Annotated in this window: 44 protein-coding genes and 4 tRNA genes; 16 read left to right on the top strand and 32 right to left on the bottom strand. The window is 62.8% G+C overall.

Annotation, left to right across the window (positions count from 1 at the left end; all coding sequences use genetic code 11):
• Positions 1 to 41 precede the first annotated feature (41 nt).
• Together rph and rdgB are read left to right on the top strand one after the other, a co-directional pair.
• Positions 42 to 827 carry a ribonuclease PH gene (gene rph / locus AC1Q61_RS08985; protein ID WP_003945332.1) on the top strand — a complete coding sequence of 262 codons (786 nt, stop codon included), beginning with the start codon at positions 42 to 44 and terminating at the stop codon, positions 825 to 827.
• Positions 828 to 830: 3 nt separating this feature from the next.
• Entirely contained in the window at positions 831 to 1,439 is a 609-nt protein-coding gene (gene rdgB, locus AC1Q61_RS08980; RefSeq protein ID WP_070160890.1) for an RdgB/HAM1 family non-canonical purine NTP pyrophosphatase, read from the top strand.
• Between the two features lie 62 nt (positions 1,440 to 1,501).
• On the opposite strand, the gene AC1Q61_RS08975 is transcribed toward rdgB, so the two are convergent.
• Together AC1Q61_RS08975 and AC1Q61_RS08970 are read right to left on the bottom strand one after the other, a co-directional pair.
• Complete coding sequence (locus AC1Q61_RS08975; RefSeq protein ID WP_003945334.1) at positions 1,502 to 1,882, bottom strand: DUF3817 domain-containing protein; 381 nt, start codon at positions 1,880 to 1,882, stop codon at positions 1,502 to 1,504.
• Positions 1,879 to 2,286, bottom strand: a complete 408-nt coding sequence (locus AC1Q61_RS08970) for a hypothetical protein (RefSeq protein WP_020970031.1) — start codon at positions 2,284 to 2,286, stop codon at positions 1,879 to 1,881. The genes AC1Q61_RS08975 and AC1Q61_RS08970 overlap by 4 nt, the downstream gene beginning before the upstream one ends.
• Before the next feature lie 234 nt (positions 2,287 to 2,520).
• Between AC1Q61_RS08970 and AC1Q61_RS08965 the strand changes: the two genes are divergently transcribed.
• Positions 2,521 to 3,240, top strand: a complete 720-nt coding sequence (locus tag AC1Q61_RS08965; RefSeq protein ID WP_118604316.1) for an aspartate/glutamate racemase family protein — start codon at positions 2,521 to 2,523, stop codon at positions 3,238 to 3,240.
• Between the two features lie 59 nt (positions 3,241 to 3,299).
• Here AC1Q61_RS08965 and AC1Q61_RS08960 read toward each other — a convergent pair.
• Both AC1Q61_RS08960 and AC1Q61_RS08955 read right to left on the bottom strand, forming a co-directional pair.
• A tRNA-Leu gene (locus AC1Q61_RS08960) sits at positions 3,300 to 3,381 on the bottom strand.
• 73 nt (positions 3,382 to 3,454) lie between these two features.
• On the bottom strand, positions 3,455 to 4,171 hold the full coding sequence (locus AC1Q61_RS08955) for a DUF8548 family protein (protein ID WP_042925794.1): 717 nt from the start codon (positions 4,169 to 4,171) through the stop codon (positions 3,455 to 3,457).
• Positions 4,172 to 4,590: 419 nt separating this feature from the next.
• On the opposite strand from AC1Q61_RS08955, the gene AC1Q61_RS08950 reads away from it, so the two are divergent.
• Together AC1Q61_RS08950 and acpS are read left to right on the top strand one after the other, a co-directional pair.
• The gene (locus tag AC1Q61_RS08950; RefSeq protein WP_065456253.1) at positions 4,591 to 13,902 is read left to right on the top strand and encodes a type I polyketide synthase; all 9,312 of its coding nucleotides are present in this window, start codon (positions 4,591 to 4,593) and stop codon (positions 13,900 to 13,902) included.
• Positions 13,903 to 13,912: 10 nt separating this feature from the next.
• Positions 13,913 to 14,311 (top strand): holo-ACP synthase AcpS, encoded by a 399-nt coding sequence (gene acpS / locus AC1Q61_RS08945; protein ID WP_003945362.1) that lies wholly within the window; start codon positions 13,913 to 13,915, stop codon positions 14,309 to 14,311.
• Between the two features lie 58 nt (positions 14,312 to 14,369).
• Here the strand turns inward: acpS and AC1Q61_RS08940 are convergent, their stop codons facing one another.
• Positions 14,370 to 15,071, bottom strand: a complete 702-nt coding sequence (locus tag AC1Q61_RS08940) for a TetR family transcriptional regulator (RefSeq protein ID WP_003945379.1) — start codon at positions 15,069 to 15,071, stop codon at positions 14,370 to 14,372.
• 290 nt (positions 15,072 to 15,361) lie between these two features.
• Between AC1Q61_RS08940 and AC1Q61_RS08935 the strand changes: the two genes are divergently transcribed.
• Entirely contained in the window at positions 15,362 to 16,711 is a 1,350-nt protein-coding gene (locus AC1Q61_RS08935) for a dipeptidase (protein ID WP_007733289.1), read from the top strand.
• Here AC1Q61_RS08935 and bcp read toward each other — a convergent pair.
• Positions 16,708 to 17,181, bottom strand: coding sequence for a thioredoxin-dependent thiol peroxidase (gene bcp, locus AC1Q61_RS08930; protein WP_007733290.1), 474 nt, complete (start codon positions 17,179 to 17,181; stop codon positions 16,708 to 16,710). The two genes, AC1Q61_RS08935 and bcp, sit on opposite strands and share 4 nt — an antisense overlap.
• Before the next feature lie 145 nt (positions 17,182 to 17,326).
• On the opposite strand from bcp, the gene AC1Q61_RS08925 reads away from it, so the two are divergent.
• Positions 17,327 to 17,548, top strand: coding sequence for a DUF3618 domain-containing protein (locus tag AC1Q61_RS08925; RefSeq protein WP_003945299.1), 222 nt, complete (start codon positions 17,327 to 17,329; stop codon positions 17,546 to 17,548).
• A gap of 66 nt (positions 17,549 to 17,614) precedes the next feature.
• Here AC1Q61_RS08925 and AC1Q61_RS08920 read toward each other — a convergent pair.
• The 3 genes from AC1Q61_RS08920 to AC1Q61_RS08910 all read right to left on the bottom strand — a co-directional run bounded on the left by AC1Q61_RS08920 (position 17,615) and on the right by AC1Q61_RS08910 (position 19,395).
• Positions 17,615 to 17,687 (bottom strand) — tRNA-Lys (locus AC1Q61_RS08920).
• A gap of 93 nt (positions 17,688 to 17,780) precedes the next feature.
• Positions 17,781 to 19,211 (bottom strand): amidase, encoded by a 1,431-nt coding sequence (locus AC1Q61_RS08915; protein WP_042925780.1) that lies wholly within the window; start codon positions 19,209 to 19,211, stop codon positions 17,781 to 17,783.
• A gap of 111 nt (positions 19,212 to 19,322) precedes the next feature.
• Positions 19,323 to 19,395, bottom strand: a tRNA-Lys gene (locus AC1Q61_RS08910).
• 368 nt (positions 19,396 to 19,763) lie between these two features.
• Here AC1Q61_RS08910 and AC1Q61_RS08905 point away from each other — a divergent pair.
• A complete protein-coding gene (locus AC1Q61_RS08905; RefSeq protein ID WP_125052658.1) occupies positions 19,764 to 20,933 on the top strand; it encodes a L,D-transpeptidase in 1,170 nt (389 codons plus the stop codon).
• Positions 20,934 to 21,066: 133 nt separating this feature from the next.
• On the opposite strand, the gene AC1Q61_RS08900 is transcribed toward AC1Q61_RS08905, so the two are convergent.
• A complete protein-coding gene (locus tag AC1Q61_RS08900) occupies positions 21,067 to 22,029 on the bottom strand; it encodes an oxidoreductase (protein WP_070160898.1) in 963 nt (320 codons plus the stop codon).
• A gap of 55 nt (positions 22,030 to 22,084) precedes the next feature.
• Here AC1Q61_RS08900 and AC1Q61_RS08895 point away from each other — a divergent pair, with 55 nt between their 5' ends.
• Positions 22,085 to 22,495: a MerR family transcriptional regulator gene (locus AC1Q61_RS08895; RefSeq protein ID WP_042923889.1), complete on the top strand. Its 411-nt coding sequence runs from the start codon at positions 22,085 to 22,087 to the stop codon at positions 22,493 to 22,495.
• 237 nt (positions 22,496 to 22,732) lie between these two features.
• Here the strand turns inward: AC1Q61_RS08895 and AC1Q61_RS08890 are convergent.
• Together AC1Q61_RS08890 and orn are read right to left on the bottom strand one after the other, a co-directional pair.
• A tRNA-His gene (locus AC1Q61_RS08890) sits at positions 22,733 to 22,805 on the bottom strand.
• Between the two features lie 84 nt (positions 22,806 to 22,889).
• Positions 22,890 to 23,489: an oligoribonuclease gene (orn, locus tag AC1Q61_RS08885; RefSeq protein ID WP_024487359.1), complete on the bottom strand. Its 600-nt coding sequence runs from the start codon at positions 23,487 to 23,489 to the stop codon at positions 22,890 to 22,892.
• Positions 23,490 to 23,609: 120 nt separating this feature from the next.
• Between orn and AC1Q61_RS08880 the strand changes: the two genes are divergently transcribed.
• The gene (locus tag AC1Q61_RS08880) at positions 23,610 to 25,349 is read left to right on the top strand and encodes a helicase HerA-like domain-containing protein (protein WP_058038877.1); all 1,740 of its coding nucleotides are present in this window, start codon (positions 23,610 to 23,612) and stop codon (positions 25,347 to 25,349) included.
• A gap of 19 nt (positions 25,350 to 25,368) precedes the next feature.
• Here AC1Q61_RS08880 and lysA read toward each other — a convergent pair whose 3' ends face one another.
• The 5 genes from lysA to AC1Q61_RS08855 all read right to left on the bottom strand — a co-directional run bounded on the left by lysA (position 25,369) and on the right by AC1Q61_RS08855 (position 30,913).
• The gene (lysA, locus tag AC1Q61_RS08875; RefSeq protein WP_492650886.1) at positions 25,369 to 26,712 is read right to left on the bottom strand and encodes a diaminopimelate decarboxylase; all 1,344 of its coding nucleotides are present in this window, start codon (positions 26,710 to 26,712) and stop codon (positions 25,369 to 25,371) included.
• A gap of 150 nt (positions 26,713 to 26,862) precedes the next feature.
• Entirely contained in the window at positions 26,863 to 27,300 is a 438-nt protein-coding gene (locus AC1Q61_RS08870) for a hypothetical protein (RefSeq protein ID WP_030537592.1), read from the bottom strand.
• Between the two features lie 172 nt (positions 27,301 to 27,472).
• A complete protein-coding gene (cmrA, locus tag AC1Q61_RS08865; RefSeq protein WP_019749133.1) occupies positions 27,473 to 28,276 on the bottom strand; it encodes a mycolate reductase in 804 nt (267 codons plus the stop codon).
• Between the two features lie 19 nt (positions 28,277 to 28,295).
• The gene (locus AC1Q61_RS08860; RefSeq protein WP_118604300.1) at positions 28,296 to 30,326 is read right to left on the bottom strand and encodes an NADPH-dependent 2,4-dienoyl-CoA reductase; all 2,031 of its coding nucleotides are present in this window, start codon (positions 30,324 to 30,326) and stop codon (positions 28,296 to 28,298) included.
• Positions 30,323 to 30,913, bottom strand: coding sequence for a PadR family transcriptional regulator (locus AC1Q61_RS08855; RefSeq protein ID WP_054826999.1), 591 nt, complete (start codon positions 30,911 to 30,913; stop codon positions 30,323 to 30,325). Before AC1Q61_RS08855 ends, AC1Q61_RS08860 begins: the two co-directional genes overlap by 4 nt.
• Positions 30,914 to 31,041: 128 nt before the next feature.
• Here AC1Q61_RS08855 and AC1Q61_RS08850 point away from each other — a divergent pair, with 128 nt between their 5' ends.
• Positions 31,042 to 32,403, top strand: a complete 1,362-nt coding sequence (locus AC1Q61_RS08850; RefSeq protein ID WP_007733331.1) for an MFS transporter — start codon at positions 31,042 to 31,044, stop codon at positions 32,401 to 32,403.
• Here the strand turns inward: AC1Q61_RS08850 and AC1Q61_RS08845 are convergent.
• The 3 genes from AC1Q61_RS08845 to AC1Q61_RS08835 form a co-directional block, all read right to left on the bottom strand.
• The gene (locus tag AC1Q61_RS08845; protein ID WP_007733332.1) at positions 32,393 to 33,214 is read right to left on the bottom strand and encodes an acyl-CoA thioesterase; all 822 of its coding nucleotides are present in this window, start codon (positions 33,212 to 33,214) and stop codon (positions 32,393 to 32,395) included. The two genes, AC1Q61_RS08850 and AC1Q61_RS08845, sit on opposite strands and share 11 nt — an antisense overlap.
• Positions 33,215 to 33,289: 75 nt before the next feature.
• On the bottom strand, positions 33,290 to 34,129 hold the full coding sequence (locus AC1Q61_RS08840) for an alpha/beta fold hydrolase (RefSeq protein ID WP_003945355.1): 840 nt from the start codon (positions 34,127 to 34,129) through the stop codon (positions 33,290 to 33,292).
• Between the two features lie 35 nt (positions 34,130 to 34,164).
• The gene (locus AC1Q61_RS08835) at positions 34,165 to 34,860 is read right to left on the bottom strand and encodes a TetR family transcriptional regulator (RefSeq protein ID WP_003945327.1); all 696 of its coding nucleotides are present in this window, start codon (positions 34,858 to 34,860) and stop codon (positions 34,165 to 34,167) included.
• A 168-nt stretch (positions 34,861 to 35,028) separates the two neighbouring features.
• Between AC1Q61_RS08835 and AC1Q61_RS08830 the strand changes: the two genes are divergently transcribed.
• From AC1Q61_RS08830 to AC1Q61_RS08820, 3 genes are read left to right on the top strand one after another with little or no spacing between them, the layout of a single operon-like run.
• On the top strand, positions 35,029 to 36,162 hold the full coding sequence (locus tag AC1Q61_RS08830) for a ferredoxin reductase (protein ID WP_075833685.1): 1,134 nt from the start codon (positions 35,029 to 35,031) through the stop codon (positions 36,160 to 36,162).
• Positions 36,163 to 36,197: 35 nt separating this feature from the next.
• On the top strand, positions 36,198 to 37,370 hold the full coding sequence (locus AC1Q61_RS08825; RefSeq protein ID WP_003945297.1) for a fatty acid desaturase family protein: 1,173 nt from the start codon (positions 36,198 to 36,200) through the stop codon (positions 37,368 to 37,370).
• Between the two features lie 13 nt (positions 37,371 to 37,383).
• Entirely contained in the window at positions 37,384 to 37,629 is a 246-nt protein-coding gene (locus AC1Q61_RS08820; RefSeq protein ID WP_003945295.1) for a hypothetical protein, read from the top strand.
• Positions 37,630 to 37,783: 154 nt separating this feature from the next.
• On the opposite strand, the gene AC1Q61_RS08815 is transcribed toward AC1Q61_RS08820, so the two are convergent.
• The 4 genes from AC1Q61_RS08815 to gdhA form a co-directional block, all read right to left on the bottom strand.
• Entirely contained in the window at positions 37,784 to 37,951 is a 168-nt protein-coding gene (locus AC1Q61_RS08815) for a hypothetical protein (protein WP_003945367.1), read from the bottom strand.
• Positions 37,952 to 38,194: 243 nt separating this feature from the next.
• Entirely contained in the window at positions 38,195 to 38,338 is a 144-nt protein-coding gene (locus tag AC1Q61_RS08810; protein ID WP_003945326.1) for a hypothetical protein, read from the bottom strand.
• 363 nt (positions 38,339 to 38,701) lie between these two features.
• Positions 38,702 to 39,961: a PucR family transcriptional regulator gene (locus AC1Q61_RS08805; protein ID WP_003945374.1), complete on the bottom strand. Its 1,260-nt coding sequence runs from the start codon at positions 39,959 to 39,961 to the stop codon at positions 38,702 to 38,704.
• A gap of 484 nt (positions 39,962 to 40,445) precedes the next feature.
• Positions 40,446 to 41,789, bottom strand: a complete 1,344-nt coding sequence (gene gdhA, locus AC1Q61_RS08800; RefSeq protein WP_003945368.1) for an NADP-specific glutamate dehydrogenase — start codon at positions 41,787 to 41,789, stop codon at positions 40,446 to 40,448.
• 268 nt (positions 41,790 to 42,057) lie between these two features.
• On the opposite strand from gdhA, the gene AC1Q61_RS08795 reads away from it, so the two are divergent.
• Positions 42,058 to 43,392 (top strand): glycoside hydrolase family 183 protein, encoded by a 1,335-nt coding sequence (locus AC1Q61_RS08795; RefSeq protein WP_007733338.1) that lies wholly within the window; start codon positions 42,058 to 42,060, stop codon positions 43,390 to 43,392.
• An 83-nt stretch (positions 43,393 to 43,475) separates the two neighbouring features.
• On the opposite strand, the gene AC1Q61_RS08790 is transcribed toward AC1Q61_RS08795, so the two are convergent.
• Complete coding sequence (locus AC1Q61_RS08790; RefSeq protein ID WP_003945365.1) at positions 43,476 to 45,653, bottom strand: glutamine synthetase III family protein; 2,178 nt, start codon at positions 45,651 to 45,653, stop codon at positions 43,476 to 43,478.
• A 225-nt stretch (positions 45,654 to 45,878) separates the two neighbouring features.
• Between AC1Q61_RS08790 and AC1Q61_RS08785 the strand changes: the two genes are divergently transcribed.
• A complete protein-coding gene (locus tag AC1Q61_RS08785) occupies positions 45,879 to 46,148 on the top strand; it encodes a putative quinol monooxygenase (RefSeq protein ID WP_308251902.1) in 270 nt (89 codons plus the stop codon).
• A 211-nt stretch (positions 46,149 to 46,359) separates the two neighbouring features.
• Here AC1Q61_RS08785 and AC1Q61_RS08780 read toward each other — a convergent pair whose 3' ends face one another.
• The 7 genes from AC1Q61_RS08780 to AC1Q61_RS08750 all read right to left on the bottom strand — a co-directional run bounded on the left by AC1Q61_RS08780 (position 46,360) and on the right by AC1Q61_RS08750 (position 56,776).
• Positions 46,360 to 46,512: a hypothetical protein gene (locus AC1Q61_RS08780; RefSeq protein ID WP_003945315.1), complete on the bottom strand. Its 153-nt coding sequence runs from the start codon at positions 46,510 to 46,512 to the stop codon at positions 46,360 to 46,362.
• Positions 46,513 to 47,328 (bottom strand): class E sortase, encoded by an 816-nt coding sequence (locus AC1Q61_RS08775; protein WP_042923869.1) that lies wholly within the window; start codon positions 47,326 to 47,328, stop codon positions 46,513 to 46,515.
• Positions 47,329 to 47,394: 66 nt separating this feature from the next.
• A complete protein-coding gene (locus AC1Q61_RS08770; RefSeq protein ID WP_167398201.1) occupies positions 47,395 to 47,538 on the bottom strand; it encodes a hypothetical protein in 144 nt (47 codons plus the stop codon).
• Between the two features lie 127 nt (positions 47,539 to 47,665).
• Positions 47,666 to 52,270: a DUF5979 domain-containing protein gene (locus AC1Q61_RS08765; RefSeq protein ID WP_492650888.1), complete on the bottom strand. Its 4,605-nt coding sequence runs from the start codon at positions 52,268 to 52,270 to the stop codon at positions 47,666 to 47,668.
• Between the two features lie 1,132 nt (positions 52,271 to 53,402).
• A complete protein-coding gene (locus AC1Q61_RS08760; RefSeq protein ID WP_198531565.1) occupies positions 53,403 to 53,546 on the bottom strand; it encodes a hypothetical protein in 144 nt (47 codons plus the stop codon).
• Positions 53,547 to 53,998: 452 nt separating this feature from the next.
• Positions 53,999 to 54,157, bottom strand: coding sequence for a hypothetical protein (locus tag AC1Q61_RS08755; protein ID WP_003945304.1), 159 nt, complete (start codon positions 54,155 to 54,157; stop codon positions 53,999 to 54,001).
• A gap of 1,860 nt (positions 54,158 to 56,017) precedes the next feature.
• Positions 56,018 to 56,776, bottom strand: a complete 759-nt coding sequence (locus tag AC1Q61_RS08750) for a hypothetical protein (RefSeq protein WP_492650885.1) — start codon at positions 56,774 to 56,776, stop codon at positions 56,018 to 56,020.
• Positions 56,777 to 57,671 lie beyond the last annotated feature (895 nt).

Raw genomic sequence — 57,671 nt, 5'->3', positions numbered from 1 at the left:
TTCGGTGCAGCGCTCACCGGGCGACCGCTAGGCTCACGAAGGTGACTACACGAGAAGACGGTAGGGCGGACGACGAGCTCCGCACGGTCAAGATCACCCGCGGGTTCACCAGTCATCCGGCCGGATCCGTTCTGGTCGAGTTCGGGAACACTCGCGTCATGTGCACGGCCAGCGTCGAAGAGGGTGTACCCCGCTGGCGCAAGGGCTCCGGCTTGGGTTGGCTGACAGCCGAATACGCGATGCTTCCCGCCGCCACGCACACACGCAGTGGCCGCGAATCGGTCAAGGGCAAGGTCGGCGGCCGCACGCAGGAGATCAGTCGACTCATCGGCCGATCACTTCGAGCGTGCATCGATCTCGCGGCGATCGGTGAGAACACCATCGCCCTCGACTGTGATGTCCTCCAAGCCGACGGTGGCACTCGCACCGCGGCAGTGACGGGGGCATACGTGGCCCTGGTCGACGCCGTGACGTACCTGCGCGCAGCCGACCTGCTCTCCGACCCACAGCCCATCTCGTGTGGCATAGCGGCCGTCAGCGTCGGCGTCGTGGACGGACGAGTGCGTCTCGACCTTCCGTACGAAGAGGATTCGCGTGCCGAGGTCGACATGAATGTCGTGGCCACCGATACCGGCACGCTGGTGGAAATTCAGGGAACCGGTGAGGGCGCCACCTTCCCACGCTCGACGCTGGACAAGCTGCTCGACTCCGCTCTGGCTGGTTGTGAGCAACTTTTCGAGATCCAGCGTCAAGCGTTGGCCGAGCCTTATCCCGGGGTGCTACCCGAACCGAAGAATCCGGAACCCAAGAAGAAGTTCGGTGCCTGAGCTGTGAGCGTACGAGTATTGGTTGCCAGCCGAAATGCCAAGAAGCTGAAGGAACTTCACCGGGTGCTCGACGCCGCTGGAGTGAACGGAATCGAACTGGTCGGGCTCGACGAGGTCCCGCCGTTCCCCGAAGCCCCCGAGACCGGAGCGACGTTCGAGGAGAATGCGCTCGCCAAAGCGCGTGACGGAGCAGCTGCAACCGGAATGCCCTGCATCGCAGACGATTCCGGTGTCGAGATCGACGCACTCAACGGTATGCCGGGTGTGCTGTCCGCGCGGTGGTCGGGTACTCACGGAAACGACGGCGCCAACACGGCTCTGGTCCTGGCTCAGCTGGGAGACGTGCCGGACGAGCGTCGAGGCGCGGCGTTCGTCTCCGCCTGTGCACTGGTGATCCCCGGCGGCGACGAGACCGTCGTGCGCGGCGAATGGCGCGGGGTGATCGGCCGCGAACCAGCCGGCGACGGCGGCTTTGGATACGACCCCATCTTCCGTCCGGACGGCGACACCCGCTCGGCCGCAGAACTCACCCCGGCCGAGAAGGATGCGGCGTCACATCGAGGGCGCGCGCTCGTACAGCTCGTTCCGGCTCTGGCGACACTGGCCGGCTGAACCGAATCCGAAAAGTAGAGCCCTGAACGCGTCTGCGTTCAGGGCTCTACTTTTCGGAACACTCAGAGCTGGTAAGCCTGCTTCACCTGGGCGGTTCGCTTGTGCTCGAACACGAACGACAGGAACGGGATCGTGCCGGCGAGCGCGGTGGCAACCGTCGTACCGGGCTTCCACCGGGCCTTGATCGCCAAGTCGATCGTGAATACGAGATAGAGCATGTAGAACAGGCCGTGGATCTGGCCGATGTAGAACAACCACGACGGTGCGTCCGCCGAATTGTCGAGAATCAGGTACTTGTAGACCATCTCACCGGTCAGGAACAGCAGCCAGAGGCCGGTGATCCAGGCGAGAACGCGGTATCGGACCAGCGCCGACGCAACCTTCTTCTGCTTTTCTGCGTTGACTGCGGGGGTAGCGATGCTCGCTTCCGAACCGGTACTCACGTCGTGCTCCTATCGGACTCGCGAGCGGCGAGCTGCGCAAGGTAGTCGTTGTATTCCAGCATTTGGCGGGCTTCAGGGTCGTCGACGTCGAGGTTCACATCGTCGAACTCGGCCCGCGGGCGTTGCGGCAAGAGGTCGGCGGGAATCTCACGCGGCTCAGCGGCGGCTTCCTCGGCTTCGGCCTCTTCGGGGTCCACGTCTTCGAGCTGAACGAACTTGCGATACGCGTACACGACAAACGCCGCGAACAGCGGCCACTGGAACGCGTACCCGAGATTCTGTCCCGAGCCTCCGACGGCTTCGAAGCGCTCCCACTGCCACCAGCCGAGCGCGAGGCAGCCGGCAGCTGACACGATGACCAGCAGAATCAGCGCAGGTCGGCGTTTAGTAGCGTTCTTGGACACACTAAGACGGTACCTGAGAGCTATAGTGCCTCGCCCTGCGATCTCCGACACGGTGTCGTAGAAGCCGTGCCACGGCGTGTCGTAGAAGCCGTGCCACGGCGTGTCGTAGAGGCCGTCCCGCAGCACCTGTGCGCTATGCCCATCCTCACCCGCAACGCCAGGGCACTGAACACATTCTCCCGGCTGTGCTGCATCGATAACCTCGGCGCGTATCCGAAAGCAGGGGAGTGTTTCATGCACATCAGAGTGATTCGCCCGGTCATCGACACCACACTGACTCCGGCGGTGACAGCCGAGGTGGAGCACTGGGCGGCGCCCGGTACGACGGTCGACGTCGTGTCACTGCTCTCTGGCACGGCGAGCATCGAGTCCGAGTACGACGAGGCACTTGCCGGCCCCGGGATCGTGCAGCGGGTCGAGGAGGCGGCAGCCGACGGCGTCGACGGTGTGTTCATCACGTGTTTCGCCGATCCCGGAGTGCATGCCGCCCGAGAGGTCATCGACGCTCCGGTGGTCGGCGGCTTCGAGCCGTCATTTCTGACAGCGATGAGTCTGGGCGATCGCGTCGGTGTCGTGACCATCCTGCCGAATGTCGTGCCGATGCTCCGATCGCTCACTCGGCGGTATGGGCTGGACAATCGGCTGGGCAGTATTCGAGTCGTGGACATGCCGGTGCTGGGCCTCACCGATCGGGAGGAACTGATCGATCGACTGGCCGCTCAGGCGTCTGCGGCAGTGGAGAACGGCGAGGCCGACACCGTCGTTCTCGGTTGCACCGGGATGCTCGGTGTGACCAGTGCGGTCCGAGACAGGCTGCATGGCAGAGGGATTCACGTTCCGGTTGTGGATCCGACGGCCTCGGCGATCACCTGGTTGGAGAGCTCGGTCCGTCTGGGGCTGACACCGAGTCGGACGACGTACATGACTCCACCGGTCAAGGATCGAAAGCGCTGACCTTGCTCACGAGAACCGAAAAAGCCCCGCCGGATCAGATCCGGCGGGGCTCTTCGTTGTGCGCGAGGGGGGACTTGAACCCCCACGTCCTGAGACACTGGAACCTAAATCCAGCGCGTCTGCCAATTCCGCCACTCGCGCGCGGAATTCAAAGGATACGCGAGTGGAATCGCTCGCGGGCACACCACCCTGGTCGGGATGCGCCCGCCCGCTCTCAGGCCGTTTCGGCGAGTGGATCCGCTGCGGGCGGCATGGTGGATTTCTTCGACCGGCGAGGTTGCTCGGCCGTGCGTTGATACCGCCACGCAGCGTGGGTGAGCGTTTGAACATCGACATCGAGATGTTCGGCAACCGCAACGAGCAACTCGGCTGCGTCGGTGCTCGACAACAATTCCTCACCACTGCTTGCTTCGGTGGCGAACCGTGCAAGTAGATCTATCGAAGTTACCGTCAACTTCCCGGACAGGAACACCAGCGTCTCGAAGGTCCTGGGGCCGAGCCCCGGAACGGAGACAACTGCCGAACGGAGGCTTTCGGTGTCCTCGACGTCGGCACTGGACCTGCAACCGGATTCGACGAGCGCCTTGGCCGCGCGAGCCGCACCCTCGGCTTTGGTGAAGTAGTTGCCCGGCACGCGCTGGCGATTGCCGAGAATCGTTGCGAGCTCGTCGCCACGGTCGGTGAAGGCGGCGAGAGCGGGCAAGCTGTCGAGGCGATCGTCGGCGGCTACCGAGCGGTGTGTGCGCCAACGGTCGACGACGGCGCGGACTCCGGTCTTCGGTGTTCCATAGGCGGCGCGCGACGAGAAGATCGCATCGAGAAGGGCGGCTTCGGACTCGCGCGGCCATCCCTGATTCCAATGCGGCCACGCCTCGCGCGGAAGCTCGGCGCCGATGAATTCGGCCGCTCTGACTACGTCTGTGTCTTTCATGATTTCTCCCCCCGAGAAGTTGTCCGGTGTGGACGCGCTGAACGTAGCGAGGGAGTCCGACAGATTGTGGCCCGGAACGCACGGGATCGACCGTCCGTCAAGGAGGTCACGAATTGGTAACAATAAATATGAGGGGTTCCTCAGGTTTCTGAAAATCCCGGTAACAGTCCCAGGCAGGGCGTTCGCGACCTACTCGCGAGTCACTTTCTCGAAGTCTCGTGAGGAAGATCACGGCCCCGAAAGTCCAGATTTCCAGGGTGCCGACAAACGTGAGGAAATCCTCATGATTCTGTGTAAACCTTGTCTTGCACGAACGCCCTGACTCCGTCGATTCTCTCGACGAATTCGCGAGCACTTCAGCCGGGCAGCACACCGCAAATCCCACCTCGCCGCAGAGGTGACCAGGAGAGGACGTACGCGTGACGATCGATGACACGACACCTACAGGAAACGGACGCGACTCGAAGGGTGGACGCCGTTTCGGCGTCGATGGGGGACAGTCCCGCACGACCAGCAAAGGTGCCCTCGTCGATTCGCTGAACAACGGCGTTTCCTACGCAATCGCTTTCGGTGGACAGGGCGCTCCCTGGCTCACCTCGCTCGAGGAGCTCAGCCGTGACAACGGCCTGGAGCCCGTTCTGACCGATCTGGTCAATGACGCAGCCGCACGCCTCGCGCCCGTCGCACAGGATCTCCTCGTGGTTCGCCCGGTCGGATTCGATCCGATCGCGTGGATGCTCGAAGCCGAGATCGTCGACGAAGAAGAAGGTGAGAAGTCGGCCGGGCCTTCCGCTGCCGCGCTCACCGCAGCTCCGGTGTCACTCCCCGGCGTCTTCCTCACGCAGCTTGCGGCGTTGCGTGCACTCTCCGCTCAGGGTCTGGATGTAGCCGGTAACCCGCCGGCTGCCGTCATCGGCCACTCGCAGGGCCTTCTGGCCACGGCTGCCGTAGCCGCGCAGGGCAACGACGACGGTGAACTCCTCGCCGTCGCACAGCTCGTCGGTGCTGCTGCCAGCTTGGTCGGCCGTCGCCGCGGCGTCATCGCCGGCGCCTCCGCGAAGCCGATGGTTGCGGTCTCGGGCGTCGATCCCGAGCGTCTCGCCGCCGTCGTCGCCGAGCTTGCCGAGGGTGTGGCGCCTGAGCGCGCGGCTGTCCTCGCCATCCGCAACGGCCGTCGCCGCGTCGTTCTCGCCGGGCCGCCCGCTCAGCTGGCACGCGTGCAAGAGCGTTGCGAGCAGATCGAAGCCGAGGAAGCCCGCGAGCGTGAGGGTAAGAAGCGTGGCGGTTCCGTCTTTGCGCCGTCCTTCGATCCGCTCGACACCGAAATCGGCTTCCATCACCCCGCATTGACCGAGGCCGTCGAACTCGTCGGCAGCTGGGCGACCCGTTGCGGTCTCGACGCGGACCGTGCGCGCGAACTTGCGCAGGGTGTCCTCGTCGATCCGGTCGACTGGGTCGAGGCTGTCGACGGCGCAATCTCCGCCGGCGCCAAGTGGATTCTCGATCTCGGACCCAGCGATCAGCTGACCCGTATGACGTCCTCTTCGCTGCGTGGACAGGGCATCGGCATCATTGCCGCAGCCACCCGCGGCGGACACCGCAATCTGCTCACACCCGGTGCAGCACCTGAGGTCTCACGTTCGTGGTCCGAGTTCGCGCCGAAGCCCGTTGCGCTTCCCGGCGGCCGTATCGGCGTCGAGACCGCGTTCACGAAGCTGACCGGTCGTTCACCCATCCTGCTCGCAGGTATGACGCCGACGACGGTCGACGCCAAGATCGTTGCCGCGGCAGCCAATGCCGGTCACTGGGCCGAGCTTGCCGGTGGCGGGCAGGTCACCGAAGAAATCTTCGAAGACCGTGTCGCAGAGCTGAAGATGCTGCTCGAGCCGGGCCGCGCGGTCCAGTTCAACTCCCTGTTCCTCGACCCGTACTTGTGGAAGCTGCAACTCGGTGGCAAGCGCCTCGTGCAGCGTGCCCGTACCGCCGGTGCTCCCATCGACGGCGTCATCGTCACCGCCGGTATCCCGGAACTCGAAGAGGCTGTTGCTCTCATCGACGAGTTGTCCGAGATCGGCATCACCAACATTGCATTCAAGCCCGGCACCGTGGCGCAGATCCGCTCCGTGATCCGCATCGCCAACGAGGTTCCGAACTTCCCGGTCATCGTCCACATCGAAGGCGGCCGCGCCGGCGGACACCACTCGTGGGAAGACCTCGACGACCTGCTCCTCGACACGTACGCCGAGCTGCGTACACGCCCGAACCTGGTCATCTGCGTCGGTGGCGGCATCGGAACACCCGAGCGCGCAGCCGATTACCTGACCGGTCGCTGGTCTGCCGCAGCCGGTTTCCCGGCCATGCCCGTCGACGGCATCCTGGTCGGCACCGCAGCCATGGCGACTCTCGAGGCCACCACCTCTCCCGAGGTCAAGCAGCTCCTCGTCGACACTCCCGGTACGCCGGACTGGGTCGGTGCAGGTACCGCTGAAGGCGGAATGGCCTCCGGCCGTAGCCAGCTCGGTGCCGACATCCACGAGATCGACAACGCGGCTTCGCGTACCGGTCGCCTCCTCGACGAGGTTGCCGGCGATTCCGAGGCAGTGGCCGAGCGCCGCGACGAGATCATCGCCGCCCTCGACGTCACCGCCAAGCCGTACTTCGGCGACGTCGAGACCATGACGTACGCACAGTGGCTGCGCCGCTACCTCGAGCTGACCGTCGGCATCGACGCGGCGAAGGAATTCGACTGCGGCGCCGATCTTCAGGACGCCATCGTCGAGGCGACGTCGAGCCCGTGGCTCGACATCACCTGGCGTGCTCGCTTCGGCGAGATGCTCCAGCGCACCGAGGCGCGTCTGCACCCGGTCGACCGCGGCCCGATCCCCACGCTGTTCGCTGACGCCGAGACCCTCGAGCGCCCCGAGGCTGCAATCTGCGCACTGCAGGCGTCGTACCCGGACTACTCGACCACCGTTCTGCATCCCGCAGACGTCTCGTTCTTCATCTCGTTGTGCAAGACGCCGGGCAAGCCGGTCAACTTCGTTCCCGTCGTCGACGGTGACGTGCGTCGTTGGTGGCGCAGCGACTCCCTGTGGCAGGCACACGACCCCCGCTACACCGCCGATCAGGTTTGCGTCATCCCCGGCACCGTTGCCGTCGCTGGCATCACCCGTGTCGACGAGCCGGTCGGTGACCTGCTCGATCGCTTCGAGAAGGCGACCTACGACGAATTGGTTGCTGCCGGAACCACTCCGGTTGCACTCGCGAGCCGTCGCCACCAGGATTCCGCACCCGGACTTCTCGACGCCGTTCTCTCGGCTCCTGACCTCCAGTGGGCCGGCCGCCTGACCCAGAACCCCGTCCGTCGTCTCGGCGACCTCGACGAGTGGAGTGCAGAGTCTGCCGACAAGGCAGTTCACGGCACCACCGGTTCCAGTCTGACCGTCGTCGATTCCTCGCACGTGCTGCTTTCGGTTCCGTTGGTGGCAGGCAAGTCGGTCGACATCACGATCACGATCCCCGAGTCCGTCGTCGACGGCGGCGCTCCGGTTGTCACCGAAGCCGATGCCGAAGGTGCGATGTCCGCGCTCCTGGCAGTTGCTGCCGGACAGGAACTTCCGACAGTCAAGAACGGCAAGGCTCGCCTCAACGTCGCGTGGGTTCCCGATCGCATCGCCGATCACGCCGGTGTCACCGGTTCGGGTCTGCCCGCCACGCTCAGTGTCAGCGGCAAGGCTGTTCCGGACGTCGTCGTCGGAGCATGCTGGCCTGCAGTGTTCGCAGTCCTCGGCGCAGCCAAGCTCGATAGTCTTTCCGTTATCGAAGGCATGCTCGACCTGGTCCACCTCGACCACACCGTCGACTTCGTCGGTGAGCTTCCCTCCGAGACAAGCATTCTCGTGGTCAATGCCGAGGTCGCCTCGGTTCTCGACACCGACCTCGGTCGTGTCGTCGAGGTCAAGGTCGAGGTCGGTGCCATGCTCGGCGAGGGCCTCGACGCCCCCGCAGTCGTCACCATGACCGAGCGTTTCGCGATCCGCGGACGCACCGGTGCAGGCGAACTCGCCGACCCGGCTCGCGCCGGTGGATCGATCAGCGATGCGGCTGTCGACACCTCGCGTCGTCGTCGCCGTGACGCGAAGATCCTCGCTCCGGTCAGCATGGGCGCCTTCGCTCAGGTTTCCGGTGACCACAACCCGATTCACACCTCCGACAACGCCGCTCTGCTGGCCGGCCTCGGAACCCCGATCGTGCACGGCATGTGGCTCTCCGCCGCAGCGCAGCAGGTAGTCACCGCAGTCGACCCGGCCGAGACCCGCGTCCCGCCGCGCCGCCTGACCGCCTGGACAGCTCGCTTCCTCGGGATGGTTCGACCCGGCGCCGAGATCGACGTCCGTGTCGATCGTGTCGGTATCGACCAGGGCGCGGAAATCGTCGAGGTCGGCTGCCGCATCGACGGTGAACTGGTCATGGTCGCCACCGGCCGCACTGCCGCACCGAAGACCGTCTACGCCTTCCCCGGCCAGGGCATTCAGCGCCCGGGCATGGGCCTCGACGCTCGCGCACGCTCCAAGGCCGCCCGCGACGTCTGGGAGCGCGCGGACAAGCACACTCGTAAGGCGCTCGGATTCTCGATTCTCGCTGTCGTGCGAGACAACCCGGTGACCGTCAAGGCCCGTGGTGTCGAGCACAGGCATCCCGACGGTGTCCTGCACCTGACTCAGTTCACCCAGGTGGCCATGGCCGTTCTCGGTGTTGCCCAGGTTGCCGAGCTGCGCGAGTCCGGAACCTTCATCGAGGATTCGCTTCTGGCCGGTCACTCTGTCGGTGAGTACAACGCACTCGCCGCTGTCGCCGAGGTCTTCCCGCTCGAAGCGCTTCTCGAGGTCGTCTTCCAGCGTGGCTCGGCCATGCATCAGCTCGTTCCCCGCGACGAAGCCGGACGCTCCGACTACCGCATGGCCGCTATCCGCCCGTCGCAGATCGGTGTTTCCGACGACGACGTGCAGGGCTTCGTCGCCGGTGTCGCCGAGACCTCCGGTGAGTTCCTCGAAATCGTCAACCTGAACCTGCGCGGCAGCCAGTACGCCATTGCCGGTTCGGTAGCCGGTCTCGACGCACTCGAGGTCGAAATCGATCGTCGCCGAGCAGAATTCGGTGGCAAGCGGGCATACATCCAGGTTCCCGGCATCGACGTGCCGTTCCACTCCACCGTCCTTCGCGGTGGCGTGGCGGACTTCCGCGTGTGCCTGCAGGACTTGCTCCCGCACGACATCGACCCGGACATCCTGATCGGCCGCTACATCCCGAACCTGGTTCCGAAGCCGTTCTCGCTGCGTCGTGACTTCGTTCAGGAAATCGCCGACTTGGTGCCGTCCGAGCCGCTGCAGGAAGTCCTCGCAGACTTCGACAGCTACGCAACGCGCACTCACGAGTTGTCCCGCATCATCCTGATCGAGCTGCTGGCTTGGCAGTTCGCCAGCCCGGTCCGTTGGATCGAGACGCAGGACCTGCTCTTCGGTGACGAGTCCGAAGGAGGGCTCGGGGTCGAACGCTTCGTCGAGATCGGTCTCGGCGCTGCCCCGACCGTCGCGAACCTCGCGTCGCAGACCCTCAAGCTGCCGGGCCGCTTCGGCTACCCGGTCGAGGTTCTCAACGTCGAGCGCGAAGCTGCGATCGTCTACGGCACCGACGTCGACCCCGCTGTCGATGACGACGACGAGATCGAAGCGCCTGCCGCGCAGGCTGCTCCGGCCGCCGCGGCCGCTGCTCCGGTTGCCGCTGCCGCGCCGGCTGCACCTTCGGGTGGACCGCGTCCGGACGACCTCACCTTCAAGGCGCCCGACGCCACGAAGGTCCTGATCAGCCTGTGGACCAAGCTCCGTCCCGATCAGGTCGGCCCCGCGGACACGATCGAGGCACTGTGCGACGGCGTTTCCTCGCGTCGCAACCAGCTTCTGGTCGACCTCGGCTCCGAGCTCTCCCTCGGTGCCATCGACGGGGCCGCAGACGCCGACATGGGCTCCCTGGGGGCAACCGTCGACAAGCTCGCCCGTACGTACAAGCCGTTCGGACCGGTGCTCTCCGATTCGATCAACGATCACCTGCGTAAGGTCTTCGGCCCCTCGGGCAAGCGTCCCGGCTACATCGCCGACCGCGTCAAGAAGGTCTGGGAACTGGGCGACGGCTGGGCACACCACGTCACCGCAGCAGTGGCTCTCGGTACTCGTGACGGCGCCAGCATCCGCGGCGGCGACCTCGGTGGCCTGAGCTCCGGCGCACTGGCCGACGCGGCAGCAGTGGACGCAGTCATCGACAGCGCAGTTGCCTCGGTCGGGTCTGCTCGTGGAGTCAGCGTCTCGTTGCCCGCTACCGGCGGCGGAAGCGGCGGAACTGTCGACGCAGCTGCTCTGGGTGAGTTCACCGAGAACATCACCGGTCGCAACGGCGTTCTGGCCTCGGCCGCACGCCTGGTACTCGAGCAGCTCGGACTGAACGAAGAAACGGCAGTCGCGACGGTCGAGGACACCGAACTGGTCGACCTGGTCTCGGCTGAACTCGGCTCCGACTGGCCGCGTCTGGTTGCTCCGGCATTCGACGCGCAGAAGGCCGTTCTGCTCGACGACCGCTGGGCAAGTGCGCGTGAGGATCTCGCTCGCATTTGGCTCGGTGACACCGCGTTGTCGGTCGAGAACTTCATCGGTGCCGGCTCCACCGTCGCCGCACAGGCGAAGTGGTGGGCCACCCGTGCAACCGACGAAGGCCGCACCGCACTCGCCGAGGTCTACACCCGCATCGCTGATGCGGCTGCTGCGGCAGAATCCGACGCACCCGAGTGGGCAGGCGAGGTCGCAGTAGTGACGGGCGCCAGCAAGGGTTCCATCGCGGCAGCGGTCACGGGCAAGCTCCTTGCCGGTGGCGCAACGGTATTCGTGACCACCTCGCGACTCGACGGTCAGCGTCTGGGCTTCTACCGCGACCTGTACCGCGAGAACGCTCGCGCCGGTGCAGCCCTCTGGGTGGTTCCCGCGAACATGGCGTCGTACACCGACGTCGACGCGCTGATCGACTGGATCGGCAACGAGGCCACCGAGAACGCAGGCGGCGCAAAGAAGCTCATCAAGCCGGCCATGACGCCGACGATGCTCTTCCCGTTCGCAGCTCCCCGTGTCGGCGGCGAACTCTCCGACGCCGGCGCTCGCGCCGAAATGGAAATGCGCGTGCTGCTCTGGTCGGTGGAGCGCCTCATCGGCGGTCTGTCGAAGATCGGTTACGACAGCGATGTCGACACGCACCTGCACGTGGTGCTGCCCGGTTCGCCGAACCGCGGAACGTTCGGCGGCGACGGTGCATACGGTGAGGCCAAGGCTTCGCTGATCGCCGTGGTCAACCGCTGGAAGGCCGAGCGCAACTGGGCCGAGCGGGTCACGTTGGCACACGCGGTCATCGGTTGGGTTCGCGGAACCGGACTCATGGGTCACAACGATCCGATCGTCGACGCGGTCGAAGCTGCGGGCGTCCGCACCTGGTCCACCCAGGAGATGGCGACCCAACTGCTGAAGACGGCAACCCGCGAGTCGCGGCGCGCTGCAGCCGAGGCCCCGCTCGAGGTCGACCTGACCGGCGGACTGTCCGAGGCCAACCTGGATCTGGGTGCTTTGGCCAAGGAAGCTGCCGAGGTTGCCGAGATCGCCGAAGCTGTCGACGAAGCAGTGGACGAGTCCAGCATCCTGGCGCTGCCCGCGCCGGCTCGCATCGACGACTCGGTCAAGGCTCCGAGCTGGCCCGAACTGGACGTCACCCCCGCGGACCTCGTGGTCATCGTGGGTGCCGGAGAGCTCGGACCCTACGGTTCCTCGCGTACCCGCTTCGAGATGGAGGTCGACGAGCAGCTCTCTGCCGCAGGCGTTCTCGAATTGGCGTGGAACACCGGACTCATCGTCTGGGAGAACGACCCCAAGCCGGGCTGGTACGACGTCGAATCCGGTGACCTGGTACCCGAGGCGGAAATCGCCGACAAGTACCACGACGCAGTCGTCGAGCGTTGCGGCATCCGTCGCTACGTCGACGAGGGCGCGATGATCGACAACACCGCTCCGCTGCTCACCTCCGTGTTCCTGGACAAGGATCTGAGCTTCGTGGTCGGCAGTGAGGCAGAGGCTCAGGCCTTCGTCGAATCCGATCCGGAGAACACGACGGCGACGGTTTCCGCCGAGTCCGGAGACTGGACGGTCACCCGCCGCGCAGGCACCGAGATCCGCGTCCCGCGCAAGATGAAGCTGACTCGTAGTGTGGGCGGTCAGATTCCGACCAACTTCGACGTCACCAAGTGGGGCATCCCCGCCGACATGGCAGATTCGGTCGACCGCGTCGGCCTCTGGAACATCGTCGCAACGGTGGACGCCTTCCTCACCGGCGGCTTCACTCCGAGCGAACTGCTCCGCTGGGTACACCCGAGCCTGGTCGCCAACACGCAGGGCACCGGCATGGGCGGCATGACCTCCATGAGGAGCCTGTACATCGACACGCTGCTCGGCGAGAACCGTCCGAACGACATCCTGCAGGAAGCGCTGCCGAACGTCATTGCAGCGCACGTCGTTCAGTCGTACGTCGGCGGTTACGGCGCGATGGTTCACCCCGTCGCCGCCTGCGCCACGGCAGCGGTATCCGTCGAAGAAGGCGTCGACAAGATCCGACTCGGCAAGGCGCAGTTGGTTGTTGCCGGCGGGTTCGACGATCTGAGCACGGAAGGCATCATCGGCTTCGGCGACATGTCGGCCACTGCCAAGACCGAGGACATGCATGCCAAGGGCATCGAGGATCGCCGCTTCTCGCGGGCCAACGATCGTCGCCGCGGCGGATTCGTCGAGTCGGCCGGTGGCGGAACGATTCTCCTCGCTCGCGGTGACCTGGCACTCGAGATGGGTCTTCCCGTCCTCGGTGTGGTCGCCTGGGCCGGATCGTTCGCCGACGGTGTCCACACCTCGATCCCGGCACCGGGACTCGGAGCACTGGGCGCCGGACGTGGGGGAGCGGATTCGCAGCTTGCACTCTCGCTCAACGCTCTCGGCGTGAGCGCCGACGACATCGCCGTGATCTCCAAGCACGACACCTCCACTGCCGCCAACGATCCCAACGAGGCGGAGCTGCACGAGCGCCTCGCCGGGGCATTGGGACGCAGTGAAGGCGCGCCGATGTTCGTGGTCTCGCAGAAGAGCCTGACCGGTCACGCCAAGGGTGGTGCCGCAGCCTTCCAGCTGATCGGGCTCTGCCAGGTACTGAGCCAGGGCATCGTCCCGCCGAACCGCAGCCTCGACTGCGTCGACGACAAGATGGCCGAGTTCGAGCACCTCGTGTGGGCACGTCAGCCGCTCAAGTTCGGTGAGCATCTTCCGCTGCGTGCCGGCCTGCTGACCAGCCTCGGCTTCGGTCACGTCTCCGGACTGATCGCAGTCGTGCACCCGCAGGCATTCGTCGAGTCGGTTCCGGCCGACAAGCGTGACGCCTATGTTGCTGCGGCCCAGCAGCGGACGATCGACGGTCAGCGTCGCCTCGCGAAGGCGATGTGCGGTGGCGACAGCCTCTACGAGCGCCCGGCGGATCGTCGCCTCGGTGCCGACGGAACGCCGGCCAAGGCGTCGCGTCAGCTCGAAGCGGACATGCTGCTGAGCGAGGACGCACGACTCGGCGCAGACCAGGTGTACCGCTCGAATCTGCCCGGCTGCAAGTAGTAGTCACGGTATGGGAGTTCTGGGTATCGGTTTCGACCTCGTGACGGTGTCGGAGTTCGCCGAGCAATTGAACAGGCCGGGAACGGCAATGCTCGACAACTTCACACCGGGCGAGCGTCGAGACGCCGCTACCCGGAGCTCCGAACCGGCACGACATTTCGCCGCCCGGTGGGCTGCGAAGGAAGCAGTGATCAAGGCATGGTCCACTGCTCTCTTCGCCGGCCCACCGGTGCTGGGGGAAATGATCCACAATCAGATCGAGGTCGTCTCGGACGCCTGGGGGCGCCCCGGCATCCGGCTTCGCGGTGACGTGGCCAAACACCTGACCGGAGTGAAGATTCATATTTCGCTCACGCACGACGGGGACATGGCGGGCGCTTTCGCGGTCATCGAATCCGACCCGGAGTAGCACTGCCGGACACGAAAGAGCCGGTCTCCCAAGGGGAGACCGGCTCTTTGTCGTTCGACTAGTCCTTCGTGCGGGATTCCTTCTCGGCGACGAGGAGATACGCGATCATCAACCTTTTCAGTTCGGCGACGGCGTCGGCATGCGACTGACCGTCCTGAACCGAGAAATTGAGCATCGAATACACCACGTGGACAAGAACTTCCGCCATCATCAGGCGACGATCTCGCCGCGTACGAGGCGTCAACGGGCCGAGCATTTTCGCTACGGTCTCGGCGAACTGCTTTTCGTGAATGACTCCGGTTGCCCGCGTGGACGGCGTCGACTGCATCGCCAGCCAGACCTCGCGGCGCGACGGATCAGACGTCCACAGCCCGGCCATGTGATCGACGAAACTGTTCAGGAACCGCAACCAGTCGAGCGAGGGTACTTCGCCGCCGAACTGAGCAAGCTCGTGCTGGACCCCGACGAGGTCCTGGCGGTTCAATTCGCACACGATGACGTACTTGTTCGCGAAGAACTGGTAAAGCGTCCCAATCGGGACGTCAGCACGTGCCGCGACTTCTTCACAGGTGAACGATTCGAAACCGACATCGGTGAGGAGTTCCCGTGACGCAGCCAGGAGTGCGTCGAATTTACGCTGGCTGCGCTCTTGCGTCGGACGCTTGCGCGGCAGCAGTTCCTGCGGTTCTTCGAGGCTCTGGGGATTCTCCAGTGCTGGGTCGACTCGTCGCCGCGCGCGGTGACGAGTCGTGGGCTGCACGTCTTCCAGGCTATCGGTGTTTTCTGTCGAATTTGGGACTTGTGCATTATCCGGTGTCATCGGCCACCTACTTCGGCGGTCGTGATCGGTCGAAACGCACCGCGCAGGTGCGCGCACACGAGTCCCGATGCTGTTGCCACACCTCGATACTAGGTGACCAACTGTCCAGTAGCCGAAGAGGTTGCTGCGCGGTGTGGCGCAACGGCGATCCTGGCGCCTGCCTACGTCCGATTCGGGCAGACTGAGATTCTTCGGGCACACCGAGATTCGATGCCGAGGAGAGGGAGACGATGACGGAAGAACTGCGAACCGCGGTAGGTGAACTCATGCCGCGTGCCCGTGAGGATCTGAGTGCACTTGTGGCGATGAAGTCCGTTGCCGATGCACGGCAGTACCCGCCGGAAGAATGCGCGGCCGCTGCGCATTGGGTCCTGGAGGCATTCCGGGCTCAGGGTTTCGCCGATATCGAGGCGATCGAGACCTCCGACGGTTCGGCCGCGGTTGTCGGGCGTCGACCAGGCCCGGGCGGTGCTCCGACCGTTCTGCTGTACTGCCACTACGACGTTCAGCCGCCCGGAAATGAAGAGCTCTGGGGCTCCCCGCCTTTCACGCTCACCGAGCGCGACGGACGGTGGTACGGACGGGGCGCTTCCGACTGCAAGGGCAACGTCGTCATGCATCTGACAGCTCTGCGAGCGCTCGCCGCAGCCGGTGTGGACCCGAGCGTCCACCTGACGCTCGTCGCCGAAGGATCCGAGGAGATGGGCACTGGCGGTCTCGAGGATCTGGTGCGAGAGCGGCCCGAACTTTTTGCAGCCGACATGATCCTGATCGCCGATACCGGCAACACCGAAGTCGGGGAGCCGACGATCACGACGTCATTGCGCGGGATCGCGAATGTTGTGGTCCACGTGTCGACGCTCGAGGGTGAGATTCACTCCGGTGTCTTCGGTGGACCGGCGCCCGATGCGATCACCGCGCTGGTGCACATACTCTCGACGCTGCACGACAGCGCCGGAAACACCACTGTCGAAGGCTTGACCAACGACCAGGAATGGGCGGGTGTCAGTTATGACGGCGATCAGTTCCGCTCCGACGCCGGGGTGCTCGAAGGGGTGCAGCTGACTGGTTCCGGTTCGGTCGCCGAGCAGGTGTGGGCTCGTCCGGCGCTGACCATCCTGGGTATCGACTGCCCGCCGGTCGTGGGTTCGGCGGCGGCGATCACGCCCCGCGCGTCGGCGCGCCTGAATCTTCGTGTCCCGCCTGGCACGGATCCGGCGCAGGCACAGAAGTTGTTGACGGACCACCTCCGCGCGGCGGCGCCGTGGGGCGTCCACATCGAGGTCGTTCCGGAATCGACGGGATCGCCGTTCTCGTCCTCGACGGAGGGTGCAGGTTTCGCGCAGCTGAAGTCCGCGCTCACCGATGCCTACGGCCGCGAAGTCGGATTTGCCGGCCAAGGGGGATCGATACCGCTGTGCAGTGCACTGGCCGAGCAGTTCCCCGACGCGGAGATCGCGTTGATCGGCGTCGAGGAACCGCAATGCCGCATTCATGCGCCCGACGAAAGCGTCGACCCGTCGGAGATCGAGAATCTTGCTTTCGCGGAGGCTCTGTTCTTGAGCCGGTACGGGAGTTAGACCGACAGATCGCGTCGTAGCTTGGCGACGTGGCCGGTGGCCCGGACGTTGTACTGGGCCACCTCGATCTTGCCTTCCTCGTCGACGAGGAACGTCGAGCGGATGACGCCCTGGACGGTCTTGCCGTACATCTTCTTCTCACCGAACGCGCCCCAGGCTTCGAGCGTCGCCTTCTCGGGATCGGAGAGCAGCGGGAAGGTCAACTCTTCGGTATCGCGGAACTTCGCGAGTTTTGCGGGCTTGTCCGGCGAGATTCCGATGACTTCGAGGCCGGCGCCGTTCAGCTCGGCGAGGCTGTCACGGAAGTCGCAGGCCTGCTTGGTGCACCCCGGGGTGCTGGCCGCCGGGTAGAAGTACACGATGACCTTGCGGCCGCGGTAATCGTGAAGGGAAACCTCGTTGCCATCGGCGTCTGGGAGCGTGAAATCCGGCGCGACGTCGCCGGCGGACAATCTACTGTTCTCGGTCACGGGAATCGAGGTTAGTCGAGAAATTGCGCGGCAGGTGGGCGCGAGGGCATTCTGCTCCTCTACGGTAGAGCGAAGTGTCGGCGCGCTGCGTCCGCACAGCAGACCCGCACACAGAGCAGCAGAACACAGACAAGTTGGAGGACACGTGCCCAGGGACACCGAGAGCATCGAACGCGAGATCGAGAAGGCGCGTAACCAGCTCGCGAGCACACTCGACGAACTGACGGTCCGCACCAACCCGAAGCGGCTGGTCGAGAACACCAAGAAGACGGTGCTCGCCAAGCTCAACGAGCCGGCAGTGAAGTACGCGCTGATCGCAGTCGGTTCAGTGGTGGGACTACTCGTGGTCCGGAAGATCATTCGCTGACCCGAGTTGTCGAAGACAGAACATGAAGAAGGCCCCCACCTGGTGAGGTGGGGGCCTTCTTGCAAGTGCGCCCACAGGGACTCGAACCCCGGACCCAGTGATTAAGAGTCACTTGCTCTACCAACTGAGCTATAGGCGCTCGCTCTTGCGAGACAGAACATTAGCCGACAGGCTCAGGAGTTTGCAAAACGCGTGTTCATCGTGGTGACGATGGTTACATCGCTTCCGGAATTCACGAGTGTGGAGGGTGCGAATCCGGCCAGCGGACGGTGCTTTCCAACTGCTGTGCGACGGCGAGAATCGTCGGTTCACCACCGCTGCGCCCGACCAGTTGGACGCTCAGGGGGAGTCCGCGTTCGGAGAACCCGGCGGGCACAGCGGCCGCCGGGTTGCCGCAGACATTCCAGATCGAACAGTAGGCGGCGATCGGCAACGCCTTGCGGACTGCTGACAGAAGGCCGGTTCCTTCGAGTTGTCCGATCGGGCGTGGCAGCGCGGGCGTGGTCGGCATCAGGACCAGGTCGAAGGTGTCGAAGACCTGGTTGACCGTCGCTGCGATTCGCTCACCTTTGCGGTAAGCGAATTTCCCGACGCGCGCGGGAGCGGCTATCCGGCCGATGGACGCGAGTGCGCGCGTGCGCTTTTCGAGGAGCGCCGGATGATCGACGCGCAGTGCTTCGTCGCGGACGCCGCCGAGTACCTGCGGGAGAAATGCTGCAGTTGCGTCCGGGTACTCGGGGTCGTGTTCTTCGACGTGATGTCCCAACGCGCTCAACATCTCTGCGATCGAATGCACCGCGGCAACGACCTCCGGGGACGGGCGGACGCCCCGGACCGGACTCCGGGTGGACACTGCAATGCGAAGCGGCCCGGGCGCCGACGCGGCTGACTCGGCAAAGCTGGTGCGGAGCGTTTCGGCTGTGTAGTCGTCGGTCCCGGTGGTACCGGTGATCGCGTCGTACACGAGCGCGCTGTCCTCGACGGAACGAGTGAGAGGGCCTAGCGTGCCGAGTCCGCGCCAGAGGTTGCGGTTCGGCGCGGTGCTCACCCGACCGCGCTGCGGTTTGAGTCCGAACAACCCGCAGAACGCCGAAGGCAGTCGGATGGAACCGCCGCCGTCGCCGCCGATTGCCGCTGCGACCATGCCCGACGCGACGGCCGACGCAGATCCTCCGCTCGATCCGCCCGTGGATACGCCGGTGTCCCAAGGGTTTCTCGTGTATCCGTTTGCGGCAGTCTCCGTGAAGGGCCAGATGCCGAACTCGGGCATCGTCGTCTTGCCGACGATCACCGCGCCGGCCTCGCGCAACCGCCGGACGACCTCTGAATCGGCCGATGCGATGCGAGTTGCTGCCGCACCGCCGTACGTCGTCGGCGTTCCGGCGACGTCGTTCTCGTCTTTGATCGCGATCGGGACTCCGTGCAGTGGGCCCAGGCTGTGGCCGTCGGCCTGGCGCTGATCGAGACGTGTCGCTTCGTCGAGCGCTTCGTCTGCGAGAACCCGCACAAAAGCATTGAGCGTCGAATCGAGGCGTTCGATACGGCGAAGTGTGTTCTCGGTGAGCTCGCGGGCCGATAATTCTCCGGACCGGATCAGAGCGGCCTGACCCGCAACCCCGGCAAATGCCAGCTCGCTGCCCGGTGTGGTTTCGCGCTCGGTCATCAATCCTCCAGGCCGTGGTTCCGATAACTGTGAAGTCTATTCACCACAACCTGTCCACCACGACACAAAGAAAAATCCCCACCTTCCGAAGAAGGTGGGGACCTTTGCAAGTGCGCCCACAGGGACTCGAACCCCGGACCCAGTGATTAAGAGTCACTTGCTCTACCAACTGAGCTATAGGCGCTCGCTCTTGCGAGACAGAACATTAGCCGAATCGCCGGTTCGGGAGCAAATCGCCAGGTGGAGGCGGCACCGCTGTAGTCCGATCGGAGGAAATCCGCTGAAAGCGGTAACAAAACGGACGGTTCGGAGCGATTGATACTTGAACGTTACTGACGGCGTGGCCTTTCATGACCGTTGGTAACGAGCGCGCCTGGCATCATTGGTGCAGCGCAGTCATACCGCAAGTCCCACTTGCCTTCCGGTAAGTGGGATTCGCATGTGACGCGGAAGTTAGTCGGAGAAATTGTGAAGCGGAGTCGAACGATGAGTCGTCAAAGGTGGGGTCTGTCCGTGCGCGGGGGGAACGGTCGAGCGTCGAAGGGCGCGGCGATGATCGCGGCGTCTCTCGGTGCTCTCGTTCTGATGACCGCGTGCACGTCGGGCGGCAAGGACGTCAGTACCGAAGGGTCGGCGCCGATCGATTCCAATCCGCTCACCGAACTCATCAAGCCGAAGCTCACCTCGACCGCTGCCGACGGCGCTGTCGGCTTCTCGCCGGGCGACCCGGTCAAGATCAACGTCGCTGACGGCGCTCTGTCCGACGTGACGATGGTCAATCAGGACGGCAAGGCAGTTGCCGGCGCGATTGCTGCCGACGGTGCGTCGTGGACCACCACCGAGCCACTCGGCTACAACCGCAAGTACAAAATCGAGGCCCGCGCATTCGGATTGGGTGGCGCCAGTACGACGGTCACGTCCTTCACCACCAGCGCACCCGGCAACGTCACCAAGCCGTACGTCTTGCCCAACGAGGGCGACGTGGTCGGCATCGGTCAGCCCATCGCGGTGCAGTTCGACGAGAACATCCCCGATCGCAAGGCTGCCGAAGCCGCGATCACCGTCACCACGACTCCGGCCGTCGAAGGTGCGTTCTACTGGGTCAACAATCGTGAGGTCCGTTGGCGTCCGGAGAACTACTGGGCACCGGGCACCAAGGTCGACGTGAGCGTCAACGTGTACGGGCGCAATCTCGGCAAGGGAGTCTTCGGGCAGGAAGACGCGAAGAGTTCCTTCACCATCGGTGATGCCGTCATCGCCACGGCGGACGACAACACCAAGCAGGTCACTTTCCAGGTCAACGGTGAGACCGTCATGACCATGCCCACCTCCATGGGCAAGGACAGCACTCCCACCGACAACGGCGTCTACATCATCGGTGACCGCTTCGCGAACATGATCATGGACTCGTCCACGTACGGCGTCCCGGTCACCTCGGCGCAGGGTTACAAGACCCCCGTCGACTGGGCGACCCGAATGTCCTACAGCGGCATCTTCTTCCACTCGGCGCCGTGGTCGGTCGGGCAGCAGGGCTACTCCAACACCAGTCACGGCTGCCTCAACCTGAGCCCGTCCAACGCCAAGTGGGTCTACGACAACACCAAGCGTGGGGACATCGTCGTCGTCAAGAACACCGTCGGCGGCACTCTCTCCGGCACCGACGGCCTCGGTGACTGGAACATTCCCTGGAGCGTCTGGAAGACCGGCAACGCGGACGTCTGAGTGCGTCCCTGAAGCCTTGAACGGCAGAATGCCCCCGACCGTCCGGTTGGGGGCATTCTGCATCTGTACACCTTTTGTGAGCGAAAGTGCCTCTCGGTCTATCTGAGGCGACGGGAGGTACGTTCGCTCGGTGTCAGCGTCGACCGAACGCGTCCACTCCGGTCATCTCAGCGGACAGTGCCCACAATCTGCGTGCGTCGGCGGGATCGGTAGCCCAAGGTTTCACTCCGCCGACGCTCATGTCATCAGTCTGCGCGACGTCCGCGATGTTGCAGTCCTGGAGGTACGCGCCGGAGTGATCGGCGAGTATCGGTGCCGTCGCTGCCCACACCGTTGTAGCGGCGCCCTGGGAGGGAGTCTTGAACCCCGGCACGGCGTCGCCATTCGACGTCGTCCATCCGAGATCGTGTTTCTCCGATGCAGAGAAGTGACGTTGAAGGGGAGTGAGGATGCTCCCGGGATGGACGGAGAACGCACTGATACCGCGTGAAGCACCGGAGCTCGCCAGCTGTACAGCGAATAGAGCATTGGCAGTCTTGGCTTGACCGTACGCAAGCCAGCGGTCGTAACCGTTGCGGAAATGTATGTCATTCCAACGCACTCCCGACAGAAAATGTCCCGCCGACGAGACCGCTACGACGCGAGAGCCGTTTGCGGGCATGGCTGGCACAAGCAGGTTCACCAGTACAAAGTGCCCGAGGTGATTGATCGCGAATTGTGATTCCCAGCCGGAGCCGACACGGAGTTCCGGGCAGGCCATGACCCCCGCATTGCAGATGATGATGTCCGGAGTGATCCGGGATTCGAGAATTTCTCGCGCACACGATCTGACACTGCTCGGGTCCGACAGGTCGCACGCTCGCACTTCGATACCCGGAAGGTCGGCCACCGCGCTCCGTGCCTGTTCTGGTCGGCGGGCAAGAACTACAACTCGCGCCCCGACCGAAGAAAGTGACTGCGAAACCTCATATCCGAGTCCGGAGTACCCGCCAGTGACCAAAACCGTAGTGCCCGTTAAATCTTGTCCGGCAAGTACGTCGTCGGCAGTGGAGACTCGGGAGAATCCGGTGTTGATTTTGCGCTGGATGGAATTCATGACTGCGACCGTAAAATCTGGAGTGCACTCCAGGTCAAGGAAAGGTCGCCAGGCAATGCGCGAACTGTCAATCGGTGACGTCGCTGTCCAGACCGGAATCAGTATCGATTCCCTTCGATACTTCGAACGTGAGGAATTGCTCGTTCACGAGGTGGCGCGCTCGGCAGGTGGGCGTCGGGTCTACTCCGAAAGCGATGTCTCTTGGTTGAAGCTGTGCAATCGCTTCCGAGACTCGGGTATGCCGATCGCCACGATCCGCGAATTCGCCGCTCTCGTCAGGTCAGGGCCGGGAAACGAGAAGGAGCGGCTTTCACTTTTACAGTCGCATGAGGAGTTGATTCGATCCAGGATCGCTGCGATGCAGGAAAACCTGAACGTCATCCACGACAAGGTTTCGGCGTACGAGCGACATGTTCGCGAGGGGACCGTCGTAGGTGTCTGGGAGCCGGAACCGTCGCCCGAGTGATCGACGGCTGGGGCTATTTGCGGCGAATTCCAGCTACCCCGATGTGAGCGAAAGTGGCTTTCGGTCTTTCTGAGGCGACCAGAGGTACGTTCGCTCGGCTCGGGCACGGGTTGCTCGGGAGCGCGCGATTTGTCGCGGTCGCCACCCCACCCGGCTGTGGAAGGGGAGATTGGGGCTGGCGCACAAACCAAAAGAACCCCCGAAAATGTCTTTCGACACCTTCGGGGGTTCCGCTTGGGTGAGCGACGGGACTCGAACCCGCGACAGCCAGGATCACAACCTGGTGCTCTACCAACTGAACTACGCCCACCATTGCCTCGGCCACCGGTTTGACCCGGCTGCTTTGACGAAAGAGATACTAGCGCGAAAGTCGGTCAGGAAGCCAATCGGCAGGTCAGGCGGGACCCAAGCCCTCTACGACGGCTGCAATCTCCGCGCTCGACGGTCCGGGCGCCGCGACGAATGCAGTGCCGCGGTAGTACTTGAGTTCGCGGATGGATTCCTTGATGTCGGCGAGTGCCCGGTGGGCGAGACCTTTTTCGGGCTGGCCGAAGTAGATTCGCGGGTACCAGCGGCGGGAGAGTTCTTTGATGGAGCTGACGTCGATCATCCGGTAGTGCAGGTATGTGTCCAGCGCCGTCATGTCCCGCGAGATGAATCCGCGGTCGGTGGCGATTGAATTACCCGCCAAGGGAGCCGTACCGGCGACGGGAACGTGCTTGCGGATGTACGCGAGCACCTCTTTCTCCGCCTCGGCGAGGGTGACCGTCGACTTACGAACCTCTTCGGTCAGTCCCGACTTTGCGTGCATCTTCTTCACGACGTCGGGCATTGCAGCCAACGCGTCGTCGTCGGCGTGGATGACGATGTCCACACCTTCGCCCAAGATGTTCAAGTCGCTGTCGGTCACCAGAGCCGCAATCTCGATGAGTTTGTCCGACTCGAGTCGCAGCCCGGTCATTTCACAATCGATCCATACCAATTTGTCCTGCACCAGGAACACAGTAGTGCGCGCGGGAGCGGGATAAGGTCTGCGGTGGAAACTCGACGTGTGTAAGACGGCGTTCGGGTGATGACAAGAACTTCGCCGCATTGCAACGAGGAGGGCTTTTCGATGACCGTGGATCCGAAGGACGGAGCCGCGCCGCCGACGCCGGCGGAGAAGGCGAAAGCTGCCAAGGCTGCCGCTGCCGAAGCCGCTCGGATTGCAGCTGAAGCCGCTGCAGCAGCTGAGGAAGCAGAGAAGGAAGCGGCTGCCGCCGAGGCCGAAGCATCGGCCGGAGCCACCCCCGCTGCTCAGGTGCCCTCGGGTGCTGCCGCTGAAATCGCGGCGGGCTATTCATCCGAGGGGCGGGCACTCGAGCTCGGCTCGGTGGTGATCGACGGTGTGGCAGATCCCACCGCACGGGTGCGGATTCCGTTGGCGACGATCAACCGTCACGGTCTGATCGCCGGTGCGACGGGTACCGGCAAGACCAAGACGTTGCAGGGCATCGCCGAGCAGCTGTCCGCCGCGGGTGTGCCGGTTGTGATGGCCGACGTCAAGGGCGATCTCTCGGGTCTGTCGAAGGCGGGGGATCCGAGCGAGAAGATGAAGGCTCGCGCAGTCGAGACGGGCGACGATTCGTGGACTCCCGCTGGGATGCCAGTCGAGTTCTTGTCGTTGGGAACGGACGGAATCGGTATCCCGGTGCGCGCGACCATCACCAGTTTCGGGCCGATCCTGCTCAGTAAAGTGTTGGGCCTCAACGAGACCCAGGAGTCGACTCTAGGGCTGATCTTCCACTGGGCCGACACTCAGGGCCTGGCCCTGCTGGACCTCAAGGATCTGCGTTCGGTCATCGCGCACCTGACGAGCGCTGAGGGCAAGGCCGATCTGAAGGGTATCGGCGGAGTTTCCTCGGCGACGGCGGGAGTGATTCTGCGCGCGTTGGTCAACCTCGAAGCAGATGGTGGTGACACCTTCTTCGGTGAACCGGAACTCGAAACCGAGGATCTGCTGCGTGTCGTCGGCGGTGCCGGTGTGATCACGCTGTTCGAACTCGGTGCCCAGGCGGCGCGCCCGGCAATGTTCTCCACCTTCCTGATGTGGGTGCTCGCGGACCTGTTCCAGACGCTGCCCGAAGAGGGAGATCTGGACAAGCCGAAGCTCGTGTTCATCTTCGACGAGGCGCACCTTCTGTTCGCGGACGCGTCGAAGGCCTTCCTTCAGCAGGTGGAACAGACGGTCAAGCTCATTCGTTCCAAGGGCGTCGGTGTGTTCTTCTGCACGCAACTTCCGACCGACATTCCGAATTCGGTGCTGTCACAGTTGGGTGCGCGGGTTCAGCACGCCCTGCGTGCCTTCACGCCCGACGATCAGAAAGCCCTCAACAAGACCGTCCGCACGTACCCGAAAACCGAGCACTACGACCTGGAAAAGGCACTGACTTCACTCGGCATCGGTGAAGCCATCGTGACCGTACTCTCGGAAAAGGGTGCGCCGACGCCGGTGGCCTGGACCAAGATTCGTCCTCCGAGGTCGCTGATGGACACCATCGGCAACGACGCGATCAAGGCGGCCGCGTCGTCGAGTCCGCTGAATCAGAAGTACGGCCAGACCATCGACCGCGAGTCGGCGTACGAGAAGCTGACGGCCAAGGTGGCCGGTGCTCCGACGGCGGATCAGTCTCTGGATCTTCCGTCGCTGCCCGATCTGCCGCCACCGCCGCCGGCCGAGCCGGAGGGCCCCAACATCGCCGAGCAGATCTTGGGCAACTCGGCTGTCAAGAGTTTCCTGCGCTCGGCGGCTTCGGCTGCGGGACGCGAGATTTCGCGAAACATCTTCGGCACCGGTAGTCGCCGCAGGCGCTGAGGCTCAGGCGCCCGCGAGGTCAGATGCCGACCTCGGGGGCCAGCAGGTCGTTGATCGATTCGCGCCTGATCAACGGCCGCGCAATCCCGCCCAGCACGGCGACGACCGGCGGCCGGCCGACGCTGTTGTAGGTGGAGGCCATGCTGTGGTGGTATGCGCCCGTACACGGCACTGCCAACAGGTCACCTTCATGTAGGTCGGCGGGAAGCCTTGCTCCGACGGCAATTTCGTCGCCCGATTCGCAGTGGCGCCCGGCGACGGTGACTTCCTGGAGCGGTGCGCGCGAATGTCGGTTCACCAGTTCGACGTCGTAGTGGCTGTCGTACAACGACACCCGAGGGTTGTCGCTCATCCCGCCGTCGACGGAGACGAAGGTTCGTCCCCCGCTGATCGACTTGATGTTCTGTACGCGATAGAGCGTGACTCCGGCCCGCGCAGCGATCGCTCGGCCAGGCTCGAGCACGATTTCGGGGCGAGGGAAGCGGTTTCGGGTGCACGCGTCGTCGAGAGTTTCGTCGATGACGTGAGCGAGGCGGGTCAGATCCAATTGGGCATCTCCCGGCACGTAGGCGATCCCATGGCCACCGCCGAGATCGAGTTCGGTGAGGATGATTCGATGCGTGCGTCGTATGTCGTCCATCTGTGCGATCATCGTCTCGATCGCGGGGCGGAAGAGTTCGGGATCGGTGATCTGGGAGCCGAGATGGCAATGCAGGCCGATGAGCTGCAGGTGCGTCGCGTTGGCGACGACGGATACCGTATGTTCCAGTTCTTCGGAAAACGCTGGTAGGCCGAACTTTTGGTCCACGATGCCCGTGGACACTGCCCTGTGTCCGTGTATGTCGATGCCGGGTGTGACTCTGACCAACACCTTCTGTCGGTGGGTGCACACCGACGCGAGCCGTACCGCTTCGCTGGGGGAGTCGAGGACGATCCGGCCGACACCCGCGTTGACCGCCGCCCTCAGTTCGGAAACCGATTTGGCATTGCCGTGCAGGATGATTCGGTGGGGGTCCACGCCCGCGGCAAGCGCGACGGCGAGTTCACCGGCGGAACAGACATCCACCCCGAGTCCCTCGTCGGAGACCCAGGTAGCCATCGCTCGAATCATCAGTGCCTTGCCGGCGTACACGATCTCCGAGTCGGGGAAGATCTCTCGATACGTGCGGCAGCGGTGCCGCACGTCCGCCTCGTCGACGACGTACGTCGGTGTGCCGTACTGGTCCGCGATCTCTTCGAGGGAGACGTCGCCGATGCAGACACGCCCGCTGTGGTCGTGGCGAGTACTGATGGGCCACAACGCAGGATCCATACGCGGTGTCATTGCGCCGCGTAGGGAGGGGAAGATTTCGAGTAGCGTCACGTCGATCTCCTGAAGGTGACCCGCCGTGTTGCGGGCTACCTTCAGATCTACTCCCGAAGATCACCGGTGGGGCGGATCTTGACGCCTACTTGACGCGCCGCCGAACGAGGTTGACGCGGCTCTGACGGCCTCGGCACTGTGCCCGTGGACTCACTGTGCCCGTCGCCGCCTCCATCCGAACCAACCGAGCACCGCGAGCAATGCCACCGCGGCGCCTCCGCCGATGACCGTCGATCGGTCGGCGGACACACCAACGGACGGAGTTCCGCCGGGGCTCGGGGCGTAACCGGCGCCGTACACGGACTCGACCGCCGCTTGGATGTCGAACCCGGTTTCGGTAGCCGGCCCGCAGCTGTGCCCCTCGTGCTCGGCGTCGACGTCGTACGGCGCAGAAACGAACATCAGCTGCTCGGTGCCGAGCACGTAGCTTGTGCCACAACCGTTCCCGTTCGCGAGTGTCCCCACCGACGTCACCGATGCCAGATCGCCTTTGTAGACCCGGCTGACGTCGAACAGGTAGGTGTCCTCGAACCCGTCCGAAGTTTTCTCCGTCGGAGTCCCGAGGAAAACGGTGCTGGAGACGCTCACGGCTTCTTCCGGGGTAGCCGATGATGCGCACGAACATGCATTCGCTGCCGTGGGCAGCAGTAAGGGCAACCCTCCGGTCAAAAGAAGGATTGCCCCGACTGCCAGTGTTCTTCGCATCGCCATTAACCGACTATACGGTCTGCTATGGCCTGCTCTGAGAAGTTTGAGTGAATCAGCCGCCGAGCTTCTTGTAGAACGTGCCCACGATCGGCGCAACGACGGCACGCGGGCTGTAACCGCCCGCGACGGACATCGCCTTGCTCAAGATGCCCGGTACGACGCGCATCTTGTTCTCGGCCAGGCCGTCGAGCGAGACCTTGGCGGTGTACTCGCTCGAGATCCAGAAGAAGTCCGGGACGAGCTTGTCGACGATCGATGCTTCGGCCGGGTCCGGGGTTTCGGTGCGAACGGGGCCTGGCGCGAGCAGGGTGACGTTCACTCCGGTGCCCTTGAGTTCACCTCGCAACGATTCCGCGAAGGTGTTCACGAACGCCTTGGTGGCTGCGTACGTCGCGTTGTTGGGGATCGGCATGTTGCCGGCCGCGGACCCGACCATCAGGATGGCTCCGGACTTGCGCGCGAGCATGCCGGGCAGCACGGCCAGCGTGAGATCGTGCACTGCAACGGCGTTGAGCTCGACCTGGTCGCGCTCGTAGGCCGGGTCCAGCTCGGCGATCGGCCCGAAGGTGGCGATACCGGCGTTGTTGCACAGGATGCTGATGTCGCGGCCACCGAGTTCCTCGACCAGAACGGCACGCGCCGCGCTGTCGGAGAGGTCCGATGCACGGACCTCCACCTCGACGCCGTGCGCGGCGCGAAGCTTCTCGGCGAGGACCTCCATGACCTCGCCACGACGGGCAACGAGGATCAGGGAGTGTCCGCGTGATGCCAGATCAGCGGCCAGTGCCTCTCCGATGCCGGAGGAGGCGCCGGTCACTACGGCGCGGGCTGTGGTTGTGGGTGTCGGCAGGCTCACGATCAGTCAGCGTAGCCGGTCAGATCTTCGCGGCCAGTCGTGTGCCCTGTTCGATGGCACGCTTGGCGTCGAGTTCTCCAGCGACATCCGCGCCGCCGATAATGTGGGTCACCACGCCCGCGACGGTCAGTTCGTCCACTAGATCGCGAACCGACTCCTGCCCGGCGCAGATGACGATGGTGTCGACCTCGAGAAGTCGGGGCTTCTCGTGCTTCTCACCGAAGGTGATGTGCAGTCCGGCGTCGTCGATGCGCTCGTAGTTGACGCCCGAGAGCTCGTGGACGCCCTTGTTCTTGAGGGCCGCCCGGTGGACCCAGCCGGTGGTCTTCGCGAGGCCGGCGCCGATGCGTCCTGGCTTGCGTTGGAGGAGGTAGACCTCCCGCTCGGAGAGCTCTGGTACCGGAGTGGTGAGAGCGCCCGGGGCCATTTCGGGTTCGGTGACGCCCCATTCCTGCTTCCACTCCTTGAGATGAAGAGTGGGGGAAGTGGGGTGCGTGAGGAATTCGCTCACGTCGACGCCGATGCCGCCGGCACCGATGACGGCGACGGACTTGCCGACGGGCTTGCCCTCTCGGACGACCTCGGCGTAGGTCAGCACCTTCGGGTTCTCGATGCCGGGGATCTTGGGAACCCGCGGCGTCACGCCGGTGGCAACCACCACTTCGTCGAAGGATCCGATGAGATCTGCCGGTGCGACGCGGGTTTCGAGCTTGACTGTCACTCCGGCCACGTCCAGCATGCGGGTGTAGTAGCGAATGGTTTCGGCGAACTCTTCCTTACCCGGAATGAGCTGTGCGATCCCGAACTGTCCGCCGATCTTGTCCGAGGCCTCGAACAACGTGACCGAATGACCACGCTGAGCAAGATTGAGTGCTGCGGAAAGTCCGGCAGGACCGGCGCCGACGACGGCGAGATTCTTGGTCCGCCGAGTGGGGGAGAGGATCAGCGTGGTCTCACGGCCCGCGCGCGGATTGAGCAGGCAGGAGACCTGCTTGTGAACGAAGGCGTGGTCGAGGCAGGCTTGGTTGCAGGCAATGCACGTGTTGATCTCGTCGGACGCTCCGCGTTCTGCCTTGTTCACCCAGTCGGGATCGGCGAGCATCGGCCTGGCCATCGAAATCAACTGCGCGTCACCGCGGTTGAGGATCTCTTCGGCAGTCTCGGGCATGTTGATCCGATTCGAGGCGGCTACCGGAATGCCGACGTGCTTCTCGAGCTTGCTCGTGATGTCCACGAAGGCTGCTCGGGGAACCGAGGTGACGATGGTGGGCACCCGTGACTCGTGCCATCCGATGTCGGTGTTGATGATCGTGGCGCCGGCAGCTTCGACTTCCTTTGCCAATGAGACGATTTCATCCCAGGTCTGACCGCCCTCGACCAGGTCTGCCATCGACAACCGGAACACGATGATGAAGTTCGGGCCGACGGCCTTGCGTGTGCGTCGCACGATTTCGACTGCCATGCGTCGACGGTTCTCGGAACTGCCGCCCCACTGGTCGGTGCGCTTGTTCGTGCGCTCGCAGAGGAACTGGTTGATGAAGTAGCCCTCACCGCCCATGATTTCGACGCCGTCGTAACCCGCGGACTTGGCCAGACGCGCGCAGCGAACATAGTTCCGGATCTGCCAACGCACCCCACGGCCGGTCAGCTTGCGCGGACGGAACGGATTGATGGGCGCCTTGATCGACGACGCGGAGACACTGAACGGCTGGTAGCTGTAGCGGCCGGCGTGCAGGATCTGCATGGCGATCTTTCCACCCGCGTCGTGAACCGCCTTGGTGATCCGGCGGTGACGGCGCGCTTCGATGCGGTTGGTCAGCTTGGCACCGAAGGGCAAGAGCCAACCGGTGCGGTTGGGCGCGTAGCCGCCGGTGATGATCAAGCCGGCTCCGCCACGGGCACGTTCGGCGAAGTACTCGGCCAAGCGGTCGGTGTCCTTCGCGCGATCTTCGAGGCCGGTGTGGATCGATCCCATGACGACGCGGTTCTTCAGCGTCGTGAATCCGAGGTCGAGCGGTTCGAGCAGGCGGGGAAACTGTGTATCCGTCATGACTGAAGATGTCCTTCCGTGGCGTACTCGCCAGTGTCTTCGGTGGCGTACTCGCCAGTGGGCAATGCGTCCAGAACTTCCTGGCACCAGTCGGTGAATCCTTCCTCGACGCGGATGCCGCCGCGAAGTACGAGGTACTGGTGCAGTGAAGAGCCGGAAAGCGCTGCTGGATTGGGGAAGTCACGCTTTTCGATGAGTCGGTAGACGTCGAGGCGGGCGGCGTGGCCGTCGCGGTGGCGAGCGACTTCGCGTCGTAGAGCGGGGAGATCGGCGTGCGCAGCGGCCCTGATCTTGATGGCCAACTCGTTGCGCAGGTGGTTCGGTTCGGACGGCTCTGCGATCCATCGGGTCAGTTCGGCGCGGCCGGCATCGCTGACGCGGTACATCTTCTTGTCCGGTCGGCCGTCCTGCGCGATGGCTTCCACCTCCACCCAGCCTGCCTCGTCCATTCGCTTGAGGACTCGGTAGATCTGCTGGTGCGTCGCGCTGTGGAAGAAGCCGATCGACTTGTCGAACCGGCGTGTGAGGTCGTATCCCGACGCATCCTGTTCGGACAGGGAGACGAGCAACGCATGTTCGAGTGCCATGGAAAAAGTATCTATGCACTCAGGTGCGTATGCAACTAAGTGCGTACTAACTCGGGTGCATAGAGCGTCTTGTATGTCGACTTCGGAGAGAGGCGCCGAGTCGCCCGCGCGCAGTTAGGCTTCGCCGTATGAGCGCCGAGTCCACGAGCACGCAGGCAGAGCCACCCGCAGGCATCGGCGGTGCGGCCACGAAGAGTCAAGTGTTCGCATGGGGGCTGTGGGATTGGGGATCGGCCGCATTCAACGCAGTGATCCTCACGTTCGTCTTCTCGGTTTATCTCACCGACGCGGTCGGTGACGACCTTCCCGGCACGATTTCGGCAACTACGTGGCTCAGCTGGGCACTCGGAATCGCCGGCTTCTTCATCGCGATTCTCGCTCCGATCACCGGACAACGTTTCGATGCGTCGGGTAAACGTAAACTCTCGCTCGCGATACTGACCGGCATCACCGTGCTCTCGATGGCGGGCCTCTACTTCGTCGAAGACAACTACCGCTATCTGTGGCTCGGATTGGTTCTGCTCGCAATCGGTTCGGTGATCTTCGAACTGGCCGGCGTTCCCTACAACGCCATGATGCGGCAGGTGTCGACACCGGAGAATCTGGGTAGAGTCTCCGGCTTCGGCTGGGCCATGGGATATTTCGGCGGAATCGTGCTGCTGTTGCTGTGCTACTTCGGGTTCATCGTCGGCGACGGCGACACTCGGGGATTCCTCGGATTGACCACTGACGGCGGCATGAACATCCGGATGGTGGCACTGCTGGCTGCAGTGTGGTTCGCGGTCTTCGCGATTCCGGTGTTCTTCAAGGTTCCCGAGTTGCCCAGCCCCGCGGTCGATCCGGGAGCGTCCAAGGCCGGGTTCCTCGACTCCTATCGGGTGTTGTGGCGCGATCTGCGCGAACTCTGGAACGTCGACAGGCGCACGATCTGGTACCTGATCGCGAGCGCACTCTTTCGTGACGGTCTGGCGGGCGTGTTCACCTTCGGGGCCGTGCTGGCTGTCAACGTCTACGGAATCAGCGCTGCCGACGTCCTACTGTTCGGTGTCGCGGCCAACGTGATTTCCGCAATCGGTGCATTGGTGGCCGGACGCTTCGACGATCGGATCGGACCGAAACAGGTCATCACCGTCTCGCTGGCGTCGATGATCGTGGTCGGCGCGATCCTGATCGCGGTGTCAGGGCCGGTGATGTTCTGGATCTTCGGTCTCGCGCTCTGCCTCTTCGTCGGGCCCGCTCAGTCGTCGGCACGAACCTTCTTGGCGCGCATCACCCCGCCTGGGCGTGAAGGTCAGATGTTCGGCCTGTATGCGACAACAGGCCGAGCAGTGTCGTTTTTGGCGCCGACACTGTTCGGCCTGTTCGCATGGCTCTTCGGTGCAGACCGTGCCGGCATCATCGGACTGCTGGTGGTTCTCGGCGTCGGCCTTGCCGCATTGTCGATGGTGAAGGCGCCGGAAGGGGACAGTGCGCTGCCCGTCAATCCTTGAAGTAGACCAACTGGTGTGTCGTAGCGAGCAATGCGCCGTCACTGCCCCAAATTTCGGCCGACTGATCGAAGTACCCGTTGCCGAACCGTTGGGTCCGCGCGGTTCCCAGCACGGAATTGTCTGCCTGTTCGGTCAGCGTCTGAGCGTCGGCGTGGAAGTAGATGGTCATCGAGACCGTTCCAGCCGGAGCCATCTTGCCTCGGCGCAAGAAGACTCGTGGGAAGAAGACATCGCACAGTGCGGTCAGCGACGTGAAGTCGAGAGCGCGTGCCGGTTGATCGCGCACCCAGAGTGTCGTGGTCGAGTCGGGATGCTCGCCCGACTCCAGGTCGGGGATCGCACCCTCGACAAAGCGCATCTCGTAGTTCTGTGCCCAGGCGATGAACTCGGGGAACGGCAGCAGCGTAACGTCTTCGGCCGACGGAACTTCCGGCATCGTGATCTCGGTAGACGACCAGGTTTCACGCCTGGTACCGAACACTGCCGTCGCGGTAGTGGCGACGGTTCCGTCCTGAGACAGTTCGATGGACCAGTGCTGCGTCGAGCGGTTGGTGCGCACCGGCCGGGCGGAGATCTCGAAGGCGCCCTCGGTGATCGGACCGGCAAAGTTGACGGTCAACGACAGCGGATCGCCGAGGCGTTCGGGGTGCTTCAGTACAGATTCGAGCAACGTGGCAGCGGTGACGCCGCCGAACGGCCCGACCATGTTGTTGTACGCCGGATTGGTCTCGCCGGTCGACAAGCCGGCGGTGAGTGGCGTCAATCCGACAGCAGCGTCGAAAGGATGGGGTGGTGCAACGGTCTCGGTCATCGCAGAACTCCTGGTGATGGAATCAATTCGGCTCTATGTATGACAACATACATAGAGCCGAATTCGTCGCGGCGATCAGGATCCTGCACGTGCGAGGATCGCCTCGGCCAACTCTTCGGCTCGCTCTTCCGGAATCCAGTGACTTCCGCCGTCGAGCACGACGAACTCGTAGGGGGCGTCCACGAATTCACCACAGCGTTCTGCGCCTGCGCGGCCGAGCGCTGTGTCGCCGGTGCTCCAGACATACGTGGTCGGCACGGTGGTGCGATCGATGTCGCCGAAGTCGCGGGTCATCGCGCGGTACCAGTTCAAGGCGCCGGTCAGCGCGCCCTCCCCGCTCAGGACACGAATGTGCTCGTCGGCGAATTCAGGATCGATCTGGCCGTCGAACATAGCGCGCAGCCGGCGAAAGTTGTCCTCCGACAACACTTCCTCGGCTTTGCCCTCCTGTCGGAGAAGTCCGATGTACGACGAGCGTTGTTTTTGGTCCTCGTCCTCGCGGAGTGCCCAGCCGAAGGCGGTGGGGTGGGGGACCGAGATCGCGGTCAGACTGCGGATCCGGTTCGGATGGCGACCGGCGACCTGCCAGGCGACCGCCGAACCCCAGTCGTGGCCGACCAGATGCGCGTCGGACAGGCCGAGTGCGTCGAGCAATCCGACGACGTCGGCTACCAGGTGCTCGATCTTGTAGGCATCCACCCCTTCGGGGCGTGCGCCGGCGGAGTAACCGCGCTGATTCGGTGCGATAACGCGGTAGCCCGCTGCGGTGAGCAGTGGTGTGACCTTGCCCCAGGATGCGGCGCTCTCCGGGAAGCCGTGCAGCGCTACCAGCGGAATGCCGTCGTCCGGGCCCGAGATCAGTACGTCGAAGGTGAGGTCGCCAACGGGGATTTCGTATGTACTCGTGGAAGACATGACTCTCACCGTACGTCGAAAAGGTGAACCCGAGGTCAGTTTCGAGGTGGATTCCAGGTGGCCATTCCGAGCATGATGACTCGCAGTTGCTTCTCGGCTCGTGTGATGACGGCGGCTTCGTCGCGATACCCGGCCGTCCCGGCGTCCAGCAGTTCGACGACAGCGCTGAACATCGTCGAGACGATCAGGTCGGCAGCCATTTCCAGATCGTCCGACGACCAGCTTTCCAGTCCGGCAATTCTGGAGAGGTCGATGGTCAGTTCGCTGACGAACAACCGCATTTCAGTGGCTATCGCACGTCGTACCTCACTGACGCCGCTGTAGCGTTCGCGGCAGAGGAAGCGAAACTGTCGCTCGTGTGTATGCACTTGTCGCACAAGGATGCCCAGTGACGTAGCGGCGTCCTTGGTGCTGGGATTACGCCTTGCGTCGCGCAGCATCTGGCGCAACATGCGCATGCTCTCTTCGACGAGGACGACACCGACGTCCTCCAGTGAAGCGAAGTGGCGGTAGAACGCCGTCGGAACGATCCCGGCTTCCCTGGCTACCTCTCGCAGGCTGATTCCGGCGAAGCCGCGATCGGCCGAGAGGTCCATGGCAGTGTCCAGGAGCGCTTGGCGTGTGCGTTCCTTCTTGGCGGCACGACTTTCCGGTTCCCTGTTGTCGGGCTCCCTGCGCTCGGGGTTCACCGGTCCGGCCTTCGTCACGACGTCGAGTGTAGGTACAGGCATTCCGGCTCCTTTCGGCAACTCGTGTAACTCGGATCACATTCTTGTTGACATGTACTTGTGTGCACCTGTCACACTATCTTCGGTGAACATTTGTACACTGAATTCACGCAGTCGGGGGAAGCTAGCCCAGCAATCGATACACCCGGCAATCGAAGTACGAGGAGGGTCATGACAATCGCATCTGCTCCTGAGAACACGACACCGAAGTCCGCACCTCGGCGCGGACTGTCCTTGGTGGGACTGATCGAAGCCATGGCTGCTCCACATCAGATCGATCGGTACCTCGAGCTGGTCAACCCGATGGCGACGGTTCGTGACATCCGCGCGCAGGTTGTCGCCGTCGACCATCCGACGGCTGACTCCGTCACTCTCACGCTGCGCCCGACTCGCCAGTGGCGCGGTTTTCAGGCGGGCCAGTTCGTGCAGTTGGGCGTGGTGATCGACGGTGTTCGTCACACTCGCTGCTACTCGCCGGCCGGGGGTGCGTCTACGCGCAGTGGGCTGATCGAGCTCACCGTGAAAGCGCATCCGGGTGGCCTGGTGTCGCAGTATCTGTACGCCAACGCGGCACCCGGACTCGTTGTCAGCCTCTCGCAGGCAGACGGTGTGTTCTCCCTTCCCGTCGACCGCCCGCGTCGGGTGTTGTTGATCAGTGGCGGCAGTGGAATCACCCCGGTCATGTCGATGCTTCGGACGCTGGTGGAGGAGCAGCACTCGGGCGAGATCGTGTTCGTGCATTACGCGAACACCGATGCCGACGTGGCGTACACGCGCGCGCTGAAGACCATCGCCGAGCAGAACCCGAACGTGAAACTGGTACTCGTGTACACCGAAAGCGGTGGAGGTGACCTCGAAGGTTTCTTCGATCGCGGGCACCTCGACGCGGTGGCTCCTTGGATCGCCGATCCGGACACGATCGACGCCCAGGCTTATCTCTGCGGACCTCCCGGACTGATGCGGGGAGTGCGTGAGGTGTTCCGTGAGGTCGACGTCGAGCACTTGCTCAACACCGAGGAGTTCGCGCCGGCGGTGGCCGAGCCGGGGGAGGCCGGCGGCGAGGTGTCATTCACCAAAAGTGGGGTGGCGGCCGAGAACTCCGGCGAAACACTTCTCGAACAAGCAGAAGCTGCGGGCCTCAATCCCGAGTACGGATGCCGGATGGGAATCTGCTTCTCCTGCACCTCCGTCAAGAAGGCGGGCCGTACCCGAAACGTGCGCACCGGTGAGACAGACGACGAGCCGGACAAGAAGATCCAGCTGTGCGTCAGTGCTCCCGTCGGCGACGTCACCGTCGACATCTGAAGTCCCATTTTCCACACGACTGTCTGGAGACCGACATGTTTGGACTTTCACTTCCCACCCTCCCGTTCCTCGGCAACGGTTCCGATGCGAAGGACGACGCTCCCGTCGTCCTGACGTACGAGCAGGTCGAGGAGATCGGCCGCGAGTTGGACGCATTGCGCGATCGCACCGTCGCCTCGCTCGGAGCGGAGGATCGGGAGTACATCTACAAGATCATCAAGGCTCAGCGCGGGTTCGAGGTCGCAGGTCGCGGCTTGATGTACCTCGGCTTCCTGCCTCCGGTGTGGCTCGCGGCAGTCGGTGCATTGAGCGTGTCCAAGATCCTCGACAACATGGAGATCGGCCACAACGTCATGCACGGTCAGTACGACTGGATGCGTGAACCAGGGCTCAATTCCGAAGTCTTCGAATGGGATACGGTGTGCCCGGCCGACCAGTGGCGTCACTCGCACAACTACATGCATCACACGTACACCAATATTCTCGGCAAAGACCGTGACATCGGATACGGCATCCTGCGTATCGACGACGCGCAGAAGTGGAACCCCTATTACCTCGGTAATCCGGTCTGGGCCTTCGCCTTGATGGTGCTCTTCGAGTGGGGCGTGATGATGCACGATCTCGAGATCGAGAACGTCATCCAGGGCAAACGCAAGTGGCACGACGTCAAGCCGCTCCTGAAGGGCTGGTGGAACAAGGCGGGCAAGCAAGTCCTCAAGGACTACGTCATCTTCCCGGTTCTCACGGGGCCGCTGTTCGTGACCACTCTCGCGGGGAATGTCACCGCCAACCTGGTCCGGAACGTGTGGACGTACTCGATCATCTTCTGTGGCCATTTCCCCACCGGTGTCCAGAGTTTCACCGAGGACGAGACGGCCGACGAGACTCGCGGGCAGTGGTACGTGCGTCAGATGCTCGGCAGCGCCAACATCGAGGGAAGCCCGCTCTTCCACATCATGTCCGGCAACCTCTCGCACCAGATCGAGCACCACCTGTTCCCGGACCTGCCTGCGCATCGTTATCCGGAACTCGCTCCCCAGGTGAAAGAATTGTGCGGGAAGTACGGTTTGCCGTACAACACCGGTGGGTTCTTCAAGCAGATCGGTTCGGTATGGGGCAAGATCTTCAAGCTCGCTCTTCCGCCCGGTTTGGTCAAGTCGACGACCCCTCCCGGTGTTATCGTCGAGCGCCAGCGAACTGCAGCCTGAGAGGCACACACTGATGGTCGGGAAATTCGAACGCCGCAAGGACACGGTCCAGGAACTGACCGAAAGTGCAGCCAACCACGTGGGCTCGATCGCGATGATCATCGCCGGGGCCGTTCGAGACGTGACGCGCGAGATCGGCGACTGGGTGTCCGACGGAATCGAGATGCGTGAAGCAGCGAAAAAGGCTGCAGCTGACGATCGTTCGGAGTCCGTGACCATCGAGCACGACGACAGCGATCCACCTGAAGACTGGCGTTGATTCACCGCGGCGGACGGCCTGATCGCGTAACCGCGAGCCGTCTCGCCTGAACGACCGCGTTGCCCTCCGTCACAGATGACGGAGGGCAACGCGGGTTTCGTGGACTGCCTCGGCGGCCGAAGACGCGGATCGAACGCCGATCACAAGTGAGGTCCTAAGCAGCGCTGCCGAGGCTCGCCGAGTCGAAGCTGCCGAGCCCGGTGCTACCGAGACCGCTGCTACCGACTCCGCCCAGTGCGAGTGCATTGCTGCTGCCCGCGCTCAGTAGCTGGACGATGATGTTGATGACGATGGGGTCGCCGGTGAGCGGAATTGTAGGCACAGGGGGACCTGCTTTCTGTTTCGAGATGTGGTGAGAAGGTGAGCGGCGACGGGATCGTCGACGTGGTCAGGCGGGCTGTTTCAGCCACTTCCGGTGCTGCCGAGCGACACGATGGAGCCGTTGCCGAAGCCGAGTGCTCGGGAGAGTGAGCCGAAGTCGATGACCAGGCTGCCCAGGGTGTGCTGGTTTATCACGGTGGTTCCTGTCTGTGCCGCGACTGTGTGATGCGAGCGGGTAAGTCGATCAGGGAGCAGGCGTCGTGGGAGTTTCGCCGCCGCCGCCAATCGGAGAGTTGTCGGTGTAGAGGAAACTGCTGCCGGCGTTGAACATCTGTAGGACGGTGTTCAAAACGACGGCCAAAGCGCCTGTGGTTGGTGCGGCGATCATGTGCTTGCTCCTGGTTTCAGCGGTGGCGACGTGGTGGTCACCGTGGTCACCGCCATCACAGTGTCAGGCGGCTTGGAGCGGGCCCTGTGCGAGAGATTCTCTCGCACAGGGCCCGAGATTCGTCCTAGGAGACGCCGCCGCCATCCGTCGAGCCCGTGCCGGTGCTGCCCGCGTTGAAGAGCTGCAGGATGGTGTCGAAGAAGGCACCGAGGAGAGCGTTATCCTGGCCGTTGATCATGTGTTTCCCCTTAATTGTTACTGGTTTGCGCGGTGATTCGCACCACACTTTTATAGCCCGGTTCGGAGCGGAAAAGTGGGGTCCAGGCGCCACACGTGGACAGCTAATAGCGAGGATGTGAGTGTTCACATTTTCGCTGGACGATTGTCCACATCAGTGCTTGCGAAGGTCAGCGAGATCATGGCAGCGCGCAGTTTGAGCAGTTCAGAGGGCAGGGCCGGATCCAATCCGGTCAGGGTTGCGATGCGCTTGATTCGATTGTCGACGGTGTTGGTGTGCAGGCCGAGCGCCGACGCGGTGCGCTGACGATGCTGGCCGTTGGCGAGATGTATGGACAATGTCTGCAGCAGTTCCGGATTGCCGTCGAGTGGCTTGAGAAGATTGATCAAGCTGTCGCGGCCTGCGCCACCCCGAGTGAGTTGATACTCGAGCGCGAGGTCTTCCATTCGGTAGGACCGCGCCGGCAGTCTCAGGCGCCGCACGAGTTGCGCCAATTCGTGAGTGGTTGCTTGGGCGGCGGCGATATCTCGTACCGCGGCGTTCTCGGCGATTGCTGTGATCTCCACCCCGACCGTTGCGCGTGCGCGTTGGATGACCTCGCACACTGTTCCCCAGTCGGGTGTGCCCTCGATCAGGACCAGACCACGTTGCGGTGCAGGAGCTTCGAGCAGCGCCGACCCGAAGTGGGCCGCGATTTTCGATTGAGCGACGGAGAGGTCACGGTAGGCCTGTATGCGCTGGTGGTTGCCGTTGCGTGCTCCCGGGCGGATGGGCGGCAGGTTCACCAGGAGCCGCAGGACGAGATAGCGGGGTGCGAGTTCAACGCCCATCTGCAACGCAAGCTGGGTGGGATCGTCGCCGTCCAGCATGGCTTTCACGAGAGCGCCGGCGGAGTATTCCCCGAGTTGGGAACCGGCAGGAAGAGCCGAAAGATAGCTGATCGAGATGAACGAGTGAAGCCGCTGCGCAAGTGCGAACAAGAACTCGTTGAGATCCCCGAGATTGGCGGAGTCCTCGGCGTCGGCCCGGCTGAGGATGAGGGTGCGAAAAGTGCTGATGCCCTCGTTGGTCAAGTTGAGGATCGCGCTGAGTGGCACGCCTTTCAATGCTTGTTGGACGGTCATCGTGTGAATGCCGTCCAACTCTTGGTCGGTGGGAAGTTTGCGGTGATCCAATAGCTGGATCCCCACTTGGAGCCCCTGCACGATCACCGCAATCAGTTCCCGACGTACTGCCTCCGTTTGGAGGGAAGTCAACGTCGGGTTGGCACGGGACAGGTGATCTACGAGATCGCTTGCCAGTGGGATGACGTCGTTGACCGCTGTGGAGGCGGGCTTGCCTCCCAACATGAGCGGTCCCGGGTTGTTCAGCAGCGCTGGGGACATGGGTGGCCTCCTCTAGACAGGTGCGTCGCCTGGCACAGGCACCCGGAGGCTCGGCGCGTTACGAAGCGGGGTACACGCTGAGGCCTTGTTCGGGGGCATACTCGCCGCTGAAATTTGCGGATCGAATTGCGCCAGGCGTTGTGATTTCTACCACATGAACGATCGTCCAACTGTGAAATGGACAAATGTGAAGATAAGTCCATATGCCCCACGCGCTGCGGACCTAAACAATCGTCCACTTACGGTGTTTTTCGACGTCAGAGCGGAAAACGGTTTCGGAGGACACCACGAGTTCCGTCTGGGATCATTGCCGCGCCTACGGTGCTCGTCGCGGGCGATTTGCTCGGAGCAAGCTCGAGGGCCCTGGGTCCTCGCGGACCCAGGGCCCTCGAGGCCTAGGTATTGATTCGACCAGTCCGATGTACGGGAACCGGTTCAGGGTGAAATCACCCTTTTTGTACTGCTGTCTGTGGTGCGGAAATCTCTAGATGACGCCCAGTGAAATCATGGCGTCGGCCACCTTCACGAAGCCGGCAATGTTCGCGCCGTGCACGTAGTCGCCGGGCTTTCCGTACTCGGCAGCGGTGTTGATGGTGCGCTTGTGGATGCCGCGCATGATTCCGGCGAGACGCTCGTCGGTGTACTCGAAGCTCCAGGAATCACGCGAAGCATTCTGCTGCATTTCGAGAGCGGAGGTTGCAACGCCACCGGCGTTGGCCGCCTTGCCGGGTGCGAAGGCTACGTTCGCGTCACGGAAGAGCTGGATGCCACCGGGGGTGGTGGGCATGTTCGCGCCTTCGGCAACGGCCTGAACGCCGTTGGCGATCAAGGTCTTTGCGGCATCTTCGTCGAGCTCGTTCTGAGTCGCGCAGGGGAGTGCGACGTCGCACGGCACGTCCCAGATGGAACCGTCGGCGATGAACTCGGCATGCGGAACTGCGTCGGCGTACTCGCTGATGCGGCCGCGGCGAACTTCCTTGATCTCCTTGAGGAGGTCGAGATCGATGCCCTTCTTGTCCACGATGTATCCCGAGGAATCCGAGCAGGCGATCGCGACGCCGCCGAGCTGGTGGATCTTCTGGATTGCGTAGATGGCGACATTGCCGGATCCGGAGATCACGACGTTCTTGCCTTCGAGGCCTTCACCCTTTGCCTTGAGCATTTCGGCGACGAAGTACGCGACGCCGTAGCCGGTGGCCTCGGTGCGAACCTGTGATCCGCCCCAGGTGATGCCCTTGCCGGTGAGGACGCCCGACTCGTACGTGTTGGTCAGCCGCTTGTACTGACCGAACAGGTAGCCGATCTCGCGACCGCCGACGCCGATGTCGCCGGCCGGAACGTCGGTGTATTCACCGATGTGACGCTGCAGTTCGGTCATGAAGGACTGACAGAAGCGCATGACCTCTGCGTCGGAGCGGCCCTTGGGATCGAAGTCCGAGCCACCCTTGCCGCCGCCGATGGGCAGGCCGGTCAGTGAGTTCTTGAAGATCTGCTCGAAGCCGAGGAACTTCACGATGCCCAGGTTGACGCTGGGGTGGAAGCGCAGGCCGCCCTTGTAGGGGCCGAGTGCACTGTTGTACTGAACGCGGAAGCCACGGTTGACGTGAACGTTGCCCTGGTCGTCGGTCCACGGCACGCGGAAGATGATCTGGCGTTCCGGCTCGCAGAGCCGCTCGATGAGTCCGGCGTCGGCGTAGCGGGGGTGGCGTTCGAGCACTACGTGAAGAGACTCGAAGACCTCTGCGGCGGCCTGATGGAACTCGGGCTCTCCTGCATTGCGAACCAAAACCTGATCGTAAATCTGCGCTACGCGGTCACGTACGGACACCGCTCACCTACCTCGTTGTGAGAACTCTTTTACATTTCCGTTACATACTAGGCGCCTTTATTGCTGTATCGGACAACTGTCCTGTGAAGGTGAAATCGGACACAGCTGTCACTTGTGTCAGTTGAACGGGCGATTTATAACAATTTGCTCAGCTTTCACTCTCTTAACACAGTCCAAATGGTTTGCTTCTGCGGTCGGGGATCACTGTGCCTGTGGTCCGAACGAGTCGAAATGATCAGAGGGGCTGCACGTGCGTAATAAACACTCCATGTCGGCGATGTTGTCGATAGGCGTCGTCACGATTGCCGCGACGATTGCCGCAGCACCGTCTGCGTCGGCGATCGGTGGACCGTGCGGTTCGGGAGGAAGTGGTTCCGCCGGATCGATGACGGGTTCGCTCGGCTCGCTGACCGGATCGCTCGGCAGTGGTTCCGCCGGTACCGGCTCCCTCGCCAACGCGCTGCCTTGGATCACCGGCGCCCCCAACGGTGCTCTGCCGGTGCTGACCGGCCGGACCAAGGCGATCGAAATGGTCACTGGCCCAGGCAGTCCCAACAACACCATCGAGCGGTTCAACGTGTCGGGTACCGACCTCGGAATCATGTGGGACAACGGTCTTTCGGGGCCGGATCACGACGTGCTGATGGCATTCGGCGACACGGTGGGCGACTGCGACACCCCGGGTGACGACTGGCGCAGCAACGTATTGTTCCGCAGCAACGACACCGCCATTGCCGACGGGATGAAGATCGACAGTTCTCCTTTGGACGGCCCCAATCATTCCAAGGAGATCATTCCGGGATTCGGCATTCCGGGTGAGTTCACCACCATCCCGACCGCTGGAATCTCTTACGGTGGTGTGCAGTACATCAGATTCATGTCCGTTCGGTCGTGGGACGAACCCGGAGCCTGGACCACCAACTACTCGGCTCTGGCTTTCTCCACGGACAACGGTGAGAACTGGGAACTCGATCCGGCGACAGTTCGCGCCAATACCGAAGGACTTGGCATTCCGGGGATTCCGGCAGTATCGCCGATCAATTCCAACTTCCAGCAGAGCGCCTTCCTCGACGGTCGGGACGGCTACATTTACGAATACGGAACTCCCTCAGGTCGTTTCGGTAAGGCGATCCTGGCGCGAGTGGCCGGCGCCGACATCAGAAACCTCGGCGCCTACGAATACTGGGACGGCTCCGGTTGGAGTCCGCGAGATACCGATGCCGTTCAGGTCATCAAGGCACCGGTCAGTGAACTCGCAGTGCAGTGGAACGACTACCTGAACAAGTACGTTGCCATGTACACCAGTGCCGAGGGCAACCTGGTGATCCGTCAGGCCGACCAACCGCAAGGCCCGTGGAGTGGTACGCAGACCCTGTTGAGTGGAATCACGTTGCCCGCGTTGTACGGCGGATTCATGCACCCGTGGGCGAGCGGACAGTTCCTCGAATTCGTCGCCACCACGTGGGACCGTTACAACGTCATCTACATGCGGACCGATTTGAACGGACTCCAGATGGCGTCGTCGGATTCGCGCGATCGTCCTGACCCCGCGACCACCGGTGAGGCTCGCGTCCTCGAAGTCACGATGCCGGAAGACCGCTAGCCGAGCAAGATTCGACAACTATGGCCTGCAACTCGATCGAGTTGCAGGCCATAGTTCTGTGGGTAGTGATATTCGGGTGATGCTCAGAGAATGAAGAGCATTTCCTGATACGTCGGGAGTGGCCAGTGATCGTCGGCGACGATGGTTTCGAGGAAGTCGGCCGCTGCACGTACCTCTGCCATGGCGGGCAGGAGTGCGTCCTGTGCGTGCTTGGCCTGATCGAATGGCGACTCGCCGGCGTCGGTGTCGATTGCTGCGCGCAGGGCCGCGAGCGCTGTGCGCAGAGCCGCAACGGGCGCCGACACTTCTTCGAGCGGTGCTGAATCCGGTTCGAGGCCGGCGGACTTCAGTGCGACGAAGTTCTGCGCAACTTCCGTCTGGTGGCGCACTGCGGCCGGAAGGATCAGCGTCGTACCGATTTCGGCGGCCAGGCGTGCCTCGACGCCGATGCTCAGTGCGTACTGTTCGAGTCCGACCTCGTAGCGACTGTGCATCTCCCGGTGGTTGAAGACCTTGTACTTCTCGAAGAGTTCCATCGAGGACTCGGTGATCAGTTCAGGAAGGGCGTCCAGCGTCGTGCGAAGGTTCGGCAGGCCGCGAGACTCGGCCTCGATCTGCCAGTTCTCCGAGTACCCGTCGCCGTTGAAGACAACCGCACCGTGGTTGGTGATGATCTCGGTGAGCAGATTCTGGACGGCGGTGTCGAAATCGGCGCCGTCGGCGACCGCGGCCTCCAGTTCGGTGGCCATGTAGTCCAAGGCCTCGGCCATGATCGTGTTGATGGTGACCATCGGGCCGTTGACTGTTTGCAGCGATCCTGGCGCGCGGAACTCGAAACGGTTGCCGGTGAAGGCAAATGGGCTCGTGCGGTTGCGGTCGCCCGGGTCGGTCGGTAGGACGGGAAGGGTGTCGGCTCCGATCATCATGGTGCCCTTGTCCTTCGACGATGTCGCTGCGCCCTTGGCGATCTGCTCGAAGACGTCGGCCAGCTGATCGCCGAGGAAGATCGAGATGATGGCCGGGGGAGCCTCGTTGGCACCGAGACGGTGATCGTTGGTTGCCGATGCGACCGACGCGCGCAGGAGGCCGGCGTATTTGTGGACGGCCCGGATGACTGCGGCGCAGAATACGAGGAACTGGGCGTTGTCATGCGGATTGTCGCCGGGGACAAGCAAACTGCCGAGTTCGGAGTTGCCCAGCGAGAAGTTGACGTGCTTGCCGGAGCCGTTGACACCGTCGAACGGCTTCTCGTGGAACAGACATTCCATGCCGTGTTTCTTGGCGATTGTCTTGAAAGTGGTCATCAGCAACTGCTGGTGGTCCGCGGCGATGTTGCCTCGCTCGAACATCGGGGCGATTTCGAACTGGCCGGGCGCAACCTCGTTGTGCCGCGTCTTGGCGGGGATACCGAGTTTGAAAAGTTCCCGCTCGGTGTCCATCATGAATCCGAGCACACGTTCCGGGATCGCCCCGAAGTAGTGGTCGTCGAACTCCTGGCCCTTGGGCGGCTTTGCGCCGAAGAGTGTTCGGCCGGCGTTGAGGAGGTCGGGGCGGGCGAGGAAGAAGTGTCGATCGATCAGGAAGTACTCCTGCTCGGGTCCGCAGAACGACACGATGTGCTCGGGATCGGTATGGCCGAACAACTTAAGGATTCGTTCGGCGTGGAAACCCATTGCCTGTTGTGAACGCAGCAGGGGAGTCTTGTGGTCGAGCGCTTCGCCGGTCATCGAAACGAACACGGTCGGGATACACAGTGTGTTGCCGTTGGGGTTTTCGAGAACGTAGGCCGGGCTCGTGACATCCCAGCCGGTGTATCCGCGAGCCTCGAACGTGTTGCGCAGCCCGCCGTTCGGGAAACTCGAAGCGTCGGGTTCACCTTGGATCAAGGTTTTGCCGGCGAACTCCGCCAGTGCACTGCCGTCGCCGACCGGCTCGAGGAAGCTGTCGTGCTTCTCGGCGGTCAACCCGGTCAGTGGATAGAAGACGTGAGCGTAGTGGGTTGCGCCTTTCTCCAACGCCCAGTCCTTCATCGCGGATGCGACCGCGTCGGCGACCATGGGATCGAGCGGTTTGCCTTGCTCGATCGTCGCCATCACCGATTTGTAGACAAGCTTGGGCAGTCGCTTCTGCATGACCACCTTGTTGAAGACGTTGGCTCCGAACACCTCTCCGGGTGTCTCGTCGGTCGTGAAGCTGACCACCGGAGGTGTATAGGCCTCGACGTCCTTGATCGCTTGCAAGCGAACTGCATTTCCACTCATGTGCTTACCCCTCGCCCGGGCCCAGGGCTGCGCTGCTGATTGCGAGCCCGACTTCGGCAAACCCTACGAACCTCCGGTATCGGGGGTGTTTCGTAGATATTGCGCCTGTCCGCAAACTTCGAGTCACAACGGAAATGTCGATCTGTCGGAGGTCTACGGCAGAATTCGAGCGGAGGGGTCAACGCGGGTCAGACGAATCGGAGAGTCTTTGTGATCAGGGTTTTGGTGCCAACCACGGTGGAGCAGGGCGATCTCGCGGAAGTGCTTCGGTTGTACGACGAACTTGTCACCGAGACCCGAAAAGAGGTCGGCTGCATCAACTACGAGTTACTGCAGCGCACCGACAATCCCTGCGAGCTCGTGTTGGCGGAAGAATGGGAATCGCAGGAGCACCTCGACGCTCATACCCATACCGAGCACTTCGTCAGGTTGGTTGAGGCGCTGGCCAAGCTCGAGACGGCAGCGCCGGCGCAGATCTTCATGAAGGTTCTGTAGCGGCGGAGTCAGGTTTCAGTGCTCGCTCAGGCGTCGAACAACCATTCCGGAGAGCCCCGAGCGTCAACTAGGCGACCCGTTCCGACACACGCGGAAACTGGTTTGCATCGACACGCCAGAATCATCGTAGATCCGTCGAGTCCGATGTAGGACAGCACCTTCGGGCTCCAGCCGGGCTTTGTGCAGGTGTCGGCCGACCTGCACGGGCGCTCTATACGGTGACGTCGGAGTAGGGCATATGCTCTGACACCCAAGGAAATACGAATTCCATGAGTAGCAGCACCACCGCGACCACGAGAACGATCGCCAGCAGGGCCTTCACTGGTCGGGGGCCGGGGAGCGCTCCCCAGAGGTATCCGTACATTCATTGCTCCTGGAATGCCGCGGGAATGGTGCCCGAAGTCTTCGAGATTGTTTCGACGAGAACCGCGTGGACGATCAAGCGTTCGCTGTTCGAGTAGAGCGGATGGCACGTGGTCAGTGTCAACATACTTTCCAGCGTGGCGTCGGGCTCGGCCCAAGGGCTTCCGGGCAGCGGGTTGACGACCGCAACATCCCCGGGCACGGTGATGCGCCGCCCGAGGAGATGGACGTAGTCGCCTTCGGAAACACGATCGGCTTGCTCGGGATTCAAGCAGGCTTTCGCCGCAGCGCGACGTTCGGGCGAGGCCTGGTCGAGTGGGAGCAACCGGTACGTCATCCATTGGAACTCGGTCTCCACGACGACGGCATCGCATGCATCGAGTCGATCCAGGTGTTGGAAGACTGCGCCGGAACCATTGCGGTGCCCGGCGAGCGCGAAGTTTCCGGCTTCGCCGGGCATCTGCGAGTCCGGGTAGTGGCCGGGGCCGGCCCGCAGGTCCTCGTTGCGTGTGCCCTCGACGATTGCGTACGCGGCGCCGAGTGTGGGGAAATGCACGCGCGCGAATCCCTCGCCGAGCACAGGGATCAGCGGGGACACCGGCTGACCATCGATCGCTCCTGAGGCTTCGGGGACTTCGGCCCAGGATTCCTCCAGACTGTTGTTGAGCTCGTCCTGCAGCCGCCCTGAGACGATATTGGTCCAGAACGCCTCATAGATGACGAACAGCAGGATGACGACCCCGGCCGTGAGGAGCAGTTCGCCGATTACCTGGCCTGCGCCCGGCCGACGACGCCCTGGAACTTCGGTATCGCTCACGGACCGGGGTCTCCTCTTCACAGATCTACCGAGCTAGCTGATGGGTCGAATTGGTGCCGTATCGAACTAGCTGCCCGCGTTGATCGTGGCGCTTCCGGTACCGCCGAGGAGATCGTAAAGGAGGACGGACAGGCGACCGAGGCCGTCGATCGCGGCAGAACCAGTGGTCTCGATGCCTTCGATGACGGTCGGGAACGGGAGGAATGACATGGTGTTTCTCCTTCGAGGGGTGGGCCACGGGGGCGGCCGCGAGATAAATACGTCGTGACGGTGAAACAGGGCGGGTGCGACCAGGCGTATGTCGCACCCGCCCTGTTTCGGTATTCCTGGTTGGGAGTTACTCCTGGCCGGGTGCACGCTTGCGGTTACGCAGGGTGAGCCATGCTCCACCGCCGATCAGTGCCAGCGCCAGACCGGCGAGCCAGATGACGTTCGCGCCGGTTACCGGCAGGGACGATGACTGGTCCGGTTTGGCCTGAGCAGGATTTCCCGGAGCAGGTGTGCCCGGAGCACCGTTGTGTCCACCACCGTTGTTGCCGGGAGCGTTGTTGCCGGGAGTCGACACGTCAGTGCCTGGTCCTCCGGGTACTTCAGAGCCCGGCCATGTCGGGATTTCCCACGGCGGCAGCGGGATCGGGATCGGGATGATGATCAGCCCATTGCTGCTGGTGTTGTTCTCGAGTCCCAGGACCACCGACTTGTTTGCTTCGCCGGTGAGCTCGACGGAAGTTGCGGTCGGTTCGCCGTCGATCTTCGAGACATCCGCCTTGCCTTCCTTGACGCCCCAGATCACTTCACCCCACTTGACGTTGGTGACGTCGGTGTGAGCACCGGTTTCTGTGAAAGTGATGTCGGTGTTCAGCGGGAACTGGACCCGGCCGTCGATGACGGCTGCGTCGCACTGGGCGGTCGGAGTGACCGAAGCGCCCGGCTTGACATCGAGAACACAAGACCGCGCCTCATTGTCGATGTCCGTCCACGTAGCCGTGACCTGGAAGATCGTGGATCCGTCCTTGGCCACCTGGCTGCCCTTGGGGCCGGTCACGATCTTGTCGATATCCACCTCGGTGGTCGGGATCGGGCGGTTGTGGATCTCCACCACAGCCTTCTCACCGGCCACCGCCTTGACGGTGTCGCGGTAATCGGCGTCACCGGCATCCGCGGAGACGTAGTAGTACGGCCGCGCCCAGTCGATACCGGCCAGTGGCTTGGGGTCGACCTCGGAGAAGGTGATCACGGTGTTCCGCGGCACAACCTCGTCGGACGTCCAGCTCCAGTCGTTTGCGGCATCGAGGGTGATGGTCTGGCCCACTGCCGGGAAATCAGTTCCAGCGGGGAGTGCCGGATCGATCCCGTCGATACGGACCTCGAACGTCGCGCTGTCAGGCAGGTCGGCCTCGGGTGCGCGGACGGGCTTGCCGTCAGCGTCGAGGATGAACTTCGTGAATTCGACCGATCCGAATTTCCACAGCGCCTCGTTCGACAGCGTGATCAGCCGACCGTCGGTCGGGTCGTCGGAGACTATGCCCGTCGCGGTGCCGTCGAGGTTCGAGTGCAGCCACGATTCGCCTTCCGGGCTGGTGCCCCAGGAGATCGTGCCCCACTCGACTCCGTCGACATCGGGACGGCCGGTCTCGGTGAAGGTCACCTCGGTGCCGACAGGGAGGTCGACGCCGAGCGGTGTGGTCTGTCCCTGCTTGACGCTCAGCACCTGGGTGCGGTACTCCACACCGTCGCGCCAACGCGCCTCGACCGTAAACTCCACGTCGTCGCCGACGGCCTCGGCGGCCTCACCGCCGACCTGCTTTGCAATGCGCAGAGTGCCGTCGTTGACGTCGACGAAGTTCGACACCTCGATCTTGCGCAGATCCTTGCCGATGGTCACCACGGCCTCGTTGTCCGGACTGATCCTGACATTCCCGGAGTATGCGGGCACGCCATAGGCGAGACCGTCACCGTTTGCCGGAACCAGCTCTGTCAGTGTGACTTCGGTGCCGCCCGGCAGGTTCTCGCCGAACGGAACCGGGGTGCCGTCGGACGGAAGAGACAGCGTCTTGCTCTGCGGGTTGTCGTCCGTATCGAGCCAGGTGGCAATCACGTCGAAGCTGGCCGGTACGGCCTTGTCGGAAGCCTTCGGGCCCGTGAGCTTTTTGCTCACTTCGAAGGTGCCTTGCGTGATCGTGGCCTCGTTGGTGACGGAGACCGTGTTCGCCGACGCGTCGGTGCCGATGGTGAGCGTCTTCGGGCTGATCACCGGCAGCGACCACGTCACGAGGTCGGTGTTCGTCGGTTGAACCTCGGTGAAGGTGACTTTCGCTCCGATGGGCAATTTGCCCAGGTCGTAGTGCTGACCGTCCTTCAGGGTGAATTGACGCAGCTCGTTGCCGGCGGCGTCGTCACCGAAGGCGATCTCTGCGTTGACGACGAAAGCCTCGAGCCCCGTGCGCGCTCCGTCACCGATGACGGATTTGGTGATCCTCGCCGATCCCAGGCTCGCTTTGTTGAGCAGTGTGACACCGACATTGCTCTTCGGCGTGATGGTCACCAGCGCCTCGGTGCGGTCCCCGTTGAGCGTCACACCCTCCGACGGGCGGAACGTCCCTCTCTCGAAGTACACACCGTCAACGGTCGGGAGGTTGATCTCGGACAGGCGGATCTGCCAGCCGGTTCCGCGGGGGTTGATCCCACTGACGGGTGTCCCGTCAGCCTTCACCTTGATCTCGTAGGAGCTCACCGGGGCGTCGGTCGCTGGATCTTGCCCGGGGGCGAACTCCTCGACTTTCACAGTGAACTCGGTGTCTTCCGGGAATTTCTCGGAGAAGGGAGCGATCTCCTTCAGAAGCGAGAACGAGCCCCGCGACACACCTTGGCCGGTGCCGCCGCCGCCCCATTCCTGCTTGACGCTCTTCGACAGCGTCTGCTTGCCGGCATAGGTGAGGGTGTTGGAGTATTCCGTGTCGCGCTGGTCCAGTCCGCCGCTGCTGGTGCACAGGGTGTAGCTGACGAGGTACTTCGTCTGACGGCTGTAACCGTCCGCGTCCCGAGGGAGGGTGAGATCGAAACCGCCGTCGGCGCGCGCCACCGAGGTGGCGTCGGTTATATCGCGTTTCTTGTTGCCGTCGAAGAAGTCTTGCGCGACGACCTTGAGATTGAGGTTGCTCTTGAGATCGCCGCCGATTTCACACACCGTCATGTTCGGTGAGAACCTGTCGTTGATGACCGCCGGTTCCGTAAGGCCCTCGAGATCGTGTCCGGAGATTTCCACGGTCCAATTGAGGGTGGTGCCTGCCGGCTGCTCCACACCGCCGATCGTCTGCGACGTGGTGTTGATCGCGCCGTTCTTGCCGCTCGTGAACCCAGGTCCCTCAGTCTTTCCCGTGATCGACGTCTTGTTGACGACCGCCGAGTTGGTGAGATGGTCCTCGGAGTCCGGCACCTCGGTGGTGGTCAGGCAGGTCCGGTACGTGAAGTAGTAATACTGTTCTTCGTTGAATGTGTCCGGGTTATCCACAGTGATCGCCGCGGTGAAGGTACTCGCGCCGGCTACTGCGCCGATGGGAGCAATGGTGAATCCTGCGGCAGGAGTGCGGTAGTTGGGTTCGTTCTCCCGCCCTGGGAGGTAGTCAGACTTCTCGATGACTACCTGCACGCCCGAGGCACAGACCGCATGGGGGCCGCCGAAGGTGTCGGTGATGTCGATCTTGTGGTTGTTGGCGGCAATGTCGGTGCCCGGAACCACAATCGTCCAGACGGCTTCCATATTGCGCTTACCGCCGTCGAGGTAGCCGCCCTTCCAGGGCTCGGTCTGCGGCGCGTAGTCCTGTCCCACGCCGTCCGAAGCCACCGTGTTGTCACCGATCGTCACGGAGTTGGTGTACTGAGTCCCCTTGAGATCCACCACGCCGCTGGTCGTGCATGAGGTGTACTCGATGCGGTAGAGCTTGCTGCCCTCGAAGGGCCCGCCGTTGTTGATGTTGATGGTGACCTGATCACCCGCGTCGGGTTGGGTGACGGTGACGCCGCCAGGGGTCTCTTTGAGATCGCCCGGGCGACCGGACCACAGCTTCGCGTTGAGCAGGCTGCCCGCACACACCTTCATGTTGTCGGAGAGCTCGTCGCTCAGGGTCACCGAACCGGTGTTGCCTGTGTCCAACTTGGCCAGATCGGCGCCGGGGATGCCGATGGTCCACCGCACTGACTGCTTGTTGTCCTGGAGTTTGCCGGACTTCGTCGACTCGCCGATTACGCGGCCGTCGGTGATGCCGCCCGTGCCGGGCAGGTCGACCTGCGTGACCTTGTTGTTGATCGTGAAATCCACAGTCTCTGACGTGGTGTACTCGACTGCCTTCGTGTAGACGAAGAAATCGCCCTTCACCTCGTCCGGCCGATCCGCCGCAGCGTCGGAGAGCACGCAGGTCATGAGATTGGTGGAAGCAGCCAGATCGCATGTGCCCCAAACCGTCCCATCGTCGCCCTCCAGCGCGATCGTCGGGTTGGACTGAAGCTTCAGCTCGCCAGGGAATTCAATGGTGAACTGGTCGCCCGGCTGCGGACTCGCGCTTGACGCGTCCCAAGTGCCCTTCACCGTGACGGAGTCCCCGACCGTTATCTGCTGGTCGTTCTTTCCTTCGACCTGGACGTCGGTGATTTTCACATCGATGCCGGGATTGACTCCGCGTGCGGCCAGTCGCTGCGCCGCCACAGGAGTCGTCGACGAGGACGCCGTCGTGATCGGCGGTTTCGCAGAAGTGGGTGACTCCGACGTGGAAGTAGGCGATGCCGTCGTCTTCAGTGGCGCCTCCGTCGTAGTCGCGGGCGGCTTCGGTGTGGTCGGAACTATTGTGGTCGGAACTATGGTGGTCGAGGTCCCGACGTCATCGGCCGAGGCAACCTGGACGAAAGAGAACGACGATACGACCAGCGCCAGGACCGCAACGATCATCCCCAAAACTGCCCACCGAGACACCACCCCCTCCCCGGCACGGCGTGGGAAGACACGGTTACGCATGACGAACACCTTTCGTTCAGAACACATGATTTAGGCCCCGTTTCCGGGGCCGTCGAATAGCGAAACGGGACCTTTGAGCAGCTCTGGAGCCTGGATGCGAGCGTTGGTGATTCTCAGGCGACCTATTGCGGAGCCGAATAGTTGGTAATCGGACCTGGCTGGCGCCAGCGCAGACCGACGGCCGGCTCTGGGTAGGCCAGGAAATTCCAAGAAAACTCGACCGCCGGTATTACCTAACGCGACGACCTACGAGGTACTAAAGGCTGCGGCTGAGGATCTTTCCTGCGCGATTCATTGCAGTTCGGGCATGAGCACCATCCCGGATAGCAATAGCAACAGTGCGATGGCTCCGAGGGGGAGTCTTCGTGCTGCGTGCTTCGCTGCCGTGACGGTTTTCATGAAATTCCTTTCTCTGGCACAACGTAAAGAAATGTGCACGGGGCCGCTCGCGAGAAGATGCAAATTCCGCGCAAACAACGCAGAAGTCGCAAACCGGGCGATGCGCAATCAGGAATCTAACACGAGCAAATCGCATAGCTGGACACACCATGGACGTGCGTCCATGCAAGAAAAACTGCGCTTACCTGGGTATATCAATCTTCCGTTGATTTCTTTCAAGTTAACTGGCTGGTTCATCACAATTCGATCTCGACCATCGTTTGCATGCCTGCCTTGGCCCTTGTCGACAATCGGTGAGCGGCCGAGCCGAGTCGGCGCTGCTGTACCGAATGAGCCTTTATGCAGTTCACTGCCCCTTATTTGCTGTCGGAACGACAAGGTGTGGAGCGAATTATCTGTGCACACACGCTCGACACAAATGCAAATCATTTTTCTGTGTATAGGAGGAGGGTGAATTAGGGGGTGAATTCAGTCGCGGGTCATCGAAACCACTGTTCTGAAATGATCCAGAGATAGGGGTCACATTAGATTCGTTTTTCTTAGCAGATTGGATTCCGGCCTGAGTTAACTGTCGATAATGCTTCGGGGGCCGACATGGCATTTCGAGACAAAGAATCGCCCAGCTTTTCGTAGAAAGCCTTCGGTACGGTTACGTCAGTCCAGCTGATCACGCGTCGCAGCGACTGTGGGCGACGCTCTTGTGCGCACGGATGAGGCACAGCCTGGGATGTGAGTGGATCTCGGAAAATGCCACGTCGGAGGCTTCTTCGAAGATCTCGAGACCTCGCAAGTTCAGGTCGTTCTCGCGCATCTCGGCACGATGAAATGGCTTACTTTTCAAGCACTTTCGATGCCCGGAGTCAAATGGTGACGGTCGTTGCGTAGTCGCTGACGGCGGATGCGGCCGGTTCGATCGGTGCGCAGTCGCCACATCCGAGCAACCGTACCGAGTGGCCGCGAGGTCCCACAGACGGTACTTTTCGCAGCTCTCTGGACACTTCGCGAAATCGGACCTTCGAATCAAGTTCTCGCGCAACCATTCTGACGCAGATTGTGTCAATGGCGCTACACCCACGGCTGCCCGCAAGGTTTGACTGCCCCGGTTGCTGTTACGCCCTGGGATCCGGAGCCCAGAGATTCTGTGACACTCGCGGGCCGCTCCGCGCAGTGTGTTGCACGCGACTCAGCCGCCATTGGTGGACTCTTGCCCACCGACTCGTCGTCGCGGAACTTCGTCAGACGACCTTTGCCGCAACGGAAGGGCTACAACGATTGGTCGGGCCCGGTCAACGACGCGGGACCGGTCGTCGGTTGGTGTGCGCCGGTGAACCGCTCGACGACGGATACCACGACGATCGCGAGTGCCAGGATTCCAACGGTCCGGGCGAGTGACTTCAGGGTCTTTGGAAGCGCCTTCTTCATACGAGGCAGATTACTGCGGACGGTACGCAATTTGTGGGCTAGGTTTCGGTCCGGATCGGATCGGTCTGGAGAGAGATCGCTTTATCCACGCAGCGTGACTATTCGTGATGCAAATCTTGTGGTGCCCCCGGCAGGATTCGAACCTGCGGCCACACAACTAAGTGCACCACAGCACCGACAAGACACCTCTCGCGAACTGGCGGGCTGTGGTGCAGCGGGCGCCGCAATCTAGACCGATTTCGACCGTGCAGTGTGCCATGACTGGCGACATGTCGGAGAGTCGCGGTGACGCAAGATTCTCCTACGTGGGATTCTGTGCGAAATCCCCAACCAAATGGCTAGGGCCCGCGTCCGACGAAGGATATGGCTGAGGCTTACTCTTCACTCGGCGGTGCTCCGCGATGGACCAACACGCGAGCACTGCCGAGGTCGCGAAAAGGATTGGGCGGTTGTAGCCCCAGGGTGAAAATACTACATCCCAAAGGCCTTGTATCGACACGAGGATCACCAACGCGGCGTATTGCCCTCGCGCTCGGATGGCTGCAGCGGAAAATAGGAAGATTAGCAAGGCAGGGAATCCGGCGGCCAAGATTCCACCAGCGGCCCACGATTCGAAGAATACCGAATGCAGGGAGACTTGCCCCCCGTCTCGAATCCAGATCTTTCGGTACGAGTCGGGGTTTGCCATTCCGAGGTCTTTGGCGATTTGGACGCCCGACGCTTCGGTGGCGCGGTCAATCTTGTTCAGATTGCCCCACCCTATTAGCGGCTTCTCTGAGATGGCCGCGATTGAGAATGGGGGCTCGACCCGGCCTGCGAGAAAGGATGGCGCGTCGGAAACTTGTTCCTGAGCAATGGTCCGAGCCTGTACGTCAGCTCCGAAAGTGCCAGACGAAATAGCATTCGGCAGGAGCACCGCCAAAGCATAGATGCCGACTAGTGCGACCCCAATCTTAGCCCATCTGGGACGGCTTGATGGACCCTTCGCTATCAGCATGACCACAGAAATCAGGCAGACGAGTGCGTGGGACCGGAACCCTAGAGACATGCTGGTGACGCCCAGGGTTGCGAGCAGTACAACTGACACCCATGTTTTACCAGTCGACACGGCCATGTAAATCAGAATTATCGTCACGGGTGTGGCGATCCCGTACTTCCACAAGTGTTCAAATGAGTCTGATGTATTGCTAGTGCCGATCAAGATGAAAAACAAGGCATGGCCAGCAGCGGTCCAAGCGATCAATTGCCCTGCATCTCGTTCGCCGGCCGTCAACTTAACCGCCGATGATGCGAACAGTGCCGCAGCGAGAAGCGATACGACCGCTGTCACGGGAAGCGGCACTCCTTGAAGGAAAGCGCTGACGGCGATCATAGATGCAGCCCCGATGGCCGCCCCAATGAGCGCCTTACTCCATCGGGGCCATCCATTCAGGGGCTTTATCGGAATCAGAAATATTCCAGGTACTGATGCTGCGCAGAACGCGGAGCGAAACCACGGCATAGGCACGGCGGCAAGCAATCCGAAAACTCGTCGGTAATTGTCATATGTCGTCGACTTGGTTCGTGGCACCCTTCCGAATGCCCATGGCATGACGCTCGCAGTGACTGCCGAAATGGCCGTTCCGATGAAGATGGCGAGGATCGCGGTGTCTACTGTTTCAGGTTGAAGCATCGACACGGTCCTGCGCAAGGTGAGCCATCGTTTCATTGTCCGGTAAACCGGTGTGTTGGCCTATGGATTTTGGTGCGCGGATTGTGCGACGAAAGTCCTGTCTTTCCTTGCGATGTCTCGATAGGGAAGCCCCCCAACCTCGCAATGAGGGTGGGGGGCTTTCGTCATCCGCAGTAGAACTGTTGCTGCTAGCTGCCGAAGATGTCGCCGAGTGAACCGAGCGAACCGGTGCCTGTCTCGGGCTTCGGATCCTTCTTGGCGAAGTTGGTGGTGCAGCCGTTGAACTTCACCGCGTCGACGAAGACGCTCGAGGCCGCCGAGCCGGTGCCGACGCTCACACCGTAGTGCTCGACCTTCGCGCCGGGGTTGGCTGCCACGATGGCATCGAGTGAGGTGGGCTCGCCCTTTACTGCACCGCCGATGGTATGGGTGCTCCACCAGAGTCCGTCCTGGATGTTCTCGTGCTTGACCGCAACGTCCGTGACAGGCGCGTCGTTCTGGCTCGGCACCCACACCAGAGTGGTGAAACCGTTGTCTTTCGGATTCGTGGTACCGGTCAAACGCAGCTGGAACGCGGCGCTGGTGGTTACGGCGCGCTCGGAGAACCCGATTTCCTTGGCAGCCGCGTCGGCGAGCTTGATGCTTCCAGCCGCGTGGTACGACACCGAGCGGTCGTTGACGTCGGTGACTTCGAGTTTGAGTGAGCCGTCCTTGTCGAAGACATTATCGGCCGCGTAGGAGGCGATCTGGTCCTTCTCGTCGGTGAACGGGATTCCCCAGCCGTTCGCGGTGGTTTCGGTAGACGTTGTGGAGCAGGTGAAGCCCGCTTCCGGCTCTGCGGAACCGAGTGAACCAGTGGGTGCTGCGCCCGCGAAAGCCGGTGCAATCAATGCAGCGGAGCCGACAAGTGCGGCAACGATTCCGGCGCGGCGGGTGGCTTTAGACATGCGTGATGAACCTCTCGGAGGGTAAAACGGGGGTGAAGGTCTGTAAAAATTAGCACAGACTGTCCGGTTTGTGAATGTTGAGGATGGGGAACGATTGCCCAAGGTTGTCCAAGGAAAAAGGCTGGCAAGTAACGTATTTCGGTTTCCCGCGCGAATTACGATCAAGGTTTGTGTGAATCGGCACTTGTGATTTCTCAGCGAGTGAGAACGAGCTGCCTTGTGGCTGCCCCTTGTAGTGGGGTCGCCTGCCGGGGTGGCCCCCGCGTGCACTCCGGCAGGTCGGCGCACCTGAGCTGTCGGGAACACGTGCACCCAGGATGACCCACTGGGCGACCGGCCAGGTCGAGGCCGGTGGATCAATGCAGGGCGAAATGACGAATCGCGACGTGCGTTTGATCGGCCACCGCAGCGTCCGACTCAACGAAAGTAATTCGCGATCTACCGATTAGCGTGCGGATCGTACAGAGTTCCACCATTCGAACGAACGCTGCGCCCAAACTTCAGGGGAGGGTCGGGTGCCGCGCTTGACACCACGGGGGTTCCTGTTCGGCGCCCACGCGAGTACGACACTCTTGCGCCAGACGTGCTGGCGCCCGAGCTTGAATCTGAGAGGCCCATTACTGATGTGGGCCCAAATAGCCTGGTTCCCTTTGGAGTTCCGGGTGTGACAGAAGCATTGCAGGGCTTTCCAGAACTCGTCTTCCGTACCAATTCGCTCCGCCGCTGGACAGCAAGATTGTCGATGACAAGCCGGGATTCGGCGCCCAACTTATGGTGTGTCCACTGGACTCACCTGAGAACCGCACAACAACACTTACTCAACACTTTGGTCGGGATTGAGTGGGATAACGCAGGAATGCCGCGTCGGTCATGGCTTCGTACGTGCAGGTGTAGA

Source organism: Rhodococcus sp. MPR-R1B, assembly GCF_058793255.1.
The sequence above is the reverse complement of the archived record's forward strand: the minus strand, read 5'-3'. Positions and strand labels throughout refer to the sequence as shown.

Coding starts and splice junctions, on each gene's coding strand:
- AC1Q61_RS08965 (WP_118604316.1), top strand. CDS start 2,521: ATGCACATCAGAGTGATTCGCCCGGTCATCGACACCACACTGACTCCG.
- AC1Q61_RS08955 (WP_042925794.1), bottom strand. CDS start 4,171: ATGAAAGACACAGACGTAGTCAGAGCGGCCGAATTCATCGGCGCCGAG.
- acpS (WP_003945362.1), top strand. CDS start 13,913: ATGGGAGTTCTGGGTATCGGTTTCGACCTCGTGACGGTGTCGGAGTTC.
- AC1Q61_RS08935 (WP_007733289.1), top strand. CDS start 15,362: ATGACGGAAGAACTGCGAACCGCGGTAGGTGAACTCATGCCGCGTGCC.
- AC1Q61_RS08915 (WP_042925780.1), bottom strand. CDS start 19,211: ATGACCGAGCGCGAAACCACACCGGGCAGCGAGCTGGCATTTGCCGGG.
- AC1Q61_RS08905 (WP_125052658.1), top strand. CDS start 19,764: ATGATCGCGGCGTCTCTCGGTGCTCTCGTTCTGATGACCGCGTGCACG.
- AC1Q61_RS08900 (WP_070160898.1), bottom strand. CDS start 22,029: ATGAATTCCATCCAGCGCAAAATCAACACCGGATTCTCCCGAGTCTCC.
- AC1Q61_RS08895 (WP_042923889.1), top strand. CDS start 22,085: ATGCGCGAACTGTCAATCGGTGACGTCGCTGTCCAGACCGGAATCAGT.
- AC1Q61_RS08880 (WP_058038877.1), top strand. CDS start 23,610: ATGACCGTGGATCCGAAGGACGGAGCCGCGCCGCCGACGCCGGCGGAG.
- AC1Q61_RS08860 (WP_118604300.1), bottom strand. CDS start 30,326: ATGACGGATACACAGTTTCCCCGCCTGCTCGAACCGCTCGACCTCGGA.
- AC1Q61_RS08855 (WP_054826999.1), bottom strand. CDS start 30,913: ATGGCACTCGAACATGCGTTGCTCGTCTCCCTGTCCGAACAGGATGCG.
- AC1Q61_RS08850 (WP_007733331.1), top strand. CDS start 31,042: ATGAGCGCCGAGTCCACGAGCACGCAGGCAGAGCCACCCGCAGGCATC.
- AC1Q61_RS08845 (WP_007733332.1), bottom strand. CDS start 33,214: ATGACCGAGACCGTTGCACCACCCCATCCTTTCGACGCTGCTGTCGGA.
- AC1Q61_RS08840 (WP_003945355.1), bottom strand. CDS start 34,129: ATGTCTTCCACGAGTACATACGAAATCCCCGTTGGCGACCTCACCTTC.
- AC1Q61_RS08835 (WP_003945327.1), bottom strand. CDS start 34,860: ATGCCTGTACCTACACTCGACGTCGTGACGAAGGCCGGACCGGTGAAC.
- AC1Q61_RS08830 (WP_075833685.1), top strand. CDS start 35,029: ATGACAATCGCATCTGCTCCTGAGAACACGACACCGAAGTCCGCACCT.
- AC1Q61_RS08825 (WP_003945297.1), top strand. CDS start 36,198: ATGTTTGGACTTTCACTTCCCACCCTCCCGTTCCTCGGCAACGGTTCC.
- AC1Q61_RS08820 (WP_003945295.1), top strand. CDS start 37,384: ATGGTCGGGAAATTCGAACGCCGCAAGGACACGGTCCAGGAACTGACC.
- AC1Q61_RS08810 (WP_003945326.1), bottom strand. CDS start 38,338: ATGATCGCCGCACCAACCACAGGCGCTTTGGCCGTCGTTTTGAACACC.
- AC1Q61_RS08805 (WP_003945374.1), bottom strand. CDS start 39,961: ATGTCCCCAGCGCTGCTGAACAACCCGGGACCGCTCATGTTGGGAGGC.
- AC1Q61_RS08795 (WP_007733338.1), top strand. CDS start 42,058: ATGTCGGCGATGTTGTCGATAGGCGTCGTCACGATTGCCGCGACGATT.
- AC1Q61_RS08790 (WP_003945365.1), bottom strand. CDS start 45,653: ATGAGTGGAAATGCAGTTCGCTTGCAAGCGATCAAGGACGTCGAGGCC.
- AC1Q61_RS08780 (WP_003945315.1), bottom strand. CDS start 46,512: ATGTACGGATACCTCTGGGGAGCGCTCCCCGGCCCCCGACCAGTGAAG.
- AC1Q61_RS08770 (WP_167398201.1), bottom strand. CDS start 47,538: ATGTCATTCCTCCCGTTCCCGACCGTCATCGAAGGCATCGAGACCACT.
- AC1Q61_RS08765 (WP_492650888.1), bottom strand. CDS start 52,270: ATGATCGTTGCGGTCCTGGCGCTGGTCGTATCGTCGTTCTCTTTCGTC.
- AC1Q61_RS08760 (WP_198531565.1), bottom strand. CDS start 53,546: ATGCGCGAGAACGACCTGAACTTGCGAGGTCTCGAGATCTTCGAAGAA.
- AC1Q61_RS08755 (WP_003945304.1), bottom strand. CDS start 54,157: ATGAAGAAGGCGCTTCCAAAGACCCTGAAGTCACTCGCCCGGACCGTT.
- AC1Q61_RS08750 (WP_492650885.1), bottom strand. CDS start 56,776: ATGTCTAAAGCCACCCGCCGCGCCGGAATCGTTGCCGCACTTGTCGGC.